Source organism: Acinetobacter sp. Ac8 (assembly GCF_055392545.1).
Genome location: NZ_AP043689.1, coordinates 1,841,341 through 1,899,011, shown reverse-complemented (window position 1 = coordinate 1,899,011; position 57,671 = coordinate 1,841,341). Strand labels below are relative to the sequence as shown.

The 57,671-nt window shown below is 37.9% G+C and carries 51 protein-coding genes (2 of these 51 only partly in view); 20 read left to right on the top strand and 31 right to left on the bottom strand.

What is annotated here, in order from left to right:
- The 3 genes from ACZ5QH_RS08855 to ACZ5QH_RS08845 all read right to left on the bottom strand — a co-directional run.
- Nucleotides 1–347, bottom strand: partial view of a bile acid:sodium symporter family protein gene (locus ACZ5QH_RS08855; RefSeq protein ID WP_303577020.1) — the 5' portion only. Its footprint begins 634 nt before the window's first position; only the first 347 of its 981 coding nucleotides appear in the window; it begins with the start codon at nucleotides 345–347; its stop codon lies beyond the left edge, outside the window.
- Between the two features lie 348 nt (nucleotides 348–695).
- Nucleotides 696–1,097 carry a lactoylglutathione lyase gene (gloA, locus tag ACZ5QH_RS08850; RefSeq protein WP_303577019.1) on the bottom strand — a complete coding sequence of 134 codons (402 nt, stop codon included), beginning with the start codon at nucleotides 1,095–1,097 and terminating at the stop codon, nucleotides 696–698.
- Nucleotides 1,098–1,387: 290 nt separating this feature from the next.
- Nucleotides 1,388–3,583, bottom strand: a complete 2,196-nt coding sequence (locus ACZ5QH_RS08845; protein WP_270384759.1) for an AmpG family muropeptide MFS transporter — start codon at nucleotides 3,581–3,583, stop codon at nucleotides 1,388–1,390.
- Between the two features lie 181 nt (nucleotides 3,584–3,764).
- Between ACZ5QH_RS08845 and ACZ5QH_RS08840 the strand changes: the two genes are divergently transcribed.
- The gene (locus ACZ5QH_RS08840; RefSeq protein ID WP_004820722.1) at nucleotides 3,765–6,404 is read left to right on the top strand and encodes a Lon protease family protein; all 2,640 of its coding nucleotides are present in this window, start codon (nucleotides 3,765–3,767) and stop codon (nucleotides 6,402–6,404) included.
- 237 nt (nucleotides 6,405–6,641) lie between these two features.
- Here ACZ5QH_RS08840 and grxD read toward each other — a convergent pair whose 3' ends face one another.
- Nucleotides 6,642–6,983: a Grx4 family monothiol glutaredoxin gene (grxD, locus tag ACZ5QH_RS08835; protein WP_004820720.1), complete on the bottom strand. Its 342-nt coding sequence runs from the start codon at nucleotides 6,981–6,983 to the stop codon at nucleotides 6,642–6,644.
- A gap of 165 nt (nucleotides 6,984–7,148) precedes the next feature.
- Between grxD and ACZ5QH_RS08830 the strand changes: the two genes are divergently transcribed.
- A complete protein-coding gene (locus ACZ5QH_RS08830; RefSeq protein WP_303577018.1) occupies nucleotides 7,149–8,360 on the top strand; it encodes an aspartate aminotransferase family protein in 1,212 nt (403 codons plus the stop codon).
- Between the two features lie 131 nt (nucleotides 8,361–8,491).
- Here ACZ5QH_RS08830 and ACZ5QH_RS08825 read toward each other — a convergent pair whose 3' ends face one another.
- From ACZ5QH_RS08825 to surE, 3 genes are all read right to left on the bottom strand, one after another.
- Nucleotides 8,492–9,424 carry a LysR family transcriptional regulator gene (locus ACZ5QH_RS08825; protein WP_004721269.1) on the bottom strand — a complete coding sequence of 311 codons (933 nt, stop codon included), beginning with the start codon at nucleotides 9,422–9,424 and terminating at the stop codon, nucleotides 8,492–8,494.
- A gap of 94 nt (nucleotides 9,425–9,518) precedes the next feature.
- Nucleotides 9,519–10,355 (bottom strand): peptidoglycan DD-metalloendopeptidase family protein, encoded by an 837-nt coding sequence (locus ACZ5QH_RS08820; RefSeq protein WP_034613659.1) that lies wholly within the window; start codon nucleotides 10,353–10,355, stop codon nucleotides 9,519–9,521.
- 106 nt (nucleotides 10,356–10,461) lie between these two features.
- The gene (gene surE / locus ACZ5QH_RS08815) at nucleotides 10,462–11,247 is read right to left on the bottom strand and encodes a 5'/3'-nucleotidase SurE (protein WP_034613661.1); all 786 of its coding nucleotides are present in this window, start codon (nucleotides 11,245–11,247) and stop codon (nucleotides 10,462–10,464) included.
- Between the two features lie 116 nt (nucleotides 11,248–11,363).
- Between surE and ACZ5QH_RS08810 the strand changes: the two genes are divergently transcribed.
- From ACZ5QH_RS08810 to ACZ5QH_RS08795, 4 genes are all read left to right on the top strand, one after another.
- The gene (locus ACZ5QH_RS08810) at nucleotides 11,364–11,729 is read left to right on the top strand and encodes an MCR_0457 family protein (protein WP_034613664.1); all 366 of its coding nucleotides are present in this window, start codon (nucleotides 11,364–11,366) and stop codon (nucleotides 11,727–11,729) included.
- Between the two features lie 183 nt (nucleotides 11,730–11,912).
- A complete protein-coding gene (locus ACZ5QH_RS08805) occupies nucleotides 11,913–12,287 on the top strand; it encodes an MCR_0457 family protein (protein ID WP_004721274.1) in 375 nt (124 codons plus the stop codon).
- Nucleotides 12,288–12,428: 141 nt separating this feature from the next.
- Nucleotides 12,429–13,577: a D-alanyl-D-alanine carboxypeptidase PBP5/6 gene (gene dacC, locus ACZ5QH_RS08800; RefSeq protein WP_004820709.1), complete on the top strand. Its 1,149-nt coding sequence runs from the start codon at nucleotides 12,429–12,431 to the stop codon at nucleotides 13,575–13,577.
- 134 nt (nucleotides 13,578–13,711) lie between these two features.
- Entirely contained in the window at nucleotides 13,712–14,254 is a 543-nt protein-coding gene (locus ACZ5QH_RS08795) for a gamma carbonic anhydrase family protein (protein ID WP_034613668.1), read from the top strand.
- A gap of 127 nt (nucleotides 14,255–14,381) precedes the next feature.
- On the opposite strand, the gene ACZ5QH_RS08790 is transcribed toward ACZ5QH_RS08795, so the two are convergent.
- Nucleotides 14,382–14,864, bottom strand: coding sequence for a hypothetical protein (locus ACZ5QH_RS08790; protein ID WP_004820707.1), 483 nt, complete (start codon nucleotides 14,862–14,864; stop codon nucleotides 14,382–14,384).
- Between the two features lie 607 nt (nucleotides 14,865–15,471).
- Between ACZ5QH_RS08790 and ACZ5QH_RS08785 the strand changes: the two genes are divergently transcribed.
- From ACZ5QH_RS08785 to ACZ5QH_RS08765, 5 genes are all read left to right on the top strand, one after another.
- The gene (locus ACZ5QH_RS08785) at nucleotides 15,472–15,957 is read left to right on the top strand and encodes an NUDIX hydrolase (RefSeq protein ID WP_004820704.1); all 486 of its coding nucleotides are present in this window, start codon (nucleotides 15,472–15,474) and stop codon (nucleotides 15,955–15,957) included.
- 4 nt (nucleotides 15,958–15,961) lie between these two features.
- Nucleotides 15,962–17,098: a tRNA 2-thiouridine(34) synthase MnmA gene (mnmA, locus tag ACZ5QH_RS08780; RefSeq protein ID WP_034613669.1), complete on the top strand. Its 1,137-nt coding sequence runs from the start codon at nucleotides 15,962–15,964 to the stop codon at nucleotides 17,096–17,098.
- Between the two features lie 30 nt (nucleotides 17,099–17,128).
- A complete protein-coding gene (gene hflD / locus ACZ5QH_RS08775; protein WP_004820699.1) occupies nucleotides 17,129–17,860 on the top strand; it encodes a high frequency lysogenization protein HflD in 732 nt (243 codons plus the stop codon).
- Nucleotides 17,861–17,916: 56 nt separating this feature from the next.
- Nucleotides 17,917–19,305 carry an adenylosuccinate lyase gene (gene purB / locus ACZ5QH_RS08770; RefSeq protein ID WP_303577017.1) on the top strand — a complete coding sequence of 463 codons (1,389 nt, stop codon included), beginning with the start codon at nucleotides 17,917–17,919 and terminating at the stop codon, nucleotides 19,303–19,305.
- A gap of 102 nt (nucleotides 19,306–19,407) precedes the next feature.
- The gene (locus ACZ5QH_RS08765) at nucleotides 19,408–20,049 is read left to right on the top strand and encodes a DUF2238 domain-containing protein (protein ID WP_303577016.1); all 642 of its coding nucleotides are present in this window, start codon (nucleotides 19,408–19,410) and stop codon (nucleotides 20,047–20,049) included.
- Between the two features lie 71 nt (nucleotides 20,050–20,120).
- Here ACZ5QH_RS08765 and ACZ5QH_RS08760 read toward each other — a convergent pair whose 3' ends face one another.
- Nucleotides 20,121–20,495 carry a winged helix-turn-helix transcriptional regulator gene (locus ACZ5QH_RS08760; RefSeq protein ID WP_004721299.1) on the bottom strand — a complete coding sequence of 125 codons (375 nt, stop codon included), beginning with the start codon at nucleotides 20,493–20,495 and terminating at the stop codon, nucleotides 20,121–20,123.
- A gap of 126 nt (nucleotides 20,496–20,621) precedes the next feature.
- On the opposite strand from ACZ5QH_RS08760, the gene ACZ5QH_RS08755 reads away from it, so the two are divergent.
- Complete coding sequence (locus ACZ5QH_RS08755) at nucleotides 20,622–21,473, top strand: SDR family oxidoreductase (protein WP_303577015.1); 852 nt, start codon at nucleotides 20,622–20,624, stop codon at nucleotides 21,471–21,473.
- Between the two features lie 64 nt (nucleotides 21,474–21,537).
- Here ACZ5QH_RS08755 and ACZ5QH_RS08750 read toward each other — a convergent pair whose 3' ends face one another.
- The 8 genes from ACZ5QH_RS08750 to uvrB form a co-directional block, all read right to left on the bottom strand.
- A complete protein-coding gene (locus ACZ5QH_RS08750; RefSeq protein ID WP_303577014.1) occupies nucleotides 21,538–22,218 on the bottom strand; it encodes a hypothetical protein in 681 nt (226 codons plus the stop codon).
- Between the two features lie 12 nt (nucleotides 22,219–22,230).
- Nucleotides 22,231–22,965 carry an MFS transporter gene (locus tag ACZ5QH_RS08745; RefSeq protein ID WP_096733849.1) on the bottom strand — a complete coding sequence of 245 codons (735 nt, stop codon included), beginning with the start codon at nucleotides 22,963–22,965 and terminating at the stop codon, nucleotides 22,231–22,233.
- 130 nt (nucleotides 22,966–23,095) lie between these two features.
- The gene (locus ACZ5QH_RS08740) at nucleotides 23,096–23,557 is read right to left on the bottom strand and encodes a hypothetical protein (protein ID WP_303577013.1); all 462 of its coding nucleotides are present in this window, start codon (nucleotides 23,555–23,557) and stop codon (nucleotides 23,096–23,098) included.
- 148 nt (nucleotides 23,558–23,705) lie between these two features.
- Nucleotides 23,706–25,163 carry a glyceraldehyde-3-phosphate dehydrogenase gene (locus tag ACZ5QH_RS08735; RefSeq protein WP_096733847.1) on the bottom strand — a complete coding sequence of 486 codons (1,458 nt, stop codon included), beginning with the start codon at nucleotides 25,161–25,163 and terminating at the stop codon, nucleotides 23,706–23,708.
- Nucleotides 25,164–25,517: 354 nt separating this feature from the next.
- Nucleotides 25,518–27,218, bottom strand: a complete 1,701-nt coding sequence (locus ACZ5QH_RS08730; RefSeq protein ID WP_303577012.1) for a hypothetical protein — start codon at nucleotides 27,216–27,218, stop codon at nucleotides 25,518–25,520.
- A 112-nt stretch (nucleotides 27,219–27,330) separates the two neighbouring features.
- A complete protein-coding gene (gene rarD / locus ACZ5QH_RS08725) occupies nucleotides 27,331–28,260 on the bottom strand; it encodes an EamA family transporter RarD (RefSeq protein WP_151802600.1) in 930 nt (309 codons plus the stop codon).
- Between the two features lie 144 nt (nucleotides 28,261–28,404).
- Nucleotides 28,405–28,995, bottom strand: coding sequence for a lipocalin family protein (locus tag ACZ5QH_RS08720; RefSeq protein WP_239045892.1), 591 nt, complete (start codon nucleotides 28,993–28,995; stop codon nucleotides 28,405–28,407).
- Between the two features lie 137 nt (nucleotides 28,996–29,132).
- Entirely contained in the window at nucleotides 29,133–31,154 is a 2,022-nt protein-coding gene (uvrB, locus tag ACZ5QH_RS08715) for an excinuclease ABC subunit UvrB (protein ID WP_034613705.1), read from the bottom strand.
- Nucleotides 31,155–31,331: 177 nt separating this feature from the next.
- Between uvrB and ACZ5QH_RS08710 the strand changes: the two genes are divergently transcribed.
- The 3 genes from ACZ5QH_RS08710 to ACZ5QH_RS08700 all read left to right on the top strand — a co-directional run bounded on the left by ACZ5QH_RS08710 (nucleotide 31,332) and on the right by ACZ5QH_RS08700 (nucleotide 35,262).
- Nucleotides 31,332–32,111 (top strand): A1S_2505 family phage non-structural protein, encoded by a 780-nt coding sequence (locus ACZ5QH_RS08710; protein ID WP_004721311.1) that lies wholly within the window; start codon nucleotides 31,332–31,334, stop codon nucleotides 32,109–32,111.
- Nucleotides 32,112–32,210: 99 nt separating this feature from the next.
- Nucleotides 32,211–33,623 carry a GGDEF domain-containing protein gene (locus ACZ5QH_RS08705; RefSeq protein WP_314339201.1) on the top strand — a complete coding sequence of 471 codons (1,413 nt, stop codon included), beginning with the start codon at nucleotides 32,211–32,213 and terminating at the stop codon, nucleotides 33,621–33,623.
- 187 nt (nucleotides 33,624–33,810) lie between these two features.
- Complete coding sequence (locus ACZ5QH_RS08700; protein ID WP_105712947.1) at nucleotides 33,811–35,262, top strand: sensor domain-containing diguanylate cyclase; 1,452 nt, start codon at nucleotides 33,811–33,813, stop codon at nucleotides 35,260–35,262.
- A gap of 101 nt (nucleotides 35,263–35,363) precedes the next feature.
- On the opposite strand, the gene ACZ5QH_RS08695 is transcribed toward ACZ5QH_RS08700, so the two are convergent.
- Nucleotides 35,364–35,543 carry a hypothetical protein gene (locus tag ACZ5QH_RS08695; RefSeq protein ID WP_004721316.1) on the bottom strand — a complete coding sequence of 60 codons (180 nt, stop codon included), beginning with the start codon at nucleotides 35,541–35,543 and terminating at the stop codon, nucleotides 35,364–35,366.
- Between the two features lie 221 nt (nucleotides 35,544–35,764).
- Between ACZ5QH_RS08695 and ACZ5QH_RS08690 the strand changes: the two genes are divergently transcribed.
- Nucleotides 35,765–37,000, top strand: coding sequence for a pyridoxal phosphate-dependent aminotransferase (locus ACZ5QH_RS08690; protein WP_303577010.1), 1,236 nt, complete (start codon nucleotides 35,765–35,767; stop codon nucleotides 36,998–37,000).
- 97 nt (nucleotides 37,001–37,097) lie between these two features.
- Here the strand turns inward: ACZ5QH_RS08690 and ACZ5QH_RS08685 are convergent, their stop codons facing one another.
- Nucleotides 37,098–37,475 carry a hypothetical protein gene (locus ACZ5QH_RS08685; protein ID WP_244015699.1) on the bottom strand — a complete coding sequence of 126 codons (378 nt, stop codon included), beginning with the start codon at nucleotides 37,473–37,475 and terminating at the stop codon, nucleotides 37,098–37,100.
- Nucleotides 37,476–37,705: 230 nt separating this feature from the next.
- A complete protein-coding gene (locus tag ACZ5QH_RS08680; protein ID WP_303577009.1) occupies nucleotides 37,706–38,602 on the bottom strand; it encodes an AraC family transcriptional regulator in 897 nt (298 codons plus the stop codon).
- Nucleotides 38,603–38,803: 201 nt separating this feature from the next.
- On the opposite strand from ACZ5QH_RS08680, the gene ACZ5QH_RS08675 reads away from it, so the two are divergent.
- Complete coding sequence (locus ACZ5QH_RS08675) at nucleotides 38,804–39,499, top strand: alpha/beta hydrolase (protein WP_303577008.1); 696 nt, start codon at nucleotides 38,804–38,806, stop codon at nucleotides 39,497–39,499.
- A 133-nt stretch (nucleotides 39,500–39,632) separates the two neighbouring features.
- On the opposite strand, the gene ACZ5QH_RS08670 is transcribed toward ACZ5QH_RS08675, so the two are convergent.
- The 9 genes from ACZ5QH_RS08670 to ACZ5QH_RS08630 all read right to left on the bottom strand — a co-directional run bounded on the left by ACZ5QH_RS08670 (nucleotide 39,633) and on the right by ACZ5QH_RS08630 (nucleotide 49,784).
- Nucleotides 39,633–41,123, bottom strand: a complete 1,491-nt coding sequence (locus ACZ5QH_RS08670) for a surface lipoprotein assembly modifier (RefSeq protein WP_303577007.1) — start codon at nucleotides 41,121–41,123, stop codon at nucleotides 39,633–39,635.
- A gap of 67 nt (nucleotides 41,124–41,190) precedes the next feature.
- Nucleotides 41,191–41,952 carry a Slam-dependent surface lipoprotein gene (locus ACZ5QH_RS08665; protein WP_004820661.1) on the bottom strand — a complete coding sequence of 254 codons (762 nt, stop codon included), beginning with the start codon at nucleotides 41,950–41,952 and terminating at the stop codon, nucleotides 41,191–41,193.
- 201 nt (nucleotides 41,953–42,153) lie between these two features.
- A complete protein-coding gene (locus tag ACZ5QH_RS08660) occupies nucleotides 42,154–45,288 on the bottom strand; it encodes a TonB-dependent receptor (protein ID WP_303577006.1) in 3,135 nt (1,044 codons plus the stop codon).
- Between the two features lie 275 nt (nucleotides 45,289–45,563).
- Nucleotides 45,564–46,577, bottom strand: a complete 1,014-nt coding sequence (locus ACZ5QH_RS08655; protein WP_303577005.1) for a FecR family protein — start codon at nucleotides 46,575–46,577, stop codon at nucleotides 45,564–45,566.
- Complete coding sequence (locus ACZ5QH_RS08650; protein ID WP_209826368.1) at nucleotides 46,578–47,099, bottom strand: sigma-70 family RNA polymerase sigma factor; 522 nt, start codon at nucleotides 47,097–47,099, stop codon at nucleotides 46,578–46,580. It lies immediately after the preceding gene.
- Nucleotides 47,100–47,376: 277 nt separating this feature from the next.
- Nucleotides 47,377–47,814: a Fur family transcriptional regulator gene (locus ACZ5QH_RS08645; RefSeq protein ID WP_151802770.1), complete on the bottom strand. Its 438-nt coding sequence runs from the start codon at nucleotides 47,812–47,814 to the stop codon at nucleotides 47,377–47,379.
- 17 nt (nucleotides 47,815–47,831) lie between these two features.
- On the bottom strand, nucleotides 47,832–48,257 hold the full coding sequence (locus ACZ5QH_RS08640) for a YbaN family protein (protein ID WP_239045902.1): 426 nt from the start codon (nucleotides 48,255–48,257) through the stop codon (nucleotides 47,832–47,834).
- Nucleotides 48,258–48,288: 31 nt separating this feature from the next.
- Nucleotides 48,289–48,885, bottom strand: a complete 597-nt coding sequence (locus ACZ5QH_RS08635) for a biliverdin-producing heme oxygenase (RefSeq protein ID WP_303577004.1) — start codon at nucleotides 48,883–48,885, stop codon at nucleotides 48,289–48,291.
- Between the two features lie 41 nt (nucleotides 48,886–48,926).
- Nucleotides 48,927–49,784 carry an energy transducer TonB family protein gene (locus tag ACZ5QH_RS08630; protein ID WP_303577003.1) on the bottom strand — a complete coding sequence of 286 codons (858 nt, stop codon included), beginning with the start codon at nucleotides 49,782–49,784 and terminating at the stop codon, nucleotides 48,927–48,929.
- 829 nt (nucleotides 49,785–50,613) lie between these two features.
- On the opposite strand from ACZ5QH_RS08630, the gene ACZ5QH_RS08625 reads away from it, so the two are divergent.
- Nucleotides 50,614–51,594 carry an IS110 family RNA-guided transposase gene (locus ACZ5QH_RS08625; RefSeq protein ID WP_464016793.1) on the top strand — a complete coding sequence of 327 codons (981 nt, stop codon included), beginning with the start codon at nucleotides 50,614–50,616 and terminating at the stop codon, nucleotides 51,592–51,594.
- A gap of 313 nt (nucleotides 51,595–51,907) precedes the next feature.
- On the opposite strand, the gene ACZ5QH_RS08620 is transcribed toward ACZ5QH_RS08625, so the two are convergent.
- Nucleotides 51,908–55,024: an efflux RND transporter permease subunit gene (locus ACZ5QH_RS08620; protein WP_303577311.1), complete on the bottom strand. Its 3,117-nt coding sequence runs from the start codon at nucleotides 55,022–55,024 to the stop codon at nucleotides 51,908–51,910.
- Nucleotides 55,021–56,265: an efflux RND transporter periplasmic adaptor subunit gene (locus ACZ5QH_RS08615; RefSeq protein WP_303577312.1), complete on the bottom strand. Its 1,245-nt coding sequence runs from the start codon at nucleotides 56,263–56,265 to the stop codon at nucleotides 55,021–55,023. Before ACZ5QH_RS08615 ends, ACZ5QH_RS08620 begins: the two co-directional genes overlap by 4 nt.
- 136 nt (nucleotides 56,266–56,401) lie before the next feature.
- Between ACZ5QH_RS08615 and adeR the strand changes: the two genes are divergently transcribed.
- A complete protein-coding gene (adeR, locus tag ACZ5QH_RS08610) occupies nucleotides 56,402–57,133 on the top strand; it encodes an efflux system response regulator transcription factor AdeR (protein ID WP_004721351.1) in 732 nt (243 codons plus the stop codon).
- A protein-coding gene (adeS, locus tag ACZ5QH_RS08605; RefSeq protein ID WP_303577313.1) for a two-component sensor histidine kinase AdeS crosses the window boundary here: on the top strand, nucleotides 57,123–57,671 show its 5' portion. It continues 543 nt past the right edge of the window; 549 of the gene's 1,092 nt are visible here — the first part of the coding sequence; the start codon lies at nucleotides 57,123–57,125; its stop codon lies off the right edge, out of view. The genes adeR and adeS overlap by 11 nt, the downstream gene beginning before the upstream one ends.

Sequence of the window (57,671 nt, the reverse complement as noted above, 5' to 3'; positions counted from 1 at the left end):
GATTGTACTGTCGATGGCAAAAAGCACATAAACAGAAAGCCCCAATACAACTGTTGACCCAGCAAAGGTTCAAGCACAGGTTTTGCCATTAGCCCCAATAAAGGGAAAACCAAGAAGGTAAAAGCAAAAACCAATCCATGCAATTTCCAATGCAAAATCCCCTCAATCACCGCTTCACGTGATAATTTTGCGCCATGTAGGAAAAATAAAATTGCAATCGCAATTGTGGTGATTTTTCCAAAGATAAGCGCTGCCTGACCTGAAATCGGTAAAATAGAAGCTAAAATCACTATCGCGATTAAAAGTATCGTAAAGCGATCCAATGCTAATAATTTCAACATTTTCATAAGCAACGTCCTGTATTTTAAACATGAAAAAGCCCAGTAGTTAAATTTTACTATCGGGTAAAATTCAATCTTACTGAGCGAAATAAATAAAGCTACTCATTTGGCTAAATGTTCACTATTTATTTACGACACATATCAAGTTAATTTAAGGTCTATTAGACTTCTTTCATCAGTCCTTTTTAAAACCATAAATCAACATAAAGCACCCTGATCCTAACCTTCTCCCAGAGGGAGGAAGAACTTTCAATACCAATATAATTCACTCCACATGATCATTTTTTGATTTATGAAAGATCTTTATTGATATGTTTTTGCCAAATAAACAATAGCCCCATCATTTTTAAATCATCAATTATTTCGTGCATCTTGATCTTGTTGGATCAATTCAATTTTATAACCATCTGGATCTTCGACAAAAGCAATGACTGTGATACCACCTTTCATAGGACCCGCTTCACGTACCACATTACCACCACGTGCTTTGATCTCGTCACAGGCTTTATAGGCATCATCGACACCAATCGCAATATGTCCATAAGCATTACCTAATTCATAACTTGCAGTATCCCAGTTATGGGTAAGTTCTAACACGGTATGATGTTCTTCATCACCATAACCCACAAATGCTAAAGTAAACCGCCCCTCTTCATAATCACGTTTACGAAGTAATGTCATACCGAGAACTTCAGTATAGAACGCTAAAGATTGTTCTAAATTGCCTACTCGTAACATGGTATGCAACATGCGCATGATTTATTTTCCTGTTTGATCAGATATCATCTGCCAATATAGGCAATACAGTTCAATATTTCAATTTATCTATATTTCAGCTGCTCAATGATGCCGTCTTCTGGGTTATTTTTAAGCAATAATCGCTTATTTTTAGCTGAACACTACAGCTTTATCTTTCGAATAAGCTGTTTGAATGTGTTAACAATCCAATGATTCAAACCACCTTCCGATAAAAAAAGCCTACTTTATCTATAAGATAAAGTAGGCTCTTGTGATCATCGAAAATCTATCTTGAGTAATTCAGTCGCTTACTCGATAGATTGACTCACCTTTTGTGCTTGATGTTCTCGCAATAATTTTCCTACCCATAACACAAGCAATAGAATCGGAATACCAATTAAGGTGGTCATTAAAAAGAATTTAGGATAACCAATGTGGGTAACAATTGTTCCAGAATACCCGCCTAAAATCTTAGGTGTAAGCGTCATCAATGAACTAAAGATCGCATATTGAACTGCTGTAAATGACACACTGGTCAAACTAGACAAGAACGCAATAAATGCTGCACCCGCTAAACCAGAAGCTAAATTATCGACAACAATGGCAAAATACAGCCAACCAGAACTATATTTTTCAATCACTTTACCTTTAATTTCAACGGCTGCAGAGGAATCCGCTTTAATTACTGGAAGTGGTTGAATATCCACATCGATATCACTTTTTATCGTTGTTAATTGATAGCTTTGTTGAGAACTTAATGCTGCTTGTGCGTGTTGATAATTGACTACGGCGATCACATTTTTTGAGCCAGAAACATATAAGGCTTTACCGTCAATCGCACCACTAAACAAACCATCTTTATCTAATTTTGCAGGATAAGTTTTGCCATCGAGTTTAAGGGTAATCGGCTGATCTGGATTAAGCTCAGATACAGGTATTCCTGCAATCTGCCCCTTAACCACAATACTTTGCTTTGCTTCTGTTGCAGACAATTGATTGTCACTGGTAATAGGCAATAATTGAATTTGGGGCTTAGCATTGTCTTTTAAATAGGGCACCGTATATTCATTCGCGACAGCCTGTTCAACCAATGCTGCTTTGATATGAATGGTATTTTCCCCTACCAAATCCTGACGAGGCACAGAAACTTTCCAATAGCCTACTTCATCAGGTTGAGCTTGAAATTTCTTATCGCCAATCTGTACAGATACAGCTTGCATCGGTGCACCAGATTTTACCAATCCAATAAAGATCAAATTGGTTGAACTTGCCAAAACTGCACCGACAAACATCAATTTCATAATGTTCATGCGTTGTGCAAGTAAGCCACCTAAAAAACCACCCAATAGGCTAAAAATAACCCCGTAAATTTTAACGGCTTCTGCAATTTGTTCTTTGGTGAAGTTTAAATCTTGATAGAAAACATTCGAAATAACACCCGCAATAATGTCTGAAATTCGATAGAAACCGATCAATAACAGCAGAACCAATGCCAGCTTTACCCCATAACGCTTAAAAAAATCAGCAATCGGGTTAACCCAAGTCTCATAGGCCATTTTTTTATTGACGACACCAAAACGAATCAACGATGTTGCAACAAGAATTGCACCAAGACCTGAGCCTAAAAAGCGTACCGCTTCCATTAAAAACTTCAGCAAGTTGTCTTCGACTTTCCAAGTCGCTTGCAGATATTGAACCATGTCATCAGAGTAAATATATAAACAAACAAAACTCGCCACAGCCAAGATAAAGACCAAAACTAAACGATAGTAATCAATATTTTTATAGTGTTTATCAACTCGATTAACCAAAGGTTCTCGGATCACTAAAGTGGTGATAATGCCCACTAGCATCACCAGCGCCATCGTTAAATAAGTATATTTCCACGCTTCATAAATATAGTTCCCTTTTGCAGTCCCCAAAGAAGCAGCAAGAAATAAAGCCCCCGCACCAGCGAGAATCATCCCTAAACGGTAGCCTGCGTTGTAGGTCGATGCCAACACCGTTTGCATCTCGGTTTCAGCCAGCTCGATTCGATAGGCATCAATCACAATGTCCTGCGTCGCTGCGGAAAACCCCAGTAATACCGCCCCCACAGCCATTTGGTAAATATAACTTTGGCCTAAAGCAGGATCAGAAAACGCCATAATACAGATCGCACAGATAATCAGTATTTGTGCAATCAACAACCAAGCACGGCGCCGACCCAGTTTTTTGGTGAGTATCGGGACGGGTAATTCATCAATCAGTGGCGCCCATACAAATTTAAAAGAATAGCCCAGCGCGGCCCAACTAAAAAAAGTCACTGCACTTTTTTCAATTCCGGCTTCACCTAACCATAAAGATAAACTTGAGAAAATGAGCAGAATTGGAATACCTGCTGAAAACCCAAGAAAGAGCATAATTGCAGCACGCCGATCGATAAAAGCGGCAAAAGCAGATTTCCATCCATTTTTTGCTGTGGAATTCTGCTCAGCTGATTGCTGAGATAGTTGCGTTGTCATTGCGTTGTTATTTTCTGAAAAATGAAATAGTGCTATTCAACCGCTTAATGCTTAGAGTTTCAATCACTTTTATGCAACTGATGAGCGCTTTTACAGATATTTCCGCTTTTGGCGCTTGATCTTTACCCCCAATCCTGTATACCTTTAACTTTTCAACCCATATAAGTTTTGGATTTCACCTGTGACCCAAAGACACGATCAATTAAGCTCTACCACTGTTTCAATTACGACGACTGCAACCCCAATACAAAAAACTGAAACGATTTTTCCATCTGCTTTTGATCAAACGGAAATTCAAAACACGTTGACACAAACCGCACTAAAATCAGAACAACTGACGCATATCCCGAATCTAAGCAAGATTCCTACCTCAACCAAGCGAATCAAGCCCTTAAATAATTTCTTAGGGCAAGATCGCGCCAGAGCCTCTGTAGAAGCAGGGATTGCTTTACCTTATTCAGGCTACAACATTTTTGCTGTGGGGACGGCAGGTCTTGGCAAAAGAACCATGATCAAGCGTTTATTACAGCAGCATGCCAAAACCATGCAAACGCCTGATGATTGGGTCTATGTTTATAATTTTAAAAATGCGCGACAACCGATTGCACTGCGTTTTCAAGCGGGTCAAGGCAGTAAGTTTCAAGCTTTAATCCACCAAGCATGGCAAACCATTCTCAAGCAACTTGAACGTCGCTTTAGTGCTGAAACTTATCACAATCGTATTGAACGTATTCGTCAAATCACGGGAAATGAGCAACAACTCGCTTTAGTTGAACTGACCAAAGAAGGCGAAGACCTCGACCTAAAACTGATTAATCGTAACGATGAACATATTTTTGTGCCGATCCATGTCAAAGATGACAAAGTATTGGAAATGTCACAGGAAGATATTAATGCGCTCGACAGTAAACAACGCGCAGAAATTAATTCCAATATGCGTTATATGGATAAAAAGCTTGAACGGCTTGGCCTTCAGTTAGGTGATTTGGAAGATGATGCACGTGATCAAGTTTCTGAACTGAATCGTGATATCGCCAAACAAGTGGTGATTCCTCGTATAGATTTGATTTTAAGTAAATTTAAAACCGTACACGGACTCGATCAATACTTAAAACATTTTGCAGCAGATATCATTGAAAATGTTGAAACGATTTTAGATCAAGAAGGTGAAGAATTCTCTCCTGCTTTATTTAATCGGGTTCCTTCACGTTACCAAGCCAATGTCGTCGTGAGCAATAAGCCAAACTCTGGTGCACCAGTTATTTTTGAAGACTTCCCAACACACTATAATTTACTGGGACATGTTGAACAGCTGACGCAAAACGGCACCATCACCACCGACTTTACTCTGATTCGCCCAGGCTCATTGCATCAAGCCAATGGTGGTTTTTTAATTTTAGAAGCAGAACAGCTGTTAGAACAGCCTTATGCATGGCAAGGGCTAAAACGTGCATTAAAATCAGGGCAATTAAAGCTGTCTTCTCTTGAGCACATGCTGACTTTAACTGGCAGTATTTCAATTGAGCCTGCATCTGTGCCACTCAACTTAAAAGTGGTTTTATTGGCAGAACCTGAAATTTATTATGAAATTTTAGAACTAGAGCCAGAATTAGGCAGTGTTTTTAAAATTCGTGCTGATTTTACCGATACCCTGCAACGTAATGATGATAATGAACAAGCTTATATGCAACTGATTGCAGACTATGTTCAACAAGACAAATTACTGCCTTTTGATCGCTCGGCATTGGCGGCATTACTAACAGATTCAAGTCGCCAAGCTGAAGACCAGAGTTCATTGTCTTTACATGCTTTGACCCTAGGTGACTTGATCCGTGAGTCTCATCATCACGCTGCACAGTCAGATGAAAAGTTAGTTACCTCTCATCATATCAACACTGCCCTAAAACATCGTCAATATCGCTTAGGCTATTTAAGAGAGCTTTATTGGCAAGACTTGTCACGTGGTACGCAACTGATTGAGACACGCGGCCATCGTTTAGGTCAGATCAATGCTTTATCCGTGATCCACTATGCCGATGTTGAATTTGGTTTACCGTCACGCTTAACCGCTTCTGTATACCAAGGTGGTGGTGACATTCTAGATATTGAGCGCAGTGTAGAACTTGGTGGTTCATTACATGCCAAAGGTGTCTTGCTGATGTCGAGTTTCTTAAAAGCTCATTTTGGTCGTGAACAGATTTTGCATTTCTCTGCTGCCCTCGCCTTTGAACAAAGTTATGGTCAAGTAGATGGTGACAGTGCCACGGTTGCAGAGCTATCTGCATTGATTTCTGCAATTTGCCAATTGCCTATTGATCAATCGTGGGCGATCACAGGTTCGATGAACCAATTGGGTCAAGTTCAACCTATTGGTGGGGTCAATGCAAAAATTGAAGGATTCTTCGATGCGTGCAAACTCCAAGGATTGACAGGCAAACAAGGGGTGATTATTCCACGTCAAAATATGCAGCATTTAATGCTTCGCCATGATGTGATTGAGGCTGTCAATGAGGGTCAATTCCATATACATGCAATAGACACCATTGATCAAGCTTTAGAAATCTTAATGGCTCGACCTGTTGGGGCATTAGATAAAAAAGGTCGTTATACCAAAGGTTCAATCTATGCAGCAGTGATGGCACAGCTTGAATATTGGCAAGCCTTGGAAGATGGTGTTGAAATAGAGCACAAGCCAAAGAAAAAGAAAAAAAAGAACAAAGGGAAAAAACCGAAAAAGGCAGAAGCTGAATCAACAAGCATCATTACTGACGAAAACCAAGCTGAAGTTGCAGCAAAGCAAAATAAGCGCAAGTCAGCTTAAATTGCTTCTTGGTTAGACCTTAAATAGACAAAGCTTTGAATATTCAAAGCTTTGTCTTATGTATTTGGGTGGTTTACTAAATATCAAAACCCAATATGCAAAAAACAAACATTGAAACAGCGCATCAGTCATGACGTAATCTCGTCTAGGCTGCAGATCAGCATAGCCAAGCGAAAACAAAATAATCTTAGCCAATAAAAAAGCACCTTCCGGTGCTTTTTCTACATCATCAACTTATTAAGCATCTGGTGCTGGGCTATATTGTTCAATCAATGGCTTTAATTCACCATTTTGGAACATTTCTAGCATAATGTCGCTACCGCCAATCAATTCGCCATTAATCCACAATTGCGGGAATGTAGGCCAATTTGCAATTTGTGGCAAAGTTGCACGAATATCCGGATTTTCCAAGATATTTACATAAGCAAATGGACGACCAATTTGGCTAAGTGCTTCAACTGCACGTGCAGAGAAACCACATTGTGGAAATTGCGGTGTACCTTTCATATAAAGAAGTACTGCATGTTTAGCTATTTGATCGCGAATTAACGCTTCTGTATCACGCGCTTGTTCAGTCATTGATTAAATCCTCAACTCATCTGCCTGCATTATACCTAAATCCACAATAAAGAATATGTCTAGACGATTATTTCCAATTTTATTTATATTAAAGCTTTAAATCTTGTGCATATTTTGGTTAGATAATCCTTTACCCTTTCCACTCCTAACAGATAAGAGTTAGTTATGAATAACATCACCCTCGCTCCGGTACAAACTGATCAACCTTCACATTTGATGCCTGTATTCAGCCGTCAACCGATCAGCTTTGTCCGAGGACGAGGTTCTTATCTTTATACTGAAAATGGTACTGAGTATTTAGATGCATTGACGGGTATTGCTGTGTGTGGCTTAGGACATGCTCATCCTGTGCTAGCAGAGGCTATTGCAGAACAAGCGGCTACATTAATCCATACCAGCAATATTTACGAAGTCGCTTGGCAAACTGCAGCAGCGCAAAAGCTGGCTGAAGTTTCGGGTATGGAAGAAATCTTTTTCTCAAACAGTGGTGCAGAATCAAATGAAGGTGCAATTAAAATTGCACGTAAATTTGGTCACTTACAGGGTGTTTCCAATCCCAAAATCATTGTTGCGGATCAATCATTCCATGGTCGTACCCTTGCAACGCTTTCAGCTACGGGCAATAAAAAGGTTCAAGAAGGCTTTGCACCACTGGTTGAAGGCTTTATCCGTGTGCCTTTTGGCGATGTAGAAGCCATTGAAGAAGCCGCTATTCAGCATCCTGACATTGTGGCAATTTTGGTCGAACCAATCCAGGGTGAAGGTGGTGTCAATACCGCACCTCAAGGCTTTAGCTACCTTGAAGATATTCGTCGTATTTGCAACCAACATAATTGGTTAATGATGCTAGATGAAGTTCAAACAGGTAATGGCCGTACTGGTAAATACTTTGCTTATCAACACACCAATATTATTCCAGATGTTTTAACCACAGCAAAAGGCCTCGGAAATGGTTTTCCAATCGGTGCTGTGATGACACAAGGTCGTGGTGTTGGAGTACTTGCTGCGGGAAATCATGGCTCTACTTATAGTGGTACGCATTTAGGCTCTCGTGTTGTCTACACAGTGATTGACTTGATCCAAAAAGAAAATATCGTTGCAAATGCTGCTGAAATTGGAGCATATCTGGTCGATCAGTTCCGTGCTCAACTTGTGGAGCAAAATGTGATTGTGCGCGGTTTCGGCATGATGATTGGTATCGAATTACCTAAAGACTGTGCCGAATTAGTAAACATTGCACGTGATAAGCATCATTTAATTATTAACGTTACTTCAGGCAATGTGGTGCGTTTACTGCCTGCCTTGAATATGAATCATGAGCAAGCAGATGATCTATTAAAACGCTTAGTACCTGCAATTAAAGAGTTCCTTGCCTAATTGTGAATAAATGCTTTAAGAGATTAACCCGTTAATCTCTTTTGGTTTTGTCATGAATGCTTATCAAATTGCAGATATAGAAAAGCCGCTTTAAAGCGGCTTTTTTATTAGAACTTATTAGAATTAGAACTTTATGAAGCTTCTTGGAAAATTCTACCACCAGGCAACTGGCTAAAATATTGTTTCAAAGCATCCAAACAACGATGAATTTTCATCGGCTGCTGTTCACGCTTTAAGGTCACAGCACTTAAAGTGAAAGTTGGTAATTTCCACTCAGGAAGCACTTCAACCAATGTTCCGTTCATTAATTCTTTTTGCACATCTAAATAAAGGATTCGCGCAATACCATGCCCATGTTGGCACAATGATTTTGCAACAAATACGTTATTTGTCTGAAGACGATGCTTCATTTCTAAATTAACAACTTCACCTGTTGCACCATGCTGAAATGAAAAATGTTGAGAATTTTTCATGATATTTATCGGAATCAAATCATGATTCTGTAAATCTTCAGGACGTGAAATAGGCGCTGTTTGATTTAAATAACTTGGCGATGCAACTAAGATCTGATCGACTCGTGCAAGTGGCATACAGCTCAAGTTATTCGCATCTTCAATTTTTGAAGACATGCGAATAGCAATATCTATACGCTCTTGAATCAAGTCGATATATTGGTTATCTGCTTCAAAATGAACCATCAAACCTCTATGTGCAGACATCCAATGCGATAAAGCAGGAACAACATGTGTTGCCCCTATTTCCGGGGTTGTCGCAATACGCAAATCCCCAACTAAATCATCGCGCAACTCATTAATGCGGATTTTTCCACGCTCTGCGGCAGCGAGCATTTCTTGACAACTGTGGAAAAAAGCTTGACCAGCCTCAGTTAAACTCAGCTTTCGCGTAGAACGATGTAGAAGTGTCACTTCCATTTCATGTTCTAGAGATCTAATTTGCTGACTAACCGCACTAGTCGTAATGCCAAGGTCACGCGCGGCACCACTAAAAGAGCTTTTTTCAACAACACAAGCAAATACACCCATTGCCCGAAGTTGATCTAACATAAATTTCCCTCTGAAATTATGAGCTGTTTCACACTTTTTGTTCAAAACAACTCATTGTATTATACGAAGAAAATTACACTTTGCATTAAAATATTTAATTTATTGGTAAAATATTTGCTGGGTTTATCGGTTTTCCATCTAAACGTACCTGAAACTCCAACATGGTACTGCTAGCACCTGAAGATCCCATCTCTGCAATCTTCTGTCCTGCTGTCACAGTTTGACCACTTTTCACCAACATTTTGCTGTTATGAGCATATGCAGTAATGTAACCATCGATATGTTTTACTAAGACAAGATTACCATATTCTTTTAATCCATCTGCAGCATAAACCACCTGTCCATCCGCTGCGGCAAAAATTGGATCACCTTGATTCCCTCCAAAACGTATTCCTTTAATATTATTCGCAATATTATAATTTGCAATAACAGATCCATTTGATGGTTTTACCCATCTCAATTGGGTTGATTGTACTGTCGTCGTCGTTTGTACAGGCGGCGGCGTTACTGGCTGAGCCGTCGTTGTACCAGTTGGCGACGTCGGCTGCTGTGTTGGTAACTTAATCGTTTGACGTTGAATTTGCGGTTCATTGCTCGTCAACGGTTTCGTTGTAGATCGAGTGACATTGCCCCCACCTTTTTTCAAACGTAATGACTGACCTACATAAATTCGATAAGGTGCGGCAATATCATTCATTTCAGCAACACTGAGATAACTCAAACCATAACGCATAGAGATTGCGCTTAAGGTATCACCAGAACGAACTGTGTAATAGTCAGGCGCAACAGCATAACGTGTAGGGTTATTAATTTGAGGCTTCGATGCACACCCAGTCACCACTATGGCAGAGGTGATTGCTATTGTGGACAAAATGATTTTCATCCATCGCTTAGGCATTTGAATTGGAAGTGTTGATCGAGCCAAAAGCATTGATTTCCCTCTCTACAATCTTAAAATTTAAAAATATTTGCTTAAGATTAGCAAAATACACACGCATTTCACTGTTTAACAGTGCTTTTTCACAAAGTTATAACACTCATACATCAAAATGACTATGTGAGAGTTGTGATTGTAGTGTTTCAAGAATTGTGTAATTGGTTGCATCCATCTGAATTGGGGTAATACTGACGCAACCATTGGCAATGGCAAAAAAGTCAGATTGCAGGTTTTGTGCATTTTTTTGCGGATCTGTCACCGCTTCACCCGCCAAACCAATCCAATAGACTTGACGACCACGCGGGTCAACCTGACTGGTTATCGGCTTTGATTGTATTCGACGCCCCTGATATGTAATTTGAGCCCCTAAAATTTCAGCGACATCGGGAATATTGATATTTAAGATATGTCGTGGAGGCAGTTCGGGTAAGCCTTTGGCAATAAAGCTGTAAACCCAGTTTGCAGCTTGTGCATAATCTCCAGGGTTGTCATAGGAACGTACATTACTGCCTGCCAATGAAACTGCGATTGCTGGCTGTTTCATCAAACGTCCTTCAAATGCCGCCCCTACGGTTCCAGAATAAAGGACATCGTCACCTAAATTCGCCCCACTATTGATTCCACTGACAACTAAATCAAACTCAAAATCAAATAAACCATTCATGGACAAATAAACACAATCAGCAGGTGTCCCATTGACTGCCCACATATCTGGTGCAACTTGAATCGGTCGAAGTGGTCGATCTAGGGTTAATGCACTTGAATAACCACTGCGCTCACTTTCTGGCGCAACAATAACAACTCGACCTAGAGGTCGTAATGCTTTTGCTAAAGCTTGAATACCTGGTGCAAAAACACCATCATCATTGGCAACTAAAATATTCACTAAAAGATTCTCTGAGTAAAAATTATTAAATGACTACTGAGTAATTTAATTCAAATTTATTGAACAATTATATATAGTTACTTACTCAATTTTAAATCTAATTTGTGACTATAAAGATGATTACACGTTCTCTTACTCATACTATTTCTATCGCACTCATCACACTTTGTGCACAATCTGCATTTTCAGAAACATTAACTTCACAAGAATCTGATCGAATTGCGAAAGAAGATATTGCCGCAACACAGGTGCTTGCCGAAGTTTGCCCAGCGTTAATTGGAAACAACCCTGCATTTCAAACTAAAATTGCAAGTTTAACCCAAACCTTATTAAAGGATTTGTCCAAACCTACAACATTGACTCAGCTTCAACAAGATCCAGAATACCAAACTGTACTCAAAGAAGCACAAATCAGTGCCAAAGAAGTTGATCAAGCTGAACACAAAGCAGTATGTGCTGATGTACTCGAACTTCCACACTAAAATAAGATAAAAAACCTTCCCCCCAATGCGATGTTAAAAAATCCTTTTTTGACATCTTTTGCATTGTTCAGTGTGCGAAAATTTCAAATAAATCTACAACATCGATACACTTTCTCTATATTTTTCACAGTTTTTACGTTTAATCTATGCAGATTCTTAAATTAAAAATTGATTAGGTTATTTATGCGTATGACGTTAAAAATGCTTACATTAAGCCTTGTTTCAGCAAGTGGTTTATTTATGACCCATGCTTTTGCCGCATCTGACAAAATCGAAGTCACCCAGCAACAAGTCTCTAAAGAAGAATTGGCTGCAATTTATGTATTGTCGGATATCTGCCCGAGTCTAATCAAAACAGATGCTGCATTTAATAAAGGTTTTGATCACTTGCTTAAAGACTATATGCCAAATGACAAAGATCCTAAAGCAACCTTAAAATCACTTGCCAAGCAAAAAGATTTCCAAAGAGCATTAAAAGAAGCAAAAAGTGATGCTAAAAAAGCGGGTGATACTGAAAACACAGCAATTTGTAATGACATTAGTAACTATCAGTCATAACGATTTCTGCAATTTATCCAACAAATATTGAATTAGTTACAATAAGTAAGAAATAAGCCGACTTTCCTTATAGAAGTCGGCTTTGCTTTGCCCTAAAATGCTAGCCTGTTTGTGCTCATATAACGATTGGAACGACCTAGAATGACTCGAAAAAGCGCCATTGCTGCATTATTACTTTTACCTTCATTTTCTTATGCAGCAACCGTCTTAACCACTCCGCCAGAATTAAATAATAAATCGTATGTCTTAATGGACTATGAGACAGGTCAAATTCTTGCATCGAAGAATGAAAATGAAAAATTAGCACCTGCTTCGATGACGAAAATGATGACGAGTTACATCATTGAGCAAAAACTTCTTAAAGGCGAACTGACCGAAAGTGAAAAAGTTCGCATGAATGAGTCTGCATGGTGTCGTGGTAGCAGTACTGAATCTTGTATGTATGTGCCGTTAAATGGTACTGCAACAGTTTTAGAAATGTTACGAGGCATTATTATCCAGTCGGGTAATGATGCATCTAAAGCAATGGCTGAACATATTTCAGGTAATGAGGGTTCATTTGCCTATGCAATGAACCAAGAAGCCAAACGTGTAGGTATGGTCAATACACACTTTATCAATGCAACGGGTATGCCTGCTGAGGGTCATTACTCAACTGCAAAAGATATGGCGGTACTTGCTAAACATATCATTCATGACAGTTCAAAATATTATCCTATTTATTCTGAAAAAGAATTTACCTTCAACGGGATTAAACAAGGTAACCGTAATGCCTTACTGTATACCGACCCAAGTGTTGATGGCTTAAAAACAGGTCATACCGATGAAGCAGGTTATTGCTTAACCACATCTTCAAAACGCGGCCCAATGCGTTTGATTTCTGTGATTTTTGGTGCACCATCGATGAATGAACGTGCCAGCCAAACACGCTCATTGTTAGCTTGGGGTTATTCAAACTTTGAAACAGTCAGTGTTCAACCTGCAAATCAAGTGCTTGCTAAAGCAAAAGTTTATTTTGGTAAAGAAAATGATGTACAAATTGGTTTAGCTGAAAACTTCAATGTGACCATGCCTAAAGGTCAAGCCAATGCCATCAAAACACAAGTCACTGTTCAACCCAACTTAAATGCACCATTAAAACAAGGTCAAGTTGTTGGTAAATTAACAGCAACTTTAGATGGTAAAGTGATTGCTGAAAAACCATTAGTGGCGTTAAAAGCTGTAGAAGAAGCAGGCTTCTTCTCTCGCTTGATCGACCATATCAAAATGTTCTTTAGCAACTTGTTCTAAGTTATTCACTTAAACCTAATATTGAATTTATTAGACTAAAGCACAGGCATCCTGATCACAGATTTGGATGCCTTTTTAATTTATACTCGGTAAAAATACACTGGTTAAATTTTGCTTTTGACATGGAAGCCAACATGAAAAAAAATATTCGTTCGTATTTAGGCCATCATCCTAAAATTGATTCAACCTGTTATATCGATGATCTCTCGGTTGTAATCGGTGAAGTAACTTTGGCGGAGAATGTATCGGTTTGGCCTTTTGCGGTGATTCGTGCGGATGTCAATCACATTAAAATTGGCCGTTATTCTAATGTACAAGACCATTGCATGTTACATGTCAGTCATAAAAATGATGCAAAACCCAATGGCTCACCTTTAGTGATTGGAGAAGATGTGACCATTGGACATCATGTCACCTTACATGGTTGTACCATTGGCAACCGGGTTTTAGTGGGAATTAATACAATTGTTCTAGATGATGTGGTGATTGAAGATGATGTCATGATTGGTGCAGGCTCACTGGTTCCACCGCGTAAGCGCTTAGAAAGTGGTTATCTCTATGTAGGAAGCCCAGTGCAAAAGGTTCGCCCTTTAACTGACAAAGAAAAGGAATTTTTGCCTTATTCAGCAAGACACTATGTCAAAGTAGCAAATCATTATTTAGAAGCGAACGATTAACCATAGGATTAAAGCAAATACCTAGGCATGCTTAACAGCGTATTTGTTATTTGAATACATGTTGCTCAAGTAAATCTAATTCCACTGAACTACAGTGGAATTAGGCATTACATTTTGGATCAAACCGCTATTCAGAGACCTTGTAGTATTTGGTTAATTCTTCAAATACTGGTGCTTTGACATTGTCTTTTAAAATATAGCGGGTAATCACACCTTGATCTGTATGTATTTCCATAAAGATATTTTGCGAGCCTTTGAAGTCCCCCATTAGGTTGACTGGAATAAGCACACTGTTACGAGAACGATTTGCTTTAAATGCAAAATCAATTTCAGTTGGCCCAATCACATTAAATGAGTGACTTTTTGCACCATCACTAAATACAACTTTTTCAATATTATATTTGGTATAGGCGCTATTTAAGCTGAGTTTCACCTTTAAAAAGTCTTTATGTGTCTCATTCCACACCACAGTGACGATTGGACAAAGTTCACTTGGCTGGCAAATTAATAATCCCTGTGTACCTACATTTGAAGTGGCGTCATTAGGATTTGAAGCACACCCAGTGATCAGCAATACACCTAAAGGTATACATAATAATTTCTTTATCATACTTTTTAAATCCTATTGTATGCCCAAGAATTGGAATGGCTAAGCGATCTTAAAACAAGAACTGGCTTTACCTGTATAAAACATTGCATGATCAAGCCCCAATTCAAGCTTTTTTGATTTGACTATCTTTTATAGCCAATGTCTTTTAATTCTATCCAAAAAACATTCGACGATACAGTAGATTCAAACAAATAAAGTCTTTTATGTTTGAGTGGTGTACACCCGTAAATAGCGAATGTATTTAATTCTGTGTTGGGTATTAAGTCCAATAATCATACAAACATATTGCGTATAACACTTAACACATCTGCACATGAATATTCTAGTCGTATATTGAGCTGGATCGATAGAGCCAAATACATCAGTTTATATAGTAATTTTTATGTGAAACATTCTGACTTACAACAAGCCGATATAAAATAATAGATTAATCAGTTAAAGCGCTGAGATTTCAGCTCCAAATGCAAGATAAGCAAACTTGCCCAGAAGTATTTTGAGCATATTGTCGATACATGTCCGCTTAGGATGATCAAAGAAAATCCGCATGAACATAGCCACCACGTGCTAAATTTTGTAGAATAATGCTTTATCTTCCTTGGTGCTGGTCATGACCGCTTGGACACCCCACGTTACTGTTGCGACAGTTGTAGAAAAAGATGGAAAATTTCTTTTTGTAGAAGAATATACTGAAGGTGTAAGCCATACTGTGTTCAATCAACCCGCTGGCCATGTTGAATGTGGTGAAACTATTATTCAAGCTGCGTTACGTGAAACCATGGAAGAGACAGGATATGCAGTAGAAATCAATTCATTACTGGGGATCTATACCTATACCCCACCCATGTTTCCAGACCGCACTTATTTTAGATTTTGCTTTTTAGCACATGTGACTGAATACTTTCCAGACGCACAACTGGATACAGATATCATTGGTCCACAATGGATGACGCTTGAAGAACTGCTTGAATCTGCTCGTGCCAGAAGTCCTTTGGTCATTAAAGCTGTACAAGATGCACTTTCTGGGCAAAAATACCCACTTTCGCTCATCTATGAGCACCAAAACTCTCCTTTAATTTCAAATTTGGATGCCTAATCCTATGCAACAACGTGTCATCGTCGGTATGTCGGGTGGTGTAGATTCATCTGTTTCTGCTGCACTTTTACTTCAACAAGGATATCAAGTTGAAGGGCTTTTCATGAAAAACTGGGAAGAAGATGATGGCACGGAATATTGTACCGCAATGGATGACCTTGCTGACGCACAAGCGGTGTGTGACAAAATTGGGATCAAACTCCATACTGCAAATTTTGCAATGGAATATTGGGATCGCGTTTTTGAACATTTCTTAGCAGAATATGCCGCTGGTCGTACACCAAACCCAGATATTCTGTGTAATAAAGAAATTAAATTCCGTGCATTCTTAGATCATGCTGTCAATTTAGGCGCGGATTTTATTGCAACTGGACATTATTGTCGTCGTGGCGAAACAACCACCAATTCAAAAGGTGATCAATATGCGCCTTTATTACGTGGTGTAGACAATAACAAAGATCAAACTTATTTTCTTCACGCGGTTCATGGTCGTGAAATCAATAAGACCTTGTTCCCTGTTGGTGAGATTGAAAAACCACAAGTACGTAAAATTGCGGAAGAACTGGGTTTAGCCACTGCCAAGAAAAAAGATTCCACTGGGATTTGCTTTATTGGTGAACGCCGTTTTAATGACTTCTTAAAACAATATTTACCGGCTCAACCCGGGAAAATTGTCTTAGATACAGGAAAAGAGGTTGGTGATCATCACGGCTTAATGTACTATACGCTCGGTCAGCGTGGTGGTATTGGTTTAGGTGGACTCAAAGGCGCAGAAGAAGGTGCTTGGTTTGTTCTACATAAAGACATCGAAGGTAATCGTCTTGTGGTTGGACAAGGTCATGAACACCCACTGATGCAGAGTACCATTTTATGGTCTGAAACAATTGACTGGGTTGCAGGTGAACAAGCAATTCCTGACACAGGTTTCCGATGCACGGCAAAAACTCGTTACCGTCAACCTGATCAAGCATGTACAATTTATAAAGATGCAAACACGCCAAATGGTGTTCGTGTCGAATTTGATGAAGCACAGCGTGCCGTAACACCGGGACAAAGTGTTGTTTTCTATGTCGATGAAGTCTGTTTAGGTGGGGGTGTGATTCATCATACCAATGCACCAAAACCAGATTTTATTGAGTAATGATTAAAAATTATTTAAAGGAATTTAGGCATGGTTGAGTTGCCCTTTCAACAGCCTCAAACTTTGAATCAACGCCAAAACCGAGCTTTGGCGTTAGCAGCTGTGTTTCAAGCAACACAGCTGACGCATATGACTGCAATGTCAGGGCGTCAAAGTATTGGTGAAAGTGGTAATTTCTATTTTGAACAGCTCATCAAAGCCAGCCTCAATATCCGTGCCACTGCCAATTCATCAGGTCAAACTTTAGACTTCTTCAATCAATTGGCAGACATTTCCTTAGGTTTAAAAACTTTAGAAAGTAGTATTACACAACCTTTCTCAGCATCACCGAAATCTAGAATTCCTAAAATTGCCAATGCAAAACTGCCAATGACTTATGCCATGTCATTATTGGCCTTGGAAAAAAAAGTTTATAGCAATCCAAAGTTTGTTGAAATTATTGAACAATCTCAACAAAAAATATTAAAACAGCTGTCTTTTTTTGATAATAACTATTTACATCCAAGTATCATTGCCAACTTAGCACAAACCTATGTCGACACTGCTGGTCAAATTAACCCTCGAATTCTAGTCCGTGGTAATGCAGAAGCCTTTAAAGACTCTGCACATACCAATCGTATCCGTGCCAGCTTATTCACAGGCTTACAAATGGCTCACCTATGGCGTCAATTAGGTGGAAGCTCATGGAATATGATCTTTAGCAAACGCAAACTTCTTCAAGATATTCAAGATCTTGCTCGATTACAATATCAGGTTGTTTAATTTGATACTGTTCGAGTTACGCCATTCGCTCTAATTCCAAAATTTAAGGAATCTTTATGAACGCTTTAACCGCACTTTCTCCACTAGATGGACGCTATGCAAGCAAATGTGATGCATTACGCCCTTACCTCTCTGAGTTTGGTCTAATCCATGCTCGTGTGACTGTTGAAGTGCGTTGGTTACAAGCGCTTGCAAATCGTCCTGAAATCACAGAAGTTCCAGCTTTTTCTGCTGCAACCAATACCGCTTTAGATGCGATTGTTACTCAATTTTCTGAAGATGATGCTAACCGCATTAAAGAGATTGAACGTACTACTAACCATGATGTAAAAGCGGTTGAATATTTCTTAAAAGAAAAAATTGCACATATTGATGAGCTTAAAAATGCAGGCGAATTTATTCACTTTGCTTGTACTTCAGAAGACATCAACAACCTTTCTCACGCTTTGATGTTGAAAAATGGTCGTGAAGTGTTAGTTGTTGCTATGCAACAAATTGTTGATTCTATTGTGGCTTTAGCTGAAACACATGCAGAACAACCAATGCTATCACGCACCCATGGTCAAACTGCGAGCCCAACTACTTTGGGTAAAGAAATGGCCAACGTTGCATATCGTTTAGCGCGTCAAATCAAACAGTTTAAACAAGTTGAATTATTAGGCAAAATTAATGGTGCGGTAGGTAACTACAACGCGCACTACTCTGCTTATCCTGAAATCAACTGGCCTGCTCACTCGCAAGCATTTGTTGAATCACTCGGTTTAACTTTCAACCCTTATACAACTCAAATCGAACCACACGATTACATCGCGGAATTGTTCGATGCTTTACGTCGTTTTAACACAATTTTAATCGACTTTAACCGTGACGTTTGGGGCTATATCTCTTTAGGCTTCTTTAAACAACGTTTAAAAGAAGGTGAAGTCGGTTCTTCTACAATGCCTCATAAAGTCAATCCAATTGATTTTGAAAACTCTGAAGGTAACTTGGGCATTGCCAATGCAGTATTAGCCCACTTAGGCGAAAAATTACCAATTTCTCGTTGGCAGCGTGACCTTACAGACTCAACTGTATTGCGTAACATGGGTGTTGGCTTGGCACAAAGTTTAATTGCTTTTGAAGCATGTTCAAAAGGTATTGGTAAACTTGAGCTTAATGCAGCACGTATTCTTGAAGACCTTGATCATGCTCAAGAAGTATTGGCTGAACCAATCCAAACTGTAATGCGCCGTTATGCAGTTGAAAAACCATATGAAAAATTAAAAGCATTGACTCGTGGTCAAGCGATGACACGTGACATGATGGTTAATTTTGTCAATGGCACTGAACTTGAAGCTGTACCTGCTGCTGATCGTGCACGTTTGGCTGAAATGACCCCTGCATCTTACACAGGTAATGCTGCGGATCAAGCCAAACAAATTAAAGATTTGATTGCTAAGATCTAAGCTTTTAATCTTCTAAAAGACCTAAAAAATGCGAAGCCGATGCTTCGCATTTTTTTGCATTTTGATTACAATGCGCAGTAATAATTTTTAGAAAATACCATAATGATTTATCATGCCTTAACAAAAAAACATTGGCTGGTTCTTGCTATGCTTGCAATCGCAATCATTCTTGCCAGTATCAATCCTTTAGAATATCCATCCTACATGCTGCACCAGATTGGCACCTTGCTCATGCTGATTGCCCTGTTTTTCTGTCTAAAGAAAATTGGACTGACATTTTCATCATTTTTATTGTACATCCTCTTCTTGGTAATTCATGTGATTGCTGCACATTATCTTTATTCTTATGTGCCTTATAATGATTGGTCAATCAAATACTTACACTTTGACCTCAATCAAGCAATGGGGTGGACACGTAACATGTTTGACCGCTTTGTACACTTATTCTACGGCTTATTTCTTTACCCATTTTTCTACCGAATTTTCCAAGTGTGGTTACCAAGCTTAAAGCCTAAAACCATATTTTTATTGGTCATTCAATTTGTTATGACAACCAGTTTATTTTATGAATGGATTGAATGGTGGATTGCCATTGGCCTATCGCCAGAAGAAGCTGAAAACTACAATGGGCAACAAGGTGATATATGGGATGCGCATAAGGATATGTTCTTAGCCACCATTGGTGCAATCATAACAGGATTAGTCGCTTTAAAAGCTGCGACAAAAGTGAATCATCCTCAATAATAAGGCCTTCCTCCCTTCCAATATACTCACTTAGCGATCAAGTTCTTGGTGAGTATAAAATCAACTGAGTTTTACTTTTGCAATCTTTGTTTATTCTCTAAGATATCGGGCAAACTGCGCTCGATCCAACCAATCAAATAGTTTAATTTTTCAGCCGCTTGTGCACCTAAAATCGTCAATTGATACTCTACTTTCGGTGGTACTTCAGGGTAAACCGTTCTCAATATAAAGCCATCTTGTTCAAGCACTTTTAATGTCTGTGCAAGCATTTTTTCGCTGATTCCCTCAATTCGATTACGCAGTTCGCTAAAACGTTGTACGCCATCATTTAAACAACGTAAAACCAATACAGACCATTTGCTGGTTAAATGCTCCAATATTTCTCTAGATGGACACTGGCTGGATAAAACTTGACCAATTAAATCACTTGAAGCATAGATGCTCATAAATTCTCTCTACACAGTAATTAGCTTACTTTTAGGTACGTACTTACATATAGTAAGTTTAATGATTATGATCATAACATCAAGTTTAAAAAACATCCAATTTAAATCATATTTAAAGGTGAAATTATGAAAATCGCAATTACAGGTGCAACGGGCCAACTTGGACAATTGGTGATCCAAGCCTTACTTCAACATACTGCCGCTGAAAATATTGTAGCGCTGGTTCGAAATATAGATAAAGCACAGTCGCTTAAACAACAAGGGATTGAACTTCGCCTATTTAACTATGATCAACCTGAAACATTGATACCTGCATTAAACCACATAGATAAATTACTTTTAATTTCAGCCAATGAAATTGGTCGTCGAACGCCTCAGCATAAAGCAGTTATAGAGGCAGCTGTCGCAGCCAAAGTTGAATACATTGCCTATACCAGCTTACTCAATGCAACAGATAACCCACTCGGTTTAGCACAAGAACATCGTGAAACAGAAGCTCTCATTATGCAAAGCGGTTTGAAATATACTTTTTTACGCAACAATTGGTATAACGAAAATTATCTTGGCAACGTTAAGCATACTGCGGAAACAGGAACACTTTACGGCAGCGCTCAAAATGGAAAAATCAGTTCAGCTTCTCGTTTAGATTATGCCGAAGCTGCAGCCAAAGTCCTTGCTTTCTCAGGTCATGAAAATAAAACCTATGAGCTTGCAGGTTCAAATCATTTTACCCTTGCAGATTTAGCCTCTTATATCACTTTGGCATCAGGTAAAACTGTACAGTATCAAGATATCAGGCCAGAAGATTATACTCAGGCACTGCTTACGGCAGGGTTACCCCAAGCACTGGTAGCGGTTATTGTTGACGCAGATGTACAGACTGTAAATGGTGCAATGTATAGTGAAAGTAAAGACTTGGAACATTTGATTGGTCGTAAAACAACGCATATTCAGGATCAGGTTAAAGCTTTATTTTAGGCATTTTTAAAGATAAGCATGGGCTTAAAAAATACAAAATTTAAGCCCATGCTCTACTGAGTAATTAAGGATGAATATTTTTGATAGGAAAATCGATATTCATCTCCAGATCTGCGAGGGACTGTCTTTCTGTGTTGTACATGGTTGCACGGAACACCGCAATTTTTTTCATCGTCATTGGATCATTAATATTCAGTATTGGCTTAAGTTTATGCTTAACATATAAATGAATCACTTCATCAAATTCTAAATAAACAGGCCCATCAAACATAATTTTGATCGGAACTTGATAACGTCGTTTTAACTTAAATGGCACCGAAAGTTTAATCGGAATATCCACTTTTAAAGGAAATTGAGGCAACAGTTTATTTTGATAAACCAAATCCGTGGTTGTTTCTAATGGCATTAGTGTTTCAATTTGAATATCAGTCTCATAATCAAGCTCAACCTCAATCGGCGTTGTCACAACAAAGCTTAAATTAGCCAAATATTTGCCTTTTAAAGGTAAAGCCAACTCACGGTCAATCGTCAACTCAGTATCTAAAGCGCCTTGTGCATGTGTTTGTAAATAATTCTCCACATGGATTTTTGTCGGTAAAGATTCCGACAATTGAATTTGTGCGCTTTGTGCAGAAACCTGCATTGAGGCATGAATATTCAAATATAACCAAACGCACAGTGCAATGAGCAACACGACGCTGATAAAAGTGAACAACAAATTTCGTATAGATTTAAAGATCCACATTTCCATACCACCCTATTTTAAAGCTTCGGACTGTGGCTGTTGTGGTTCTACTGGCGGATGATCGCGACGTGATAGCCTTAAACTATTGAGCGGAATTTTAAGCTGCCCTTTTTCAATTTTTACCGGTAATGTATTTTGAACATCTACTGTTGCTTGAAGTGCTGATTTAATTGGAACATTGAGGTGGCCTTGAATTGGAATATTGGTTTTTAATGTCGCATCAAGTGGCACATGTAAATTTTCTTTAAGTAAAACCTTTACAGGCGCATCAAACTTTAAATGAATATTTTGGTTGAGTGGTACTTGTAAATTAATCGGCACATCCATATGAATCGGGATGTTCCCTTTTAATGGTAAAGTAATATCTTTGCCTAAAACAGTGACTTTAACCTTGGTATCAATCGGCATATCCTGATTGATTTTGATCACTTCATTCACAGGAATTGTGGTTTGAATTGGGACTTCATTATCAAAATACACATGTGGGGTTAAGGTTTGTGTAATCGGTAAGTTTAGCTTTTCATGAATAGGAATTTCGGCTTTCACTTTTCCTTTGACATCCACATCTAATGCGTCATGAATTTGTACTTTGGCTTGTAAAGGCTCTTTTAAATCGATACGTACAGCTTGATTTTCAAGTGGAATATAAATATTAAAATGTTTAAATACCCAGATTGCAATCAATACACCACACACTGTAGCAATAAGAATAAAGGCAACTCCTGCCATAACTTGCTTCAACTGCAAAATCCTGTCCTTAATTTTTATCCTTAATTATTTTTTATTTTAAATACTTATGTGAATTAATATGCGTTTTTATGTATAAAAGTCGAAGAATTTTGTTTAATTAATAAACAATTGATATTTAATCTACGGATTATTTCGAAAATTCAGCTAACCAATAGCACTGCACAATTGCTGTATTATTTTTATACTCAACACTCACATCGCCTTTTTCATGATTTTGATTGAATTTTAAAGTTTTAAATCGCTGCTTTGCTGCTGTAGTACTCAGATCAAAATATAAATATTCATTGTATTGTTGCGCTGGACGACCAAAACTAAATTCTATTTTGCGAATAGGAATGCCAGCATAAGTGACATTTTTTAATTTATAAGTGGTTGACTCATAAACCTGTTTATCCACATATTTTACATCAATCGTATAGTGTTCAAGTGGTGCAATCAGTTCTGTATTTTCATTATGAAAATCATATTGCTGCCGAATTGCACAGTTTTGTTCAAAACGATCTTTTAATAAAGGACGTAATTCTAGGGATTTGGCATGTGTAGCAAAACAAGTAAATAACATCATGATGCATAAGATTTTTGTTTTCATTTTATTTTCTCTAATTTCTTAATCAAATGTTTTTAGTCGAATTGCTGAGACAAATACTAATTTTCATTTGAATTTAACCATATATCATCAATTTTGAATATAAAAAAAGGAGCTTCATTTGAAGCTCCTTTTCGACGACTATGACAAATTATGCATTTGTTTCAGCCGGTACTTTCGGATAGCTTACGCCACATACTTGTTCAGCGATACGCAATACTTGGCAGCTATAACCAACTTCGTTATCGTACCAAACGTAAGCTGTTAAGCGGTTACCAGAAGTAATTGTTGCTTGTGCATCAAATACACCCGCTGTACGCGAACCAATAAAGTCAGACGATACAACTTCTGTAGAGTTGGTATAGCCAATTTGACCTTGAAGGTTAGAGTTGATCGAGATTTGACGAATATATTCATTCACTTCTTCACGATCTACTTCTTTCTCAAGTGTTAAGTTAAGAATAGCAAGTGAAACGTTTGGTGTTGGAACACGTACTGAATTACCTGTTAATTTACCTTGTAACTGAGGTAATGCTTTCGCAACAGCTTTTGCAGCACCTGTTTCTGTAATAACCATATTCAGTGTTGCAGCACGGCCACGGCGATCTGCTTTGTGATAGTTATCAATCAAGTTCTGGTCATTTGTAAATGAGTGAACAGTTTCCACATGACCGTTGATCACTTTGTATTTGTCTTCTAACACTTTTAAAACTGGTGTGATCGCGTTAGTGGTACAGCTTGCAGCAGAAATGATTTTGTCTGAATCAATGATGTCCGCTTGGTTAACACCAAACACGACATTCTTCATGTCACCTTTACCAGGCGCTGTAAGCACAACACGACTTACGCCAGGGCATTTAAGATGTTGAGATAAACCATCGATATCACGCCATTTACCTGTGTTATCAATCACTAGTGCATTGTCGATACCATAAGCTGTGTAATCAACTTCAGCAGGGCTAGACGCATAGATCACTTTGATAAAGTTACCATTTGCAATGATTGCTTCATTTTGCTCATCAACAGAAATTGTTCCTGCAAATGGACCATGAATTGAGTCACGACGTAACAATGAAGCACGTTTTTCTAAATCACCATCAGATGATTTACGTACAACGATCGCTTTAAGGCTTAAACCACGGCCAAGACCTGATTGGCTAATGATTAAACGCGCTAAAATACGGCCAATACGACCAAAACCATAAAGAACAACATCTTTAGGCTCAACTTGCGCAGGACGACCATCTAAAGATTGAACAGCTTGAGCAACAAATGCATCAATATCCCCACCCTTTTCTTTATATTCAACTGCAAGTTTACCTAAATCAACTTCAGCAGAACCGATATTATCTAATTTCGCTAAAGCTTCTAAAATAGGGAAAGTATGTACAACAGAAAGCTCAACATCCATCATACGTGTACGACGGTGCGCTTTAAGGATTTGAATTACTGAACGGTTCACTAAAGAACGACCGTACACAGAAGTCACAATGTTTTTTTCACGGTATAATTGACCGATTAATGCAATCATACGTTCCGCGATTTCTTCACGGTTTTTCCAGCGACCTTGGTGCTCTGCATGTAGGGCGATGATAGTGTCTTTGCTCACAGATACGTCCTCTATTTATGTATATCTAGACATGGATTTTTAAACCCCATAATTGTAATGTAATTCTCATTTAGTTGAAATCAAATCGTGATACATTTTTATAATATTTTGTCATACTGGGTATTTTATTTTAAATTATGCCTTGATCTCTAAACAATATTTCAGCCATTTTAGTTTTTTGCATCTATGTAGAATTTTAGTATTGATATTGACTTTACCAGCGGAACTGGAAAAATAAAGTAGATAAGTACAAAGTTAAACCAGACAAAAACAAAAATAAAGCTGATGTTGCATCGTTAAGTACCCCATTATCGCGCTCAGTCTGAGCTTTCTACTCAGCCCCTAACACGCGCTTTAATCATCATTAATCGACGCATTAAACTCTTCCAAATCAAAATCAGCTAAATTTTCAGGCAGCTTCATTAAATAAGGAAAGCGAATAATGCCATTGTCCCCTGAAGGAAATGCATAATGGCGCTCCAATTCACTCATTGAAGTCAGGCTTTCAAACTCAATAAATACACTATACTTTGCTAAACCTTTAGGAACAGTTAATACCTCTAAATAGGTTTGTTTTTTTATCAACATTGCGGCATGGTTTGCTTGAACAATATCCTTTTCAACTTTCCCGCCTTTGATCATTTTTTTTAACAGTGAGCCTTCTACTTCATGTTGTTCATTCTTTAATTGCTTAACATAGCTGTCTAAAGCCCTATAATCTTTCACTTGCTCAGCGATAATTTCTTGAAGTTTTCTAATCGGTTGTTGAGAACGTTCATGCATGACTTGCCACTCTCGCGGGCTCATTGGAATAAAAATTTCATCTTTACGCTTTTCCAACAGCTTTAGATAAGCCAACAAACGATATTCAAACAGTTGTACATGAGAATTAAAAAATAATGCAGGTTGTTCTTTAAAGTCACGATAATGCGATAAAATTTCAGAAAATATTCGATGCACACTCATAAACAAATATTCAAATTCTTCAATATGTGATAAATCGCTTTTAACCGCATTTCTTAACGGCATCAATATATTGGCCGTGAGCAATTGTTCAATGGTTTTGATATGATTTTGTGCAACCATATCACTATTTTTCCCCACCATTCCAAGTGGTTCCATTAAAAATGGCAAGAGTTTATTTTCTGTAAAATCCTCAAATTCTTGCACAATTTCAATCACATCTCTATGAACTTGATGCTGAATTGTGACCATTTTTTGAATTAAAAGATCTGTGCTATCTCGATATTCACTTTCACTCATTTGATCGGTATCAAGTACCAAACCCGTTACATAGACCTGATTTTTATATTCAATATTTTCTTCAAACAAAAAACGCCGAATTGAATAAGGATTCTGTTCAAAATTTTCAATCGGTGCAATTAAATAGATAAATTCAGAGGTTTTAACAATATCAAACTTACGAATCCGTTGTTCTCTTAAAATAAAATACTTAAAAAAAGGACGTTTCATTAACTCAGATGATTTGGTCAATAAGGGCTTAAACCAATAGCCCAATAATTGTTGTTTAATAAACACTTCAATAATAAAACATTTAATTTGATCAGAAGTTAAGTTACGGATACCTGCTGGCGCTTCAATATTTATTGTGCGGATCAATTTCGCCACATCTTGTAAAAAAACACGGCGAATCAGTAATTTCTCTCGCTGCAAATTTAGATGATCATCCACCGAAATCAAATCAATTTGATACAACGCATTTTCTAAATAGTCTGCGATCTGAATACTATCTGTAATATTTTTTAACCAATTGATTGAGTTGCTCAATTTGGTTGCAATGGAACGCATTCGCTCATTTTCAAAGCTATATTTTAAATTTTCTAATGAATTTGTGATTTTAAATTCGAAGCTGTTATTGCCTTTGTTCCATTGAATTTCTTTCGGTCTTAAAATTTGACGCTCAATTTCTTCACGTACTTCGATATTGGCTTCATCAAAAACATCACACAAAACCTGTTCCCAGTTTAAATCGGTACTAGGCTCTAATTGCAATAAGGTTGCCCGTGTTTGATAGGGAATTATTGTTGTGTTCATAATATATTCAGCGTTTTTCTACTTAAAAACCAAATTAAAACATGGATTAATGAGATAAATTTAACACTTTTAAAAATTATAGTCCAACAATTATCAATTTATTTTCTTTTGCTTAACCGATTCTTTCGTCTAATTTCTCGATATTCAAGGCTAAGTTTTTCCGTTTATTGTTTTGTTGATAGAGATGCCAAATCCCTTCCAATACCAAAACCCCCACAGCACACCAAATTGGAATATAGGTAAACCATTCATCTGCTGAAATAGATTCACCCAACGCCAAGGATGCTAAGGCCAACAAAACAGGTTCTAAATAACTTAACAATCCAAATAAGACCATCGGCAAATGACGACTCGCTAAAATATAGCTTCCTAAACCAATTGCACTCAGTATTCCAAGCCCTGCAACCACAACGATTAAAACGGGTGCATCAGCAAATTTGCTATATGCATCCAATCCGGTTTGAGTGAAATAAATTGCGATGGGAATACAAATTAAAATATCCCACCAAAAGCCACCTAAATTATCGGTTTTAATGGTTTTTCGAACCAGAAAATAAAGCGAATAGCCCAATGCAACACTGAGGGTTTCCCATGCAATACTGCCCAAACGCCATAATTCGTGCCCTACCCCAAGAACCGCAAAAGCAACGGCAACCATCTGGAATTTTGATAATTTCTCTTTATAAAAAATGCTACCAGCAAGGACGAGAACCAAGGGTAAAAGAAAATATCCAAGCGATACTTGTAAGCCCCGCCCATTCATCGGCCCCCAAAGGAAAAGCCAGAGTTGGAAACAGGTCAAGATAGAAGTAATGATCAATAATAGTAATAAAGCAGGTTGTTTGACCATTCGACGGTAAATGGTTTTGACATGAACAAAATCACCGCTCAATAACATAAATAAGGTCAGGAACGGTAAAGTGGCAATAATCCGCCAACCAAAGGTTTGTTGACTATCTAGATCGCCCAGCAATTTGGTATAAAAGTATAAAACCCCAAATGTTACAGATGCCAATACAGACAATACGACGCCCTTAAACATCTGTCGCCTCACGGTGATTTTCAAATAAATTCTTAGGCATTATAAACATCTTCACCCAAAATTAATTTGAATATTCAATTATTTTTCCAAACTCAAGATTTGCAAATATCGAAATATTCAAAATATATCGGCTTAAATTTCTGATTATTCTTGCGCGTTCTGCTTGGTTCGTATCAGATCTTTTAAGTTAAAACCAACAGTCTGTGCATAACGAAGAAATTCAGTTACTTTTGTTTCATCTGGATGAGGGTCTCTAGACAGCAACCACAAATATTTTCGCTTCGGTTCTCCCACCAAAGCCATTTGATAGTTTGAATCAATTTTTAATACCCAATAATCACCACGGCCCACGGGCATCCAACGAATCGCTTCTGGAATAAAACTCACTTTAAATTTTGAATTAAATGGCTCATTACTGATAAATGCTTCACCCAATGAACGTAATTCTTGTCCATTTTGATCTACACATCGATTATCAACTGCAACATTGCCATATTCATTCACGGTATATCGTGCAGTCACATCTGACTTACAATCTTTTTGAAAATACATTGGTTTACGGGCGATTTCATACCATAGCCCTAAATATTGACCCAATTCCAATTTTGGAATCGCAGCTAAAGTCGAATTTTCCGCATAGACTTTTGGATAAAAAAAGCTGGAAAAAACCACCCCGAATACGATTATTAATTTTTTAAAGTCATAAGAATTGGGTAATATTTTGAATAATTGCACCTTATACCCTCAGCATTACTTTTTACTATTTATTATAAAATAATCAGAAATTTAAACTTAGACTGTAGCTTTATGTATCCTTGTTCAAACTAAAGCTACAGCAAGTACCAAAGTGTAATCATCCCACAAAGAGACAATTACTTTAACATTCTGGTTTTTAAACGCACAATTTCGTCACGTAATCGCGCAGCTTGTTCAAATTGTAACTCTTTAGATGCTTTTAGCATTTCTTTTTCAAGCTTGCTAATGTGCTTCGTAAAGAGTTTTGGATCAGATAAAATGTGACGTTCATCCGCAGTTAACGCCTGATGCTGGTCACTTATACCTGCTTCAATTTCATCATCACTGATCACTTCACCAGTATCAATTTCTTTAATTGCTTGACGTACAGCACTGCGCGGAATAATGCCATGCTCTTCATTAAATTGAATTTGTTTGGCCCGACGACGATCAGTTTCATCTATGGCTTTCTGCATCGAATCAGTTATACGGTCAGCATATAGAATCGCCTTACCTTTTAAATGACGAGCAGCACGACCAATGGTTTGGATCAATGAGCGTTCAGAACGAAGAAAACCTTCTTTATCTGCGTCAAGAATGGCAACCAACGATACTTCTGGCATATCCAGACCTTCACGCAACAAGTTAATCCCGACCAGAACATCATGTACCCCTGTTCGTAATTCGTGAATAATTTTGACACGCTCAACGGTATCAATATCTGAATGTAAATAAGCCACCTTCACCCCATATTCTTTTAAATATGAAGTTAAGTCCTCTGCCATACGTTTGGTTAAGGTGGTGACTAAAACACGTTCATCGAGTTCTTTACGGATATTAATTTCTGAAAGCACATCATCCACTTGAGTCAATACAGGACGTATTTCAATTTCTGGATCGACTAATCCAGTTGGACGTACTACCTGCTCTGCAACTTGTTCAGATTTTTCCAGTTCGTATTTCGCAGGTGTTGCACTGACATAAATAGTGGTTGGAACAATACGCTCCCATTCCTCAAATTTCATCGGACGGTTATCCAATGCACTAGGTAAACGGAAACCATAATTGACCAAGTTTTCTTTACGTGAACGGTCACCTTTATACATTGCCCCAATTTGTGGAACAGTCACATGCGATTCATCAATAATCAGTAACGCATCATCTGGGATATAGTCAAATAATGTCGGAGGTGCTTCACCTGCTGGACGACCAGATAAATGACGTGAGTAGTTTTCAATGCCATTGGTATAACCCAATTGTTGCATCATTTCTAAATCATAACGGGTCCGTTGTTCGATCCGTTGTGCTTCAAGGAGTTTTTCATGTTCTTTAAAGAACACTAAACGGTCAGCCAATTCATCGCGAATCGTTCCAATTGCACGCTGTAAATTGTCTTTTGGCGTTACATAATGACTTTTTGGGTAGATTGTTATACGTGGTGCTTTACGTACCATTTTCCCAGTAATTGGATCAAACCATCGAATTGAATCAACTTCATCATCAAACAACTCAACCCGAACTGCATGTTGGTCCGATTCAGCAGGGAAAATATCGATAATTTCGCCACGAATACGATAGGTACCGCGTAAAAATTCCAGCTCATTACGGGTATATTGCATTTCAACAAGTCTACGAATAATGTCATCACGACTAATTCTATCCCCTTGTACAATATGCAATAACATACTCATATAAGCATTGGGATCACCCAAACCATAGATCGCGGATACTGAAGCGACAATAATGGCATCACGACGTTCTAATAAAGCACGCGTAGCAGAGAGACGCATCTGGTCAATGTGATCATTGATTGCTGAATCTTTTTCAATAAAAGTATCCGAAGAGGGTACATAAGCTTCAGGTTGATAATAGTCATAATAACTGACGAAGTATTCAACTGCATTGTTTGGGAAAAATGCTTTAAATTCGCCATATAATTGTGCAGCGAGGGTCTTGTTATGTGCCATGACAATGGTTGGACGTTGCGTTTGTGCAATCACATTTGCCATGGTATAGGTTTTCCCTGAACCCGTTACACCGAGTAGAAGTTGGTCGTGAAAACCTTTATTTATGCCTTCGACTAATTTTGCTATTGCCTGTGGTTGATCCCCAGCAGGTTGATAATTTGTAACAAGTTCAAAAGGTTGATGTTCACTCACAATAATTCACTCTTTAACCAATCGGGAAGAAGCCACAGTAGTTTAACAGAAACCAATTAAACCCATACATTGACACCTATTCTAGATGGGGCTTTTTACACAATATTCAACAAATACCTTGACCCTTTTTTATTTCAATAGCAACATGGAAACAAGCCAATTAAAAGATTGAAAAACATGACATATCACTATCATGATGAAAGCATAATCAAAACTTTGCCAGAAGATACTGTGTTTGTTTTTGGTAGTAATATGGCGGGCACTCATCAAGGCGGTGCGGCAAAAACAGCACATTTACATTTTGGCGCAACCAAAGGTGTTGGACGTGGCTGGGCAGGACAAAGTTTTGCTATACCGACCATGAATGAACATTTACAACAAATGCCACTTTCGCAAATTCAACACTATATTGATGATTTTAAAATTTATACAAAAAATCACCCGAAGATGAAATATTTTATTACGTCGGTGGGTTGTGGTGTTGCAGGCTATAAAGTCGAAGAAATCGCGCCGATGTTTAAAGGTATTTCACGCAATGTGATCTTCCCTGCTTCATTCCGTCCATTTGTAGAAAAAACCTTGCCTAAGCTCACGCAAAAATTACTGCATAGTTTTTTAACTGATGACGTCATATTTAGTTCAGATATAGAGCAAAAGATTCAAAGCTTAGATTTAACTGAAGCTGAAAAAAGCCTTGCTACGATTATTCTCAATACGCCAATGTATCCTAACGACAGTAATGGTCGAGATCGTATTTTTGAAATACAAGATATACTGCACAATTTAAATGGAAAAATATTTGAATTTCAGTCTAATTCAGAAGGTTCAATGATTTTTGGAGGGGCTATTTTAGCGCTTTTAGAACTTTATAATTTAAATGAAACAGACTTTATTGCAGTATGGACTGGTCAGCGTACTATTGCTGCACCAAAAGCAGAACATCGGGCTAAAAAGTAAAATGCTTTGATTATTTTTAATTGAACAACTATTTATGTTAAGTTTTTACTTATGTTATATAGTTAAGATTAAATTAATAAAAGAGAAATTGGAAAATATATGGAGCAAATGGATTTAACAATATTTGATTTGTCTCCAATTGCCATGTGGCTACAAGATTTTAGTGGTATAAAAAAAATATTTGATGAATGGACTGCGCAAGGTATTCCCGATATTAAGCAACATCTATTGGAAGATACCAACCGTTTAAAACCCTGTTTGGCGGCGATTCGAACCATTCATATCAATAAAAGCACACTGGTTTTATATGAAGCGCATGATTTAGCGGAGATTTTAGAAAAATTTCCAGAAATGCATACAGAAAATACTGAACTCTTACATATCCAATTTTTTTCAGCGCTTTGGAATAAAGAAACAGATTGCTCAATTCAAGTGGTCAATCTTAGCTGTAAAGGCAAAAAAATTGATATCCAACTCAGAGCCAATATTTTAACGGATGCCAAACAAAGCTGGGATCGAGTTTTATTAACCACGGAAGATATCTCTCAGTGTCAAAATGCACGTCGGATTGCAGAATCCCTATTTTTGCATTCGCCCACTGCCCTCTGGGTCAAAGACTACAGCAAAATAAAATCATTATTTAATCAATTAGTAGCGAATAATGTCACGGACTTAGATCAATATATTCAGCAAAATCCAGATTTTCTATTTCTTTGTTTTGAAAGCATCCGATCAGTGGGTGTAAATCAAGCTTTACTGGACTTATTTAATGCCGACAATGAACAACATTTTTATCAGCATTTAAATCATATTTTTAGAGAGAATTATCAACAAAATTTTCACAAACAATTATTACACTTATGGAATAATCATCATCAACTTAAACGAGAATGTGAATACCAGTCAATCAATGGAGATTTGCTGCATGTACTCGAACAGTTTGTTATTTTCCCAGATTCAAAACATAACTGGGATACCGTGCAAATTGCCTTTACCGATTTAACGGAACGAAAAAAATTAGAAGATCACCTGCAACATGCCAGTAAACATGATCAATTAACGCAGTTATATAATCGAACATTTTTTATCGGTGAAATTCAACGCTTACAATCGCAAAAATTTAATTCACTTTCATGTATGTATTTAGACATCAATGGTTTAAAAAGAGTGAATGATTTACAGGGACACCATGTAGGCGACTTACTGATTCAACGTTTTGCACACCTGTTAAAAAAATCCACCATCAAAACACCTTATTCTGTTTCACGCATTGGGGGTGATGAATTTGTGATTCTTATGCCTGAATCAAATCATCTGCATATAGAAACATTACTGAAGATCATTCAACAAGAATTAGAGATAGATCGAGTGAACAATCCTCAACATCCAATTCATGTGGCGATTGGTTATGCGACAACAAGCCATTATAAAAATATTGATGAGTTATTAAAAAAAGCAGATCAAATTATGTATCAAGATAAGCAAGCATATTATTTATTAAATACGGATTAATGCCTTTTAAGAATTAAAGAAATTAATTAAAAATAAACAACATCAAAGTAAATCCAATGAAAGGATAACCAGCGATCATAAAATACAATAAGTAATAAATAACTTAGATTTTATTATTTTATATCGCTCTTTTTTAGGATATATTTCAAACATTCTAGATCACCGCTCAACACACGAGAATCTTATAATGGAATTTTCTGATTCTTCTATTTTTGATATATCACCTACCCCAATGTGGATAGAGGACTATAGCGAAGTAAGAGAACAATTTAATCAGTGGAAAGGCCAAGGAATCACAAATCTTCAAAGCTTTTTAGAAGAAAATCCAGATCAGATTACGGCTTGCGCACATAAAATTAAGATTCTACATGTCAATAAAAAAACCTTAGATTTATTTGAAGCCAGAAATCAGCAACACCTGTATCAGAACTTAAATATTATTTTTCAGAAAGAAATGCTGCACTCACATATCAAAGAGCTGGTTGCACTTTGGAATGGAGAAGCTGAATTTTCAAACACCACCGTCAATTACACGATTTCGGGGAAAAAATTAGATATCAAATTACGCGGTATCATCATGCCGGGTTCAGAAGTCAGTTTAGACCGGGTTTTAATCACCACTGAAGATATTACGGACTATCAGAATGCGCGCCGTTTAGAAGAAAAAAATCGCCAATTGGCAGAATCTCGCTTTATTTACTCGCCGACTTCATTGTGGGTTGAAGATTTTAGCCGTGTAAGACTCCGTATAGATCAACTCCGTGAAATTGGTATCGAAGATTTTCGCACCTTCTTAGATGTGCATACCGACTTTGTAAACCAGTGTATCGAAGACATCATCTTATTGGATGTCAATCAAGCAACCCTTGATTTATTTAAAGCCAAAGACAAAGAAACCCTGTTTAAAAACTTAAACAAAGTATTTGCAAAAGAGATGTATCAAACTTTCCGTGAGCAACTGATTGAACTCTGGAATGGGAAAATTCATCATCAACGTGAAGCTGTAAATTATGCATTGGATGGTTCAGTACGAAATGTATTGCTTCAATTTACTGTTTTCCCGGGTTATGAACATGACTGGAGTCTAGTACAAGTTGCATTGACTGATATTACTGCACGGAAAAAAGCAGAAACGTATTTGGAATATCTGGGGAAACATGATGTTCTGACTAAATTATTTAATCGTTCGTTCTATACAGAGGAAATTAATCGTTTAGAGCGTGGTGTACTGCGTCCGACTTCAGCTATTTTTATTGATATGAACGGTTTAAAAGCCATCAATGATCAGTTGGGTCATGATGTTGGTGATGAATTACTGCGACGGATGGGCAACATTCTGACTCGTACCATTGCCAATACAAGTTATACCGCTTCTCGTATTGGTGGAGATGAGTTTGTGATTCTTATGCCTGCGGCAAATGAACAGACCGTCGAATCGATGATTATGACCATTGAAGAATTACTCAATATCGACAATCAATATTATTCGTCACAGCCTATTAGTATTGCCATTGGTTATGCAACAACATCTGCAAATGAAAGTATAGACAATATGTTGAAACGTGCAGATTTATTGATGTATCAAAAGAAAAAAAATTATTATGAATATGTCACGGAAATGTTAAATGGTAGTGCTTAATAATCCATAAGGATAAATGTTATAGCCTTAATAAAAATATTCTTTTTAATTCTTATTATAAAAATAGGTGCATCAAGCACCTATTTTTATATCTCAAACACTTAGCGTTTTCCCATCGAACGGCGTGTACCACGAGGTGGCATCCAAGTACGATCTGCATATTGCTCAGGTTTAGGACGGACGTTGTTGTGGGCAACATCATCATCATTTTCTAAAGATGATGGCATTGGAAATGGTAAATTCACCAATGGCTTCTTTTTGGGAGTATTTTGGGTGCTCATGTGATTCACTCAATTTTAACTGGCTATATTGTACGTAAATTTCAGCTTTGATGCGAGTGCTCTTAAACTTTCGTTTTTATTTGTATTCTCTTGATACATTAATTTCTGCTTTTGATGAATATTTATTGAATTTGCATAGATATTAGACGACCAAACATGAAAAATTAGGCTATGATAATGTGCTTTTTATTTTTTTAATCCCTATAAGAAGGAATAATGCCGTGGACGTACGTCTCTCTGATCGTGTAAATGCCATCAAACCGTCTCCAACGCTTGCTGTTACCAACAAAGCTGCTGAATTAAAAGCTGCGGGTAAAAATGTAATCGGATTGGGCGCTGGCGAACCAGATTTTGACACCCCACAACACATCAAAGATGCTGCTATTACAGCGATTAACAACGGTTTTACCAAATATACCGCTGTTGATGGTACACCAGGCCTTAAAAAAGCAATTATTGCGAAGCTAAAACGTGATAACAATCTTGACTATGCTGCAAATCAGATTTTAGTGTCTTGTGGTGGTAAACAGTCTTTCTTTAACTTAGCACTTGCTTTGTTAAACAAAGGCGATGAAGTCATTATTCCTGCACCATATTGGGTAAGCTATCCAGATATGGTGATCATTGCTGAAGGTGTTCCTGTCATCGTGAAATGTGGTGAAGAACAACGTTTCAAGATTACACCTGCTCAACTAGAAGCTGCGATTACAGACAAAACACGTTTGGTGGTTTTAAATAGCCCTTCTAACCCAACAGGCATGATCTACAGCAAAGCTGAGCTTGAAGCTTTAGCAGAAGTGCTCCGTAAATATCCTCAAGTTTATGTTGCTTCTGATGATATGTATGAGCCGATCCGTTGGGATGATGAGTTCTACAATATTGCGACTGTAGCGCCTGATCTTTATGAGCGTGTTATCGTGCTTAACGGTGTATCTAAAGCATATGCAATGACTGGATGGCGTATCGGCTATGCAGCAGGACCTGCAAAATTGATTGGCGCAATGAAAAAAATCCAATCACAATCAACTTCAAACCCAACTTCGATTTCACAAGTTGCTGCTGAAGCTGCATTGAATGGTCCTCAGGATGTACTTCAACCGATGATTGAAGCATTCAAACGTCGTCATGATTTAGTTGTGAATGGTTTGAATGAAATTCAAGGGATTAGCTGCTTACCTGCTGATGGCGCATTCTATGCTTATGCCAACATTCGTCCTTTGATTCGTGCAAAAGGTTTAAAATCTTGCACAGAATTCTCAGAATGGTTGTTGGAAGAAACTGGTGTTGCTGTTGTTCCTGGTGATGCTTTTGGTTTAGGCGGCTATATGCGTATTTCTTATGCAACTGCTGATGAAGTACTTGTTGATGCACTTGCTCGTATTAAAAAAGCTGCAGATTCTATTGACGGTATTAATGCAGCAATTGCTTCAATCGCAGCTGAAAAAGCAGCACAATAATACTAGTTGGTTTAAATAAAAAATGGGTGTATTGATTACACCCATTTTTTTATCTTTGTTGATCTTACTTATCAACAAGCTTCTATATTTTTGTAAATCAATCTTTGAGGAGCAAGCCCGTGGTATTGTCTCCATCATTTCCAGTACCGTAATGATCTATACGTACAGTATCAACTTGCACAGCAGATGTGTTTGCCACATAGTACTTTTCATGATCGACTAATAATAACCCTGTGGTATTGTCTCCATCATTGCCTGTGCCATAATGTTCAATTCGCGGCTCCTTATTTTGATCAAGCTTTGAATAAGGCACCAGTTTTATTGGCTCTTTCAATAAAAGACCTGACGTATTATCTCCATCGCTACCTGTACCAAAGTGATCAATGCGTATTTCTTGCGTATTTTGATGTGATGCAAAACTTAAACTTGAAACACTACAAAGACCAATAACAGCTAATCTGATTAAAGTTTTCATGTCATTCTTCCCATTGAGATATCATTTCATTCTAGAGGCCGAAACTATACAATTCACGGTCTTGGGAATTACATTTATGACATTAACCAATCTAAGCAAGTCTTTAATAAAAATCTAAAACCTAGCCTAAATCTTTAAGTTTTATTGCTGTTCCAGATCAGTTTGGCTAAGTACAATTCAGTGTTAAAGCGCGTTTTAAAGCATAAAAAACTAAAGTTGATCATTTGTATTTATAGATCACTTTGTATCAATGACGCTCTAAATACTTTCGGTGCGCATCCATATGTTTGTGTAAAAGCGCGAGTGAATGCTGCTTGTGAGCTATATCCTACTAATTCAGCAATTTGAAAGATATTTTTGTCTGTCTCTTTTAGAAACTGGCCTGCCAGTCTCATCCGCCAATTTTTTAAATATTGAATTGGTGAAACTCCCACCAGTTCTACAAATTTTTTAGCAAAACTTGAACGTGATTGATGGGTGGATTGAGCCAAATTTTCTACATTCCATGCATAAGCAGGACGATCATGCAGCAAAGATAATGCTTTACTAATCGTGGGATCACGTAAAGCAACAATCCAGCTTTTATGTTCAATGGTTGCCTTTGCCAACCAAAATCGTATTGACCACACCAATAGAAGATCGATAATCCGTGAAAGCATCACTTGGCTACCAAGGCTAGGATGTTCAAGCTCAAGCTTTATCGCAGAAACAGTCATTGGCACCCATTCTGCAATTTTATCAGTATCATTGTGCGATGGGACATGGATATAGCGAGGCAACCCCTCGATTATAGCTTCACCATAAATTCCACTAAGTTTAAAAATACAGCTAATCACAGCGGCTGCTTGATTTTCAGCATCCAACAATTCAATCGTGTGTTCTCCAGTTGAAGGTAGAACAATAATATCCCCTGCTTTTAAAACTAGATCTAGATTAGAGTTTGCTACTTTAAGTCTGCATGTCGCCTGCTGAACAATATGGATATATGCATAATCCTGTTTAAAGCTTAACTGTTGTTGATCTGTAAATCGCGCGAAGTCATAGATCTCACCTGATATTTTTGCAAACTGATAAATATCAAAGAATATATCCGTTAAAGCACTTTTTTCAGCATATTCATCTCTCATTCTTTGTCACAATTCCTAAAAAGTGTTTCTGCAAAAACATTGGTGTTTCTGTTATTGTTAAAGTGAATTTAAACATGAATAATCATTTATAGAAGCTTTTTTGAGTATAAAAATTACATTCAGTATCTATCCAATCTTTATACAAAAAGTCTTCAATCATTTAGCTCAACAAATACAATAGCATTTAGCTAGGAGACACACATGAGTAATAAACCGACAATTATATTCGTACACGGATTTTGGGGAGGCGCTGCTCATTGGAGTAAAGTCGTAACTGAGCTGTCTCACCGAGGTTATGAATCATTACGTGCAGTAGAACTCCCGCTTAGCTCACTGGCTGAAGATGTTGAACGAACAAGAAAAATGATTGCGCAAGTTAAAGGAGATGTGCTTCTGGTTGGTCACTCATATGGTGGCGCTGTAATTACTGAAGTTGGCAATCAAGCGAATGTGGTAGGTCTGGTTTATATTGCTGCTTTTGCACCTGACTCAAACGAAAGCCCTGGTGGCATTACTCAACAACATTTACCTGAGGCTGCACCAAACTTAGAACCAGACAGTGATGGTTATCTCTGGCTTAAAGCAGATAAATTCCATGAAAGTTTCTGTCAGGATTTAACCAAAGATGAAGGGTTTGCAATGGGTGTCACCCAAAAAGCGCCAGTAGCAAGCACTTTTGCCGATACGATTTCCACGCCAGCATGGAAAACGAAACCATCTTGGTATCAAATCTCGACTCAAGATCGAATGATCCACCCTGAAAATCAAAAAATCATGTCGGCACGCTTAAATGCAAAAAAAGTGATTTCGTTAGATGCAAGCCATGCTTCTTTGGCATCACATCCAAAAGAAATTTCAGACTTGATTGAGGAAGCTGTCAGCTTTCTTGCTCAATAAATGATGAGTGAATAGAGGGAATCAAAGGATTTCCTCTATATCTTAGACCCATTTAAAACTTAGATTTATTGAAATTCAATTTGGCTATATAAATGCCTAAATTAGAATTCAGTAATAAAACCTCTACAATATTTTAAAACCGATGCTCCAGCTTTAAACTGACATTGTGTTTATCATAAGAATATAGCCACTCTACATTGCTGTTATTTTGATTATATTGATAAGTGAGATTAGGTGTTAAACCATAAAAAGCCCAGCGTGGTGCACTTAGAATTAAAGTATAATTTTGTTCAAAATCATGTCGTCTAGCCTCCAACACTGGAGTAAATTTATCAAATTGACGCCAACGGAAAGAACTAAATAAATTTGCGTTAAAACCTGAGTCAAAGTTTTTGGAAAGGCCCAAACGCACGCCTTGTTGTTGATAAGCCGTAAAATATTGTTCTTGGGTATTATGGTCGACAAAATCCAGTCCGCCAAATAGCGTCCAGTTTTTCGGTAAAATTTTCCAAAAGCTTGAATAGACAGAATATTCCAAACCATCTTGGCCTTTATATTGGGAATAATTTATATCTTTCATTTCGGCTTCTAACTTGACAGCTTTGTCGTTGGAGATAAAACGCATCCACTCACCCCTTAGCCCATAGGCACTATAGAGTGGGTCGTGGGCATAGTATTTATGTTCAAATACGGGTGCAATCAAGACTTGATTACGTTCGTTGTAATAACTATAACCCGCATTTAAATTAAAAGTTAATTCATTATAATCAGTCTGCTCTGGATAAACTTGACCATAGAATAATCCACGCAATGCAATACCATGTTGTCCAGAAAGCGACCATCGTTTAGTTAAGGTCGTTTCATAGTCCAAACCTTGCGCACTGATCGCGTCAGGTGTGCCACGCTTTACTTGTTCAATAGGAACGACCTTCTTAGTCTCAGGGTCAATGCCATAATACGTAATGATGTCGTATTTATCGGAAGCATTATTAACATTACTGGCATAACGTGAACCAAAAGCCAATGAACCATGCCATTCATCTCGTTGTTTAAGCCCTTTGAGATACATCTCTACGGTTTGACCAATACCGTGGGCAGCGGGATCTGTAGACAGAGCAAGTTGAGATTGAATCTGCTGAAATAACTGTTGACCTTGCTGATTTTTTTGTTGTTCGGTGTAGACACGAGCCAGCTCAAGTTGGGTCATTAAATTATTGGATTGAATCTCTAGGCTATGTTTAAGTTTACTCTCAGCTAAACTTAAATTCCCCTGTGTTCGTGCCATGACACCCTCAGCGAACTCAGTCAAAGCCTGATCATAATTTGGAAATTTTTTATATTTTTCAAGATAACTTAAAGCCACTTGCCATTGTTTTTGCATCACTGCCAAGTAAAGTGCATATGCAACTTCTGCGGGTTCATTCTTAACCACATATTCTTGACCTTGTATGATCAGATTCGGTAATGCTTGTGTGTTCTTAGGGTCTTCTGATTTGAGTAGTTTCTTATCATTTTGATATTGCTGTTGGCTAATTTCCTGATTTAACCTGATACTGGTATCATCCGCTGCATAAACACATTGTCCACACTGCAATACGGCACCAAGCAATACTATTTTTTTCATCTATAAACTCACCAGATAGAATAAAAAAAGAAAGACTTACCGAAGTAAGCCTTTCTCATTTAAATCATTATTTTTTTCCACCAAAAGCAACGTCATGCACATTATTGTTAAATGTTGCAATTCCAGCTAAGCTGCTTTGGCTATTATAGAATTGACCTGAAACTGTCCCTGCACCAGCTGACGGATTAGTCGTCCAAGATGCATTTGAACCACTAATCGTTGCGTCGTTATTAATTGTTGCAGTACCCAAATTAAAGGTACGTGAACTATCGCTCAATGAACCCGTCAACTGTTTGGTTGCAAAGTTAGCAGTAAAAGTACCTGACAATAAATTAGAGCCATTATAATTATTGACACCTTGAACACTATAATTTGCAGTACCTGTAGACGGTACGCTGGTATCCGCATCTTTACCATTGTAATAAACAGTGTGTGTTGCTGGATCAACCGTACCTAAACGCTTACCGCTGGCATCTTTGGCTTCGGCATTCCACTCACCAAACCAAACGTCTTGTGTAGGCACTTGTTTATAGTTAGCATAACCAATCCCAGCATGAGACGCTGGAAGCCCAGGTAAGTACGGGCTTAGACGTACAACGCCATTGCCATCTGCATAGCCGTTAAAACCTGAGAATGCAACAATTGCACCGTTATAAAGAGTGTTAACACCAAAACCAACACCTGAGTTTGGATGAGTCGGTCCAAGTGAACCTGTAGAACCAACTACAATATTACCAATATCACTTGATTCACCTACAACAGCTGCTTGTGCAACACCCACTAAACCAACAGATAGTAAAATAGCCAATGAGATAGATTGAAGTTTCATTTTAAGTTCCTCGATATGAGTTTTAAAGTTTTATCATTAAGAATAAAAATAAAAGTCTTAATGATTATCATTAAAAATAAAACATATGCTGCACTGATTTTAATTTTTAAATTCAAGTGTAAAATCAAGGAGTACGTGTCTTATTTTCCACACATTTATTGCACCAAGTGCAATAAATTTGGTTAATTACCTCTAAGTTCCTTAAAACTTATGGGTAATGCTTAGCTTAAATGTTCGACCTGGTGCTGCAATTGCCGAACGAGTTAATGGATCAATATAGAATTCGTCAGTGAGATTAGTCCCCACCAGTTCAAATAAGGTGTCTTGTTTAAGTCGATAATTGATATAAGCATCCACAATGGTCATTGAGTTCCATGCCAAAGGGGTATTGGCGTAATAACTCATCTCTATATCGTTATAGTTTTTCGTTTCAGGATTTTCATACTTATGGTGATAACTCGCACGAGTTCCGACTTCAAGTTTTTGATCAAAGAATCGTCCACCAAGTGTTAAATTAACTGAATATTTTGGGGTTGCCATACTGACTAAATATCCGCCTACAAATCCATCATCAACACAACGATTTAATAAAAACTGGTGGCTCGCCCCTAAAAGCATCGCTGAGTTTTCATCACAAACTTTATTTTTAAAACGATAATTGGCACTTAAGTCAGTAAAGAAACGCCCATTGTCAAAGCGACTTTGCAGTTCCAACCCTTCTGTAGTAAGACTATCGACATTGCTAAATGCCAAAGTTGGACTACGCTCAATCGCATTCTTAGTTTTGTTATAGTAGTAAGCCAATTTAATATCTGCATAACTACTGTTTTTAAATAACTCAGATAGATTATGAACATAGGCAAGTTCATAATTTGATGCATGCTCTGGTTGTAACTTATAACCACTTAAGGTTCCAGAAAACCCAATCGTGCTTTCAAACATACTTGGCATTCTATAAGCTTCGCTATAACGTAAATACATTCGACTATTGGGGCTAAAATTAACCGTTGCTGACGCTGTCGGTGTCCAACCATGATCTTTGCTTTTTTGCACACCTGTTTTTGTTAAGTCAATATCTTCATAACCGCTAGGAATGCCACTACCAGAATAATATCCATAATCCCGACCTTGTACTAAGGTCCCATTTAAAAAGGGATTATTGGCAATGGTTAATTTTCCACGGTTATCCATTTTGTAATCAATTTTATTAGATTTCTGATAAATTCGACTTAAAATTCGAGCCTGCTTGCGCTCATCAGTCCAACCTTCCGCTAAAGCAAGAGCCTCTATACTTTCTCGTGTTTGCTGTTCAAGTTCTGGTGTCATATTTGGGCGTTTAGTAAAATAAGTCATACTTAATGCCGTGGCTTTTTTAATCAGGCTAAACTGGGGATCACCCGCATTGACTCGTTCATTAAGAAAATCATCAAAGGCCCAATAGTTTTGATATCTTGCACCTGCGTTTAAATTCAGCCATGAGACAGGTTGATAGTCAAAGTTAAAATTAAATTCTTTTTCTTCTCGACGACCTGCTCTCGGTAACATCCTATAACCCGAATTTGTTCCGTTAATATTCGGGTCTTTATAAATATCATCCGAACTGAGTTTTTCTTTTTGAAAACTCCCCCCAACAGTTAAACCCAGATTAGACAGCAATTTAAACTTATTACTTAGGGTCATTCCTTGGCGAGTATTGTCTGAATTTGCGGTAGCACTGTTCACAAAAACACCCAAGTTTGCATTGGTATCATTGGGAAATCCACCTGAACTATAGGTATGACTCTTGGTATCAGTCCGCCAAATATTGCCGTAGAAATCGACTAAATTATTATTTTGAGGTTGATATTTGTATTCCATATTATAGGCTTTAGAGTTGATATGACTTAAAGGCCATTGTGGTACCCCTGCTTTATTTTTGACGACTTCACCCCAAGCAATTCGTGAAGGTAAAATTTCTCCATTGATGATTGAACTGTCCCGATAACCGAACTCTAAACGCTGTTCATCTGTAGGTTTCCACGCCGCTTTTAACAAATAAGATTCTGTTTCAAGGGATGTATTGGGAACTTCTGTACCTCCTGGGTAAACTTTGGCAAGGTATGGAACGTAATTAAATCGTCCTGTGGCAGGTTTATCATAAAAATCACTGCCATTTTTCCCTGCAAAGTGATTGCCTTTATTACGATAAGCATAAGCAGCCAAAACTTCAAAATTATCACTACGTCCTGCCAAAGCAATACGTGTTGCAACATCATCGCCTGAATAAATATTATTTTCTTTATTTTGTCGTGCTACTTTAAATAAGGATGGATCATAATAAGGCTCGAACACTGGATTGCCTTGCCAGTCCGTTCCTGTAGCTGGATAATTTGGATTATCGTAAATGCTTTGACCTGTGAGTAATTGAGGCTCTCGAGGTTTCACTGCATTGCTGCTGGTTTCTACTTTTATCTCCCCACCAAAATTTTTACCTTCCTTTAAAACATCATCTACAGCTAGAGTATGAATAACGACCGCACCACCCACACCTGTATTTACATTGCGTGTGATGGAAGGCCCCTTAATGACTTGTAACCCACCGATTAAATTAGGGTCAATATAACTCCGATTATTCGCACCGTTATAACCACGCCATACAGTGAGTGCCTGTTCTGTCCCATCAATAAGGACAGGAACACGTCCTGGTCCTTGAACACCACGGATACTTGGATCTAAAGCACCACTGTTTCGGGCATCACCACTGTATACGCCGACCATTCCCTTGAATAAGTCTGCTGGCTGAGCACCTTTATATCGTTCTATTTGCTCTTTGCTGGCATAGACGCTAGAAATATCTTGATCATAAACATCATTCTGCCCTTTTGTATCGCGACTGACTGTACCAAAAACAGTCATTGGGCTAAGTTGTACGACATTTTCTTGATCTGATGTCATAGGCTGAGATTGTACTGGTATGGGTCTAATTTCAGCTTTATCCACATGCTTCAATATATAGCCATTTCCTACTTTCACCACAGTAAACTCGGTTGCTGCTAAAATATGTTGAAAGCCGTTTTCTAAATTATATTGTCCGCTTAAACCTAAGCTACTTTTACCTTTGAGCTGATTTGCATCAATTGCAATCGAGGTCCCCGCTTGCTCAGCAAAGGTATTTAAAACACTGGCAAGTGAACCCGCTGGAATATGATATGACTGCGTTTCTGTACTGAGCGCATAACTGCTTTGTGTCGCGACTGTTGTTGCCACACCCACACAAACGAGATGAATCGCCAATGCCAATGATGTCACTTTGAAAGAATATTTTGGATGCTTTTGACCGCAGACAGCTTCACTCATTTTACGCCCCAGTAAATGTAAATAAGAATCATTCAATATATTAAATTAAATGTATTCCTAATATTTGCTTCTACTTACTATGACGTACAAGAATTGAAAAAGTGGAACCGTTTATTCAAAATAAATTTAAATTATCTATCTTTTATTTTTCCAAGATTATTATTTGTCATATTTATCAATCATTTTTAAAAACGATATGTATTTTTAGCCTAAAATTTTAGGCTTAATTTAAAGCTAAACAGCATGATTCAAACCAAGTGCTTAAATCATGCTGTTTATTGCAAAGTCACAACTGTGAAATATGGGGTGATTTGATAGACATTTAGCTGAGGGAATACACTGCTTAATAATTGCAATGCACTTTCGGTATGATCTAAAGGCAATACAGCATTGACCTTAATTTTTTCTAACTTTGCAGCGTTAAATATAATTTTTTCTTTGCTGTTTCGATTCAACTCATTTAGCACTTTTGACAAAGACATATTTTCAACAATCAAATGCCGTTGATTCCATTTCTGCTGCTCATTGTATAAATTAAAAGTATGTATAGGTTGTATACCATTTCGATCAAGTATGACTTCTTGCCCTGCTGTCACAATCACAGAAGATGCTTTGGTTTGATCTAACTCTTGTTTCGATGACTGCACTTTCACTTTGGAATGTAGCATTTTAAGCCCAGTCGCGTCTGGCTGATATTGAACACTAAATGCAGTTCCCAATGCTTCAATTTGACCATGTTGGGTTTTGACAATAAAAGGACGGGCTTTGTCTTTGGCCACATCTACAAATATTTCCCCTTGAACCAACTCCACAACACGCTGATTTGCTGAGAAGTCTAGATTAACCGCACTCTGACCACTGAGTTTAAGTTGTGAACCATCTGCTAAGGTTTGAGTTGTCCATTCTCCCGCATGATTTTTAATATCAGCGGTTAGATATGACACTGGATGATAAATAAAATAACTATAAATACCCCCTACACAACACAATATCACCGTTAAAATTCCACCATAGCGCATATTTTTTTGCTTACGGGCACTATGTAAACCTGTTTTTAATACAGATTGGGTCATTTTCTGTTGTTGTGGATTCTGTGCCAGTTTTTGAATCGAAGTAATATATTGCTCGATATCTTGAGCAATTTTTTGGCGTTGTGGACTCTTGCTTTTCCAAGCATCAAAATCTGTTTGCACTGTTCTTTTGAGTAAGTCATCATCGGTACTCAGCAGCACAATCCATTCCGCTGCTTCTTCGATTAATTTTTGCTTACTCTTCTCTTCTTCAATCATTTACTCAAACAAATCCTTCTCTTGTTTCAGTGCGTAGCATTGCACAAGGCAAGTTGCTAGATATTTTTGAATCATCTTGGTTGAAACACCAATGATTTCTGCAATTTCTTTATGGGTTAAACCTTCAAAATAATGGAGCACAAAAGCTTGTTGTGCTTTTTCGGAGACGCGTATCAAAGCCTGACAAATCTGGTCAATCGCTTGAACAATCTGAAGCTGATCTTCTGGTGAAGGAATTGTATCCAGAATATATTCCATCTGACTTAATTCATTCAGATAGGCTTGCTCTATGCGCTTACGGCGCACCTGATCAATCATTAAATTTCTGGCAATAGTCACCAGATATGCACGAGGTTCTTTTACTCCAAAAAGTTCATCACGCGTTTGCAGAATTTTAATAAACGTATCTTGTACCAAATCTGCGGCTTGCTCACTATTGCCTACTTTTTTTCTAAGCCATTGATGCAACCAAGATTGGTGATTACGGTACAATTGATCTACAAATGCAGGATTTTTGTTCACAATAGGATCAACTCTTTGATGGTCTATTAAATGATAATAATTATCATTTAAATGTCAAGACACCCTGAGAGAAAATCCCCGTATATATGATTATTTTTTAGTTCATGTACATCCTTATGCTCTATTTGAGCATTTAATATACTTAAAAAATAAGGCTAAATTATCAATAGTTAATGCCCATTGAACCTCAGTATCTTGGTTATCATTCAGTTTAAATTCCGATTTATTATTTATGGATATTTTTATCATAAAATAATCTACCCTTTGGCATGTTGTTTTAATGACTACAATAAGGACAAGAGGGTTTTTCTATAACCAGATGATATGAACTTGCACCATGTTCTAAAATAAGTCCTCGAATTTGCTGCTCTAAAGCCTCATCATTAATTTGTTGCAACTGACTACACTTTTTACAATATATTCTCATATTGGTTTGACTTCCCTTGAATGAATATAATGCTTGTTCACTGCCCAGCTTAAATTTAACCAACAATCCTGCTTTAACAAGCTGTTTCAGGGTTTGATAGACACCAGCAAAAGATAATTTTTTCACTTTTAAATCTGGACTATACAAAATTTCGGCTGCTGTCAGCTCTCGTTGTGCATTTCTTAAAATATTCAGTACAGTTAATCGTGTTGTAGTTACTTTTAAATTTGCTTGCAACAACAAGCATTTAAGTTCTTCAGTATTTTTATAATATTCAAAGATTTCCATCCTGAGATTATCCTCATTTATGCTTTTAACCACATCCACAATTGCACACAAACCATCATTATAATAATGGTCCCTACAGCCCATGGATGAGGCACAGTCCAAATTAAAATGCCAGCAGCTACACTCATACTGGCCAAAGAAAATAGTTTTACTTTTACTGGCAAAGTTCGTTTGAGTTGCCATTGCTGTAAAATTGGAGCAATGACTTTATTATTGACAATCCACTGATGCATTCGCTGCGAACCCTTTGCAGCAAACAACGTCGCAAGAAAATAAAAATCAAACGTAGGCAAACCAGGAACCACCAAACCGATCGTCCCTAAGACCAGACATAACCCTGCCAGTGCAATACAGATCCAGCGAACCAACCATGACTTCGCCAATCTCGGCTCCGACATAGAAATACTGGTATTTAGATTGGTCTCTGACCCCGTTTGCTTCATTGCTTGATTTCCTTTATCCATCATCAATTATTTATTTCAGTGTTTTTAATTGTGCTAAAAGTTCACCAAAACGATGAAAGCCTTGCATAGCCCCCTCAATAATCAATTGCTGTTCCTCTAAACTAAAATTTGCATCATCTAGGCTTTGCTTGAAACGCTTCCACACTAATCCACGACCCTCTGGATATGCTGCTAAGTTACGTGCAGCAAAATCAGCATTAAAGCCAAATCTAGCCTGCGCCTCTTTGAGTAAAAATGCTGCGCCTAAAGTTGAACCTTCTGAAACATAAATCCAGCCCAAAGATTGTGGAAAACTAATTTCATCGGTTGCAATACCCTCCTGCTGAGGCGTTAAACCTAAATCAGCCAAGTCTTGTAAAGCTGCATCGGAACGCCCACGCATATCTAAATCGGGAATCAATTGTTCAACCTGTGAATCTTGATAAAGATGTTCAACATCTTTCTGAAAATAATATTGCGACAGGGTGAATTGCGCATAATTTTCTTTACTCTCAAACGCGCCTGATTGCTGCATCAAGATTTCCATACGTTCATGCTCTGCCAGTGTTTCTTGTTTCAAGCGTTGCATTAAACTGCTACTGATCACTTTTTCTGTTGATGCGTTCATAAAAACTCCTAAATAAACCCTTTCATTGTTTAATGATCCAATCAGCGATTACGACCAAGCTTAAGCTGAATGGGAAAATCCACCACGATTGCCAATGCTTCACCATTGACAATATGTGGTTTAAATTTTGCTTTTTGTGCAGCTTGTATAGCTCTTTCATCCAAACTACTAATACCTGAGCTTTGCTTTACTCTGACATCTATCGGCTGCCCTTGAGGATTGATTTTGATGGTGAGAACCAACAAGCGCTGCTGGTTTTGCAATTCGCGATCATCGTAATTAAGCTTGCCAAAGCTGAGTACATCGACCCGACTCACGGGAAGCGGTTGCTGTGGTTGAGAAGTAGAGGCAGCGTTTTGTTCTTTTTTATTGTCTTTGCCTGCTTCACCACCTGCACGTTTGGCTATCTCATTTGACTGACCTGAAGCAGTCTGTTCAGTATTCGCAGATGATTTTGTTTCCGTGAATGTTTGTGTTGACTGACGATTTGATTCAGATTTACTTTCCGTCTGTTGATCGGTTGGTTTTTTTTCTTGTGCTTTTGTTGTCTGCTGTGTTGTTTGATCCATCTTCAACTTTTTTGACTCAGTACTGTGTATCACTTTGACCTGTTGTTGATGTTGTACCGCTGTTGCTACTGTAGATTGAGATTGTGCTTTTGATTGCGTTGCAGCTTGCTCTGATGCCGACTGTAGCTTTGTACTGCTTTGTTGTAAAACATCGGTTTTGTTCAAGCTGATAAAACGAATTTGAATCGCATTTTCAGGTGAATGTGATTCAATACGAACGTCTGTTTTTAAATAAGACAAAAACCATAACAACAATATATGACTGATCACTACCCCACAAAGCGTAGAGTATTTTTGCTTATCATTTGAAGCGAGAATTACAGCAGACATAGGCTTAAATACAGCACAAATAAATGTAGCGCATTTGCTGAGTGCTGAATAAAACCCTGTGTTTTTCCTGCCTGCTCAATCTATTGTATTGCGTTGTACTGTTCATGAATCCTTCCTGCTTCGTCTATCAGATCAATTGCCGTGAATTAAAAAACACTGCCTTTATCTATATAGACGAATGAGAAGGCAAAAATGCCTAACGAGAAATGTAATTAAATGTAAATAAGAATGGTTTAGAGAGTATGAATTGACGATAAAACAGTAGGCTACTGAACGTAGTTATTTAAATGTAAAAAATAAACTTATATAAATAATGCAGTTAAAACAACTGACCTGTATATCTAAAGAAACCAATACGAGATAAAAATAATAGGAAGAAAAATTAGGGCATTTATTGTCACACCACCTAATTATTCATACAAGTGACTTCTATCAAGTCATTGATCATAAATGAAGCTTATGTTTTTGTATGAACTCTTAGAAACTGTTGGTTATCAATTCATTTTTGTGTTTTTGAATCATAGATGGTGATCCTACCGTGGGGCGACATGGATGTCGCTGTTGGGCGGGGGTACAGGACGTACCCCTCGCCCAACGGAAGATTTTTGTCATCTTGTATCTTGTTCTTTGTAGTGATTAGCTATCACTACACGTAAATTGTAGAGTTTGGTTTGTCATCAAAACTTCGAGTTTCCTGAAAAGATTAAACCTACAATTTACACCTAACCACTGACATAAATCTGGACGGTAACTAAGCACTTTGATGCTGCATTCACAAGAAAAGACTGTGGTTTTTTAATATTAATTCAATCAATAATTAGGTGAAGCTATGTTTTATCTTGGCATTGATGTTTCTAAAGCTAAATTCGATTGTTGTTTATTTCTTGATGACTCTAGTGGAAAAATAAAAACTAAATGCTTTTCCAATAGCAATAAAGGATTTCATCAATTGTTATCATGGTTAAATCGTTTTGGTCTTGTTGCTGAAGAAACTAGAGCCTTAATGGAAGCAACATCCGTCTATCATGAAATGTTAGCTCAATTTTTATTTGATTTAAAATTTCAAGTTTGTGTGGCTAACCCAGCCCGTACTCGATATTTTGCTCAAAGTATCTCTAAGCTTAATAAAACTGACAAAATCGATAGTGAAGTATTAGCGCGATTTGCAATGACTGTAGATTTACATTTATGGCAACCCACTCCTGATAATATCCGATTGCTCAATGCTTTATTAGATAGAAGGTCAAGTATTGCGAATGACTTAAAACGTGAACAAAATCGTTTGGAAAAAGTAAACTCCACTCTAATAATTGTACCAATTTTAAAGTCTATTAAGACCAATATTAAATCATTAACTAGGCAAATTCAGAATCTAGATACACAAATTCAAAACCATATTGATCAAGACCATGAGCTTAAACGTGATCAAAAACTTCTTGAAAGCATTCCAGCAATTGCTGAGCGTACCAGTTTATTAATGCTTGTTTTTTTACGTGCTCATTCTTTTGAAAAAGCAAGCCAAGCTGCTGCATTTGTGGGTTTAGTTCCCATTCATAGACAATCTGGTAGTTCTGTGCTTGGAAAAAGTCGCTTATCTAAAGCCGGTTCACCTAAAATTCGATCGGGTTTATATATGGCTGCCATTGTTGCAACTCGGTACAATCCTCATATTAAAGAGTTGAGCGAACGGCTCTTAGCGAAAGGGAAAACTAAAATGGTAGCGATTGCTGCTGCTATGCGAAAGTTAATTCATCTTTGCTATGGTGTTCTTAAAAACCAACAACCTTATCAGGCAAATTATAAGGCATGAATCCTTAAATAATTTGCTTGACAGTTAAGACGGTATCTTTTCATCTCTGAAAAGTGAGGCATCGCCTACGCAAAGTAATTTAAACTTTGAATGTAGGCTGCGGCATTGCAAGCTTTTTTATAATCATATAGTTAGTTTCACATGTAATTGATTTAATTAAATATATCAATTCAGAAAAATTATATTCTTGGTCGGATTTTTGATAGGTTGACTATAAATGAATGCAATGGATGGCTTAGAAATATTGTAGAGGACAAATGCTTTATCCTCTACAAAACACAAGACTTAAAATTAAAAGCTTAACGCAGAGCGCTTAAGGCAGTTTACGTACAGGTAAAGCTTTGCCACGTAATTTCTCAACAGCACTGAGGATAAACACAAAAAATACTGGCACAAAAAAGATTGCAAGTATCGTCGCACTGACCATACCACCAAAAACCCCTGTACCAATCGCATGTTGAGTTTCAGAACTTGCGCCTGTAGCAATCACCAATGGAATCACACCAGCGGTAAAAGCCAAGGATGTCATCAAGATCGGTCTTAAACGAAGTTTGGCAGCCGCAACAGTGGCTTCAATCAGAGTCATTCCTTCTTCTTTTAGCATTTTGGCAAATTCAACAATCAAAATGGCATTTTTTGCAGATAATCCAATGATGGTAATTAAACCCACTTTAAAGAAAATATCATTGGGAATCCCTCGGATCCATACCGCAACCACTGCACCAATCATACCTAAAGGTACAACCAGCATCACCGACAATGGAATCGACCAACTTTCATAAAGAGCAGCAAGGACGAGGAAGACCACCAACATTGACAATGCCAATAAAAAATTGGTTTGTGCTTCTGACTGTTTTTCCTCCAAGGATTGCCCTGTCCACTCATAACCAATTCCTTTTGGTAATTGCTCAATCAATCGCTCCATTTCCTTCATCACTACCCCTGAAGAAACCCCTTCTGCGCCTGCCCCTGCAATACTCAATGATGGTCGTCCATTATAGCGATTGTACTGCTGCGGAGACTGTGTCCACACAGGTGTAACAATCTCAGACAGTTTAACCAGTGCTCCAGTCTTGTTAACCACATTCAAATTTAGAATATCAGTAACTTTCATCCGTGAATCGGCATCGACTTGAACAATCACTTGCTGCATTCGTCCCTGATTTGGAAAATCATTGACATACATTGAGCCCATTGAAGATGAAATGGTGTCTGTCACATCAGCAAAATTCACACCTAAAGCTTCTGCCTTATTACGATCAATTTTTAAATCGACATTACTACCTGGTGGTAAACCCTCTGGATAAACATAAGCCAGTTTTTTACTGGTTGCTGCAAGACCGATCAACTGCGCTTGTGCCTCATTCAAAGCTTGCATTCCAAGATTACCGCGATCTTGTAAACGTAAAGTAAAGCCCGAAGTTGTTCCCATTTCTTCAATTGCCGGCGGTAAAACAGACATAATCGTACCTTCTGTACTTTCTGCCATGGCCGCATTTACAGCGTTAACCTCATCTGCAGCGGAGGTATTTCTCTCTTTAAAATCTTTTAAATTTGTAAAGGCAATGGCAGTGTTATTGCCAGAACCACTAAAGCCAAACCCGAGTACAGAGACATTTTCTTTAATACTTTCTCTGCTTTTTAAATGTTCCTCAAACGATTTTACAATGGTCAATGTCCGCTCTTGACTGGCATCTGCAGGTAATTGAAATGAGGTGATAAATGAGCCTTGGTCTTCTTCTGGTAAAAAAGCGGTTGGGATCGATTTAAACGCAAATAATAAGAAACCTGTCAGGACAACAAATACAATCATCACAGTAAAAATGTGTCTCAACAATTTCACTAAAATTGCTTCATACTTTTTATTGACGCGGTCAAAAAAGCGATCAAACCACGCAAAAAAGCCCTTTTTCTGATGATCGGCTTCAATCGGTTTTAACAAGGTTGCACAAAGTGCAGGGGTTAAGGTCAGTGCTAAAAATGCTGAGAATGCAATGGATACCGCCATGGTCACGGTAAATTGTCTATAGATAATTCCGACCGAACCACTGGCAAAGGCCATCGGTAAAAATACCGCCACCAGAACCAAGGTTATCCCGATGATTGGACTGGTAATTTCTTGCATTGCTTTAGAAGTGGCATCAACTGGTGATAAGCCTTCCGTTGCCATGATGCGTTCCACATTTTCAATCACCACAATCGCATCATCGACAATAATACCGATGGCTAAAACCATACCAAACATGGTTAAAACATTGACCGAAAAACCACTGATCAACATCACCGCAAATGTGCCTAGAAGTGCAATCGGTGCAACAATTGAAGGAATCAAGGTGTAACGAATGTTATGTAAAAATAAATACATAACAAGGAAAACCAACACCATTGCTTCCAGCAATGTCATGATTACTTTTTCAATCGAAATCTTAACAAACGGTGCAGTATCATAAGGAATCGAATATTGCATTCCCTTTGGTAAAACTTTACTGAGCTCCTCAACTTTTGCTTTGACCGCTTCAGAGGTCTTGACTGCATTCCCGCCTGGGCTCATTTGAATCGCCAAAGCAGTTGCTGGCTTTCCATTTTCTACAATAGAAAAACTATAGGTTTGCGCCCCAAGCTCCACTCGTGCAACATCTTTCAGTGTGACTTGTGCGCCACTCTGGTTGGCACGCAAAGTAATATTTTGAAATTCTTCAACTGTACTTAACTGCCCTTCAGCCGTTAATGGCAGTGTAATCATCTGTCCTTGGACCGCAGGCAAACTCCCAACACTTCCCGGAGATATCGGCGTATTTTGTGCTTGAATGGCATTTGTGACATCTTTAATCGACAGCTGATAAGACACCAGTTTGTTTGGATCTATCCAAATACGCATGGCCTTTTCAGATCCAAAGGATTGGATACGTCCTACCCCTTCAACCCGTTTTAATTCTTCAACCACATTTCGAACCAAATAATCACTTAAATCAATTTCTTTAAATTGATCATTTGGTGAGTTGATTCCGACCATCATCAGAAATCCAGAAGATGCCGCTTCAACAATCAGGCCTTGCTGTCTAACTGATTGTGGCAATCTCGGTTCGATAGACTTTAGTTTATTTTGCACATCTACCTGAGCCAACTCTGGATCAGTCCCCGGTTTAAATGTGGCAGTAATACTCGCTTGACCACTGGCATCAGAGGTGGCGCTGTAATAAAGTAAATTCTTTACTCCTGATAACTCTCTCTCAATCAAGGTGACAACACTATCATTCAAGGTTTCTGGTGTTGCTCCCGGATAGGTTGCATAGATACTAATCGAAGGTGGTGCAACTGAGGGAAAACGAGAAATCGGCAACTTTGGAATACTTAAGACACCAAACAGAATAATAAAGAGTGCAATCACCCAAGCAAAGATTGGCCGTTTAATAAAGAACTGCGATATCATAATTTTTCTCCTGTATTCGGAGAAGACTGACCTGCCGTGCTTTGATCACTGCCCTTATTTTGCGTTTGTAAAGTCCCAACATCGGTTGTGTATTGCGACTTCCACTGGGTTATTTTTAAAGGCTGTTCCGGCTGTTGAATTCGATCATGCCCCTCAACAATGACTTTTTCACCTGCTTTAATTCCACTATTCACCACATAGAAACCTTTATATAACTGTCCTAAACTCACTGGACGTGTTTCTGCAGTCTGATTTGCTTTTACAATCAGCAGTTGTGCTTGACCTGAAATATCTCTTTGCACAGCTTGCTCAGGTACAAGTAAGGCATTGGGTTGTGATGCTCTGTTTAAACCGACTCTGACATACATCCCTGGCAATAATTTCCGTTGAGGATTATTTACTTCCACACGGATAGTGACATCACCGGTATTGGGATCCACGCTGGTATCTGAGAATAAAATCTTTCCAGTCACTGGATATAATTTACCCTGACTATTGGATATGCTGACCTCAGCACCGCCACGTTGTAATAACGAACCATCACTCAAACGATCTTGCAATTGCTCATATTCAGAGATTGATTGTTTAACATCAACATAGACTTTATCTAACTGATGTACCAAAGCCATTGGATTAGTATCGCTGGTGCTGACCAATGCACCTTCGGTGACCAACAACTTACCAATTTGACCTGAAATCGGGGCGCGTACAGTCGCATAGCGTAAGTTTAAATTTTGTCGTGCCAATGCTGCCTTGGTTTGAGCAACTTCAGCCAAAGCCTGTTGATAAGCGGCTTCCGTATTATTAAATTCCTGTTTACTAATGGCATTGGAAGGAAGCAGTTGTCGATATCGCTCCTGTTGGGTTTTTAGACGCACCACTTCTGCCTGTGCTTTTGCCAATAAAGCCTGATTACTATTGACATCTGCTTGAAGAATTTCCGAATTGATCTTAAATAAGGGTTGTCCAGCCTTAACTTCACTGCCTTGGGTAAACAGCACCTTTTCAATAATTCCGCCAACTTGTGGGCGAATTTCTGAAATTCGATAGGCTTGTACACGTGCAGGTAAGTTTTCAATCAAATGAATATCTTGCTGTTGAACGGTATAAATACTGACTTTGGCTGGCGCAGCCTGTTGTGCTTGTTCTGCTTCAGCATTTCCTGAGCGATTACATCCAGTTAACGCACTCCCACTTAAAACAACCAATAAAATAATAAAAAAATAAGGCTTAGGCATCATCTGCACCCAGAGTTCTAGATATGACGATTATTGGCAATATTTGTGTACTTAGCGTCACTAAAGTGTGGAGATTGTGTGGATATAACCACTAAAAATAAATTATGATGGTGCTGTATCCATTTTAAAGTATCCAGCGATGGGCAATATTTCTTTTGCGTCTGATCCAGCCAGTAAACAAATTTTAGTCGTTGAAGATGATTATGATATCGGCGATATTGTGGAGCATTATCTGAAAAAAAATGGCTTCAATGTGCTCAGAGCGCTTAATGGACAGCAAGCCATCGAAATACATGCACAGCAACAGATTGATCTGGTGATTCTTGACGTGAAATTGCCGATCTTAAATGGTTGGGAAGTTTTAAATCATATTCGTCAATCCAAACAAACCCCTGTAATTATGCTGACCGCATTAGATCAAGAAGTGGATAAAGTCACAGCACTTAGAATCGGTGCTGATGACTTTGTGGTAAAACCATTCAATCCAAATGAAATTATTGCCAGAGTTGAGGCCGTATTGAGAAGAAGTGCCATGTCATCTCAGGCGAAAGCCCAAATCATTAGCTTTAAATCAATTGAAATTAATACAGAAACACTTTGTGTATACATTATCAAAGAACATTCGAAAGCACTGTTAAACCTTACCTTAACGGAATTTAAGATCCTTGCGTTGATGTCGCAAGCACCCTACAAGGTTTTTACCCGATCAGAATTAATGAACCATTGCTTACCTGATGGTGATGCCTTAGAGCGTACTGTAGACAGTCACATCAGTAAATTACGTAAAAAACTGGAAGATCATCATCAAACTGACTTACTGATCAATGTCCGTGGTGTTGGCTATCGTTTAAGGCAAAATGATGAAAAATAACATTGGAATTAGCCGCCAGCTGATTATCACCATGGCCAAAGTGAGCTTATTGACCACTTGTTTTTCCTTGGTTTTTGGCTATTTAACTTATTTTGTCGCCATTGAGTTTAAATTGGTCTCACTTGAACAATTAAATTCCGAAGACTGGTCATTTAATTTTGTTGATCTCACTTGGATTTTATTGGTGACTTTATGCGGTTCACTAACTTCTGTTTATTTAGGATTAAAATTAGCGCAACGCTTTATCGCCCCGCTAAATTCTTTAGCCATTGCAGCAAGAGAAATTAGTTTGGGCAATCTTTCCGTAAGAGCACAATTGGACAATCCCTCTTCCGTCGCTGAAATCACAAAGATGATCAATGACTTTAATCGTATGGCAGAAAAGCTGGAAATCTCAGTCAACAATGCATCTATTTGGAATGCCGCAATTGCACATGAATTAAGAACTCCTGTGACCATCTTACAAGGTCGCTTACAAGGCGTGCTTGACGATATATTTACCCCCGATAAAGCCCTATTAAAAAATTTGCTCAATCAA

What these genes read in the sequence shown, in the direction of transcription:
- gloA (WP_303577019.1), bottom strand. Translation starts at nt 1,097, where the DNA reads ATGCGCATGTTGCATACCATGTTACGAGTAGGCAATTTAGAACAATCT.
- ACZ5QH_RS08845 (WP_270384759.1), bottom strand. Translation starts at nt 3,583, where the DNA reads ATGACAACGCAACTATCTCAGCAATCAGCTGAGCAGAATTCCACAGCA.
- grxD (WP_004820720.1), bottom strand. Translation starts at nt 6,983, where the DNA reads ATGACTGAACAAGCGCGTGATACAGAAGCGTTAATTCGCGATCAAATA.
- ACZ5QH_RS08830 (WP_303577018.1), top strand. Translation starts at nt 7,149, where the DNA reads ATGAATAACATCACCCTCGCTCCGGTACAAACTGATCAACCTTCACAT.
- ACZ5QH_RS08825 (WP_004721269.1), bottom strand. Translation starts at nt 9,424, where the DNA reads ATGTTAGATCAACTTCGGGCAATGGGTGTATTTGCTTGTGTTGTTGAA.
- ACZ5QH_RS08820 (WP_034613659.1), bottom strand. Translation starts at nt 10,355, where the DNA reads ATGCTTTTGGCTCGATCAACACTTCCAATTCAAATGCCTAAGCGATGG.
- ACZ5QH_RS08810 (WP_034613664.1), top strand. Translation starts at nt 11,364, where the DNA reads ATGATTACACGTTCTCTTACTCATACTATTTCTATCGCACTCATCACA.
- ACZ5QH_RS08805 (WP_004721274.1), top strand. Translation starts at nt 11,913, where the DNA reads ATGCGTATGACGTTAAAAATGCTTACATTAAGCCTTGTTTCAGCAAGT.
- dacC (WP_004820709.1), top strand. Translation starts at nt 12,429, where the DNA reads ATGACTCGAAAAAGCGCCATTGCTGCATTATTACTTTTACCTTCATTT.
- ACZ5QH_RS08795 (WP_034613668.1), top strand. Translation starts at nt 13,712, where the DNA reads ATGAAAAAAAATATTCGTTCGTATTTAGGCCATCATCCTAAAATTGAT.
- ACZ5QH_RS08790 (WP_004820707.1), bottom strand. Translation starts at nt 14,864, where the DNA reads ATGATAAAGAAATTATTATGTATACCTTTAGGTGTATTGCTGATCACT.
- ACZ5QH_RS08785 (WP_004820704.1), top strand. Translation starts at nt 15,472, where the DNA reads ATGACCGCTTGGACACCCCACGTTACTGTTGCGACAGTTGTAGAAAAA.
- mnmA (WP_034613669.1), top strand. Translation starts at nt 15,962, where the DNA reads ATGCAACAACGTGTCATCGTCGGTATGTCGGGTGGTGTAGATTCATCT.
- hflD (WP_004820699.1), top strand. Translation starts at nt 17,129, where the DNA reads ATGGTTGAGTTGCCCTTTCAACAGCCTCAAACTTTGAATCAACGCCAA.
- purB (WP_303577017.1), top strand. Translation starts at nt 17,917, where the DNA reads ATGAACGCTTTAACCGCACTTTCTCCACTAGATGGACGCTATGCAAGC.
- ACZ5QH_RS08765 (WP_303577016.1), top strand. Translation starts at nt 19,408, where the DNA reads ATGATTTATCATGCCTTAACAAAAAAACATTGGCTGGTTCTTGCTATG.
- ACZ5QH_RS08760 (WP_004721299.1), bottom strand. Translation starts at nt 20,495, where the DNA reads ATGAGCATCTATGCTTCAAGTGATTTAATTGGTCAAGTTTTATCCAGC.
- ACZ5QH_RS08755 (WP_303577015.1), top strand. Translation starts at nt 20,622, where the DNA reads ATGAAAATCGCAATTACAGGTGCAACGGGCCAACTTGGACAATTGGTG.
- ACZ5QH_RS08750 (WP_303577014.1), bottom strand. Translation starts at nt 22,218, where the DNA reads ATGTGGATCTTTAAATCTATACGAAATTTGTTGTTCACTTTTATCAGC.
- ACZ5QH_RS08740 (WP_303577013.1), bottom strand. Translation starts at nt 23,557, where the DNA reads ATGAAAACAAAAATCTTATGCATCATGATGTTATTTACTTGTTTTGCT.
- ACZ5QH_RS08730 (WP_303577012.1), bottom strand. Translation starts at nt 27,218, where the DNA reads ATGAACACAACAATAATTCCCTATCAAACACGGGCAACCTTATTGCAA.
- rarD (WP_151802600.1), bottom strand. Translation starts at nt 28,260, where the DNA reads ATGTTTAAGGGCGTCGTATTGTCTGTATTGGCATCTGTAACATTTGGG.
- ACZ5QH_RS08710 (WP_004721311.1), top strand. Translation starts at nt 31,332, where the DNA reads ATGACATATCACTATCATGATGAAAGCATAATCAAAACTTTGCCAGAA.
- ACZ5QH_RS08705 (WP_314339201.1), top strand. Translation starts at nt 32,211, where the DNA reads ATGGAGCAAATGGATTTAACAATATTTGATTTGTCTCCAATTGCCATG.
- ACZ5QH_RS08700 (WP_105712947.1), top strand. Translation starts at nt 33,811, where the DNA reads ATGGAATTTTCTGATTCTTCTATTTTTGATATATCACCTACCCCAATG.
- ACZ5QH_RS08695 (WP_004721316.1), bottom strand. Translation starts at nt 35,543, where the DNA reads ATGAGCACCCAAAATACTCCCAAAAAGAAGCCATTGGTGAATTTACCA.
- ACZ5QH_RS08685 (WP_244015699.1), bottom strand. Translation starts at nt 37,475, where the DNA reads ATGAAAACTTTAATCAGATTAGCTGTTATTGGTCTTTGTAGTGTTTCA.
- ACZ5QH_RS08680 (WP_303577009.1), bottom strand. Translation starts at nt 38,602, where the DNA reads ATGAGAGATGAATATGCTGAAAAAAGTGCTTTAACGGATATATTCTTT.
- ACZ5QH_RS08675 (WP_303577008.1), top strand. Translation starts at nt 38,804, where the DNA reads ATGAGTAATAAACCGACAATTATATTCGTACACGGATTTTGGGGAGGC.
- ACZ5QH_RS08670 (WP_303577007.1), bottom strand. Translation starts at nt 41,123, where the DNA reads ATGAAAAAAATAGTATTGCTTGGTGCCGTATTGCAGTGTGGACAATGT.
- ACZ5QH_RS08665 (WP_004820661.1), bottom strand. Translation starts at nt 41,952, where the DNA reads ATGAAACTTCAATCTATCTCATTGGCTATTTTACTATCTGTTGGTTTA.
- ACZ5QH_RS08660 (WP_303577006.1), bottom strand. Translation starts at nt 45,288, where the DNA reads ATGAGTGAAGCTGTCTGCGGTCAAAAGCATCCAAAATATTCTTTCAAA.
- ACZ5QH_RS08655 (WP_303577005.1), bottom strand. Translation starts at nt 46,577, where the DNA reads ATGATTGAAGAAGAGAAGAGTAAGCAAAAATTAATCGAAGAAGCAGCG.
- ACZ5QH_RS08645 (WP_151802770.1), bottom strand. Translation starts at nt 47,814, where the DNA reads ATGGAAATCTTTGAATATTATAAAAATACTGAAGAACTTAAATGCTTG.
- ACZ5QH_RS08640 (WP_239045902.1), bottom strand. Translation starts at nt 48,257, where the DNA reads ATGAAGCAAACGGGGTCAGAGACCAATCTAAATACCAGTATTTCTATG.
- ACZ5QH_RS08635 (WP_303577004.1), bottom strand. Translation starts at nt 48,885, where the DNA reads ATGAACGCATCAACAGAAAAAGTGATCAGTAGCAGTTTAATGCAACGC.
- ACZ5QH_RS08630 (WP_303577003.1), bottom strand. Translation starts at nt 49,784, where the DNA reads ATGTCTGCTGTAATTCTCGCTTCAAATGATAAGCAAAAATACTCTACG.
- ACZ5QH_RS08625 (WP_464016793.1), top strand. Translation starts at nt 50,614, where the DNA reads ATGTTTTATCTTGGCATTGATGTTTCTAAAGCTAAATTCGATTGTTGT.
- ACZ5QH_RS08620 (WP_303577311.1), bottom strand. Translation starts at nt 55,024, where the DNA reads ATGATATCGCAGTTCTTTATTAAACGGCCAATCTTTGCTTGGGTGATT.
- ACZ5QH_RS08615 (WP_303577312.1), bottom strand. Translation starts at nt 56,265, where the DNA reads ATGATGCCTAAGCCTTATTTTTTTATTATTTTATTGGTTGTTTTAAGT.
- adeR (WP_004721351.1), top strand. Translation starts at nt 56,402, where the DNA reads ATGGGCAATATTTCTTTTGCGTCTGATCCAGCCAGTAAACAAATTTTA.